47 protein-coding genes, 2 tRNA genes and 4 pseudogenes (2 of these 53 cut by a window edge) are annotated in these 57,215 nt (G+C 63.9%); 24 read left to right on the plus strand and 29 right to left on the minus strand.

Annotated elements, in window-relative coordinates; all coding sequences use genetic code 11:
- The 7 genes from ACT2B0_RS04060 to ACT2B0_RS04090 form a co-directional block, all read left to right on the plus strand.
- On the plus strand, window positions 1-87 hold the end of the coding sequence (locus ACT2B0_RS04060; protein ID WP_473461748.1) for a heparinase II/III family protein. It extends 1,575 nt beyond the left edge of the window; 87 of the gene's 1,662 nt are visible here — the last part of the coding sequence; its start codon lies beyond the left edge, outside the window; its stop codon occupies window positions 85-87.
- Window positions 87-1,328, plus strand: coding sequence for a glycosyltransferase family 4 protein (locus tag ACT2B0_RS04065; RefSeq protein ID WP_473461751.1), 1,242 nt, complete (start codon window positions 87-89; stop codon window positions 1,326-1,328). The genes ACT2B0_RS04060 and ACT2B0_RS04065 overlap by 1 nt, the downstream gene beginning before the upstream one ends.
- A 228-nt stretch (window positions 1,329-1,556) precedes the next feature.
- Window positions 1,557-2,480: a sulfate adenylyltransferase subunit CysD gene (gene cysD / locus ACT2B0_RS04070; protein WP_473461755.1), complete on the plus strand. Its 924-nt coding sequence runs from the start codon at window positions 1,557-1,559 to the stop codon at window positions 2,478-2,480.
- A gap of 2 nt (window positions 2,481-2,482) precedes the next feature.
- On the plus strand, window positions 2,483-4,420 hold the full coding sequence (gene cysN / locus ACT2B0_RS04075) for a sulfate adenylyltransferase subunit CysN (protein WP_473461757.1): 1,938 nt from the start codon (window positions 2,483-2,485) through the stop codon (window positions 4,418-4,420).
- Window positions 4,421-4,525: 105 nt separating this feature from the next.
- Window positions 4,526-5,416: an IS1595 family transposase gene (locus ACT2B0_RS04080; protein ID WP_473461759.1), complete on the plus strand. Its 891-nt coding sequence runs from the start codon at window positions 4,526-4,528 to the stop codon at window positions 5,414-5,416.
- 216 nt (window positions 5,417-5,632) lie between these two features.
- Entirely contained in the window at window positions 5,633-6,433 is an 801-nt protein-coding gene (locus tag ACT2B0_RS04085; RefSeq protein WP_481658452.1) for a hypothetical protein, read from the plus strand.
- 117 nt (window positions 6,434-6,550) lie between these two features.
- Complete coding sequence (locus tag ACT2B0_RS04090; protein WP_473461764.1) at window positions 6,551-7,060, plus strand: hypothetical protein; 510 nt, start codon at window positions 6,551-6,553, stop codon at window positions 7,058-7,060.
- Window positions 7,061-7,157: 97 nt separating this feature from the next.
- On the opposite strand, the gene ACT2B0_RS04095 is transcribed toward ACT2B0_RS04090, so the two are convergent.
- Window positions 7,158-7,271: transfer RNA gene (locus ACT2B0_RS04095), tRNA-OTHER, on the minus strand.
- A 110-nt stretch (window positions 7,272-7,381) separates the two neighbouring features.
- Between ACT2B0_RS04095 and ACT2B0_RS04100 the strand changes: the two genes are divergently transcribed.
- A complete protein-coding gene (locus ACT2B0_RS04100; protein ID WP_473461767.1) occupies window positions 7,382-7,984 on the plus strand; it encodes a hypothetical protein in 603 nt (200 codons plus the stop codon).
- On the opposite strand, the gene ACT2B0_RS04105 is transcribed toward ACT2B0_RS04100, so the two are convergent.
- Together ACT2B0_RS04105 and ACT2B0_RS04110 are read right to left on the minus strand one after the other, a co-directional pair.
- Window positions 7,971-8,252, minus strand: a complete 282-nt coding sequence (locus ACT2B0_RS04105) for a hypothetical protein (protein WP_473461769.1) — start codon at window positions 8,250-8,252, stop codon at window positions 7,971-7,973. The genes ACT2B0_RS04100 and ACT2B0_RS04105 overlap by 14 nt on opposite strands.
- Before the next feature lie 127 nt (window positions 8,253-8,379).
- A complete protein-coding gene (locus tag ACT2B0_RS04110; RefSeq protein WP_473461772.1) occupies window positions 8,380-8,646 on the minus strand; it encodes a winged helix-turn-helix transcriptional regulator in 267 nt (88 codons plus the stop codon).
- A 145-nt stretch (window positions 8,647-8,791) separates the two neighbouring features.
- Here ACT2B0_RS04110 and ACT2B0_RS04115 point away from each other — a divergent pair, with 145 nt between their 5' ends.
- Entirely contained in the window at window positions 8,792-9,685 is an 894-nt protein-coding gene (locus ACT2B0_RS04115) for a DMT family transporter (protein ID WP_473461775.1), read from the plus strand.
- An 18-nt stretch (window positions 9,686-9,703) separates the two neighbouring features.
- Here the strand turns inward: ACT2B0_RS04115 and ACT2B0_RS04120 are convergent, their stop codons facing one another.
- The 9 genes and pseudogenes from ACT2B0_RS04120 to ACT2B0_RS04160 all read right to left on the minus strand — a co-directional run bounded on the left by ACT2B0_RS04120 (window position 9,704) and on the right by ACT2B0_RS04160 (window position 18,297).
- A complete protein-coding gene (locus tag ACT2B0_RS04120) occupies window positions 9,704-10,726 on the minus strand; it encodes an NAD-dependent epimerase (protein ID WP_473461778.1) in 1,023 nt (340 codons plus the stop codon).
- A 312-nt stretch (window positions 10,727-11,038) separates the two neighbouring features.
- Window positions 11,039-12,367, minus strand: a complete 1,329-nt coding sequence (locus ACT2B0_RS04125) for a nucleotide sugar dehydrogenase (protein WP_473461781.1) — start codon at window positions 12,365-12,367, stop codon at window positions 11,039-11,041.
- Window positions 12,368-12,504: 137 nt separating this feature from the next.
- Window positions 12,505-13,323, minus strand: a complete 819-nt coding sequence (ehuA, locus tag ACT2B0_RS04130) for an ectoine/hydroxyectoine ABC transporter ATP-binding protein EhuA (RefSeq protein WP_473461784.1) — start codon at window positions 13,321-13,323, stop codon at window positions 12,505-12,507.
- Entirely contained in the window at window positions 13,320-13,991 is a 672-nt protein-coding gene (ehuD, locus tag ACT2B0_RS04135) for an ectoine/hydroxyectoine ABC transporter permease subunit EhuD (RefSeq protein ID WP_473461787.1), read from the minus strand. Before ehuD ends, ehuA begins: the two co-directional genes overlap by 4 nt.
- A gap of 2 nt (window positions 13,992-13,993) precedes the next feature.
- The gene (ehuC, locus tag ACT2B0_RS04140) at window positions 13,994-14,659 is read right to left on the minus strand and encodes an ectoine/hydroxyectoine ABC transporter permease subunit EhuC (protein WP_473461789.1); all 666 of its coding nucleotides are present in this window, start codon (window positions 14,657-14,659) and stop codon (window positions 13,994-13,996) included.
- An 87-nt stretch (window positions 14,660-14,746) separates the two neighbouring features.
- Window positions 14,747-15,853 (minus strand): transporter substrate-binding domain-containing protein, encoded by a 1,107-nt coding sequence (locus tag ACT2B0_RS04145; RefSeq protein WP_473461792.1) that lies wholly within the window; start codon window positions 15,851-15,853, stop codon window positions 14,747-14,749.
- 184 nt (window positions 15,854-16,037) lie between these two features.
- The gene (locus ACT2B0_RS04150; protein ID WP_473461795.1) at window positions 16,038-16,310 is read right to left on the minus strand and encodes a hypothetical protein; all 273 of its coding nucleotides are present in this window, start codon (window positions 16,308-16,310) and stop codon (window positions 16,038-16,040) included.
- Between the two features lie 509 nt (window positions 16,311-16,819).
- Window positions 16,820-17,063, minus strand: a pseudogene (locus tag ACT2B0_RS04155) (IS3-like element ISMxa1 family transposase); the annotation flags it as partial.
- Between the two features lie 130 nt (window positions 17,064-17,193).
- On the minus strand, window positions 17,194-18,297 hold the full coding sequence (locus tag ACT2B0_RS04160) for an IS630 family transposase (RefSeq protein ID WP_473461798.1): 1,104 nt from the start codon (window positions 18,295-18,297) through the stop codon (window positions 17,194-17,196).
- Between the two features lie 136 nt (window positions 18,298-18,433).
- Here ACT2B0_RS04160 and ACT2B0_RS04165 point away from each other — a divergent pair.
- A pseudogene (locus ACT2B0_RS04165) lies at window positions 18,434-19,188 on the plus strand (IS5 family transposase).
- 431 nt (window positions 19,189-19,619) lie between these two features.
- Here ACT2B0_RS04165 and ACT2B0_RS04170 read toward each other — a convergent pair.
- The 5 genes from ACT2B0_RS04170 to ACT2B0_RS04190 are packed head-to-tail and all read right to left on the minus strand — an operon-like array spanning window position 19,620 to window position 26,161.
- Window positions 19,620-21,659, minus strand: a complete 2,040-nt coding sequence (locus tag ACT2B0_RS04170; RefSeq protein WP_348289963.1) for a phospholipid carrier-dependent glycosyltransferase — start codon at window positions 21,657-21,659, stop codon at window positions 19,620-19,622.
- On the minus strand, window positions 21,656-23,296 hold the full coding sequence (locus ACT2B0_RS04175) for an ulvan lysase-like protein (protein ID WP_348289960.1): 1,641 nt from the start codon (window positions 23,294-23,296) through the stop codon (window positions 21,656-21,658). Before ACT2B0_RS04175 ends, ACT2B0_RS04170 begins: the two co-directional genes overlap by 4 nt.
- 3 nt (window positions 23,297-23,299) lie before the next feature.
- Complete coding sequence (locus ACT2B0_RS04180; protein ID WP_348289957.1) at window positions 23,300-23,650, minus strand: hypothetical protein; 351 nt, start codon at window positions 23,648-23,650, stop codon at window positions 23,300-23,302.
- A gap of 2 nt (window positions 23,651-23,652) precedes the next feature.
- Window positions 23,653-24,387 carry a class I SAM-dependent methyltransferase gene (locus tag ACT2B0_RS04185; protein WP_348452405.1) on the minus strand — a complete coding sequence of 245 codons (735 nt, stop codon included), beginning with the start codon at window positions 24,385-24,387 and terminating at the stop codon, window positions 23,653-23,655.
- A 52-nt stretch (window positions 24,388-24,439) separates the two neighbouring features.
- Window positions 24,440-26,161, minus strand: a complete 1,722-nt coding sequence (locus ACT2B0_RS04190) for a bi-domain-containing oxidoreductase (protein WP_481658453.1) — start codon at window positions 26,159-26,161, stop codon at window positions 24,440-24,442.
- A gap of 90 nt (window positions 26,162-26,251) precedes the next feature.
- On the opposite strand from ACT2B0_RS04190, the gene ACT2B0_RS04195 reads away from it, so the two are divergent.
- The gene (locus ACT2B0_RS04195; protein WP_473461803.1) at window positions 26,252-26,551 is read left to right on the plus strand and encodes a hypothetical protein; all 300 of its coding nucleotides are present in this window, start codon (window positions 26,252-26,254) and stop codon (window positions 26,549-26,551) included.
- An 84-nt stretch (window positions 26,552-26,635) separates the two neighbouring features.
- Here ACT2B0_RS04195 and asnB read toward each other — a convergent pair whose 3' ends face one another.
- From asnB to ACT2B0_RS04210, 3 genes and pseudogenes are all read right to left on the minus strand, one after another.
- Complete coding sequence (asnB, locus tag ACT2B0_RS04200) at window positions 26,636-28,543, minus strand: asparagine synthase (glutamine-hydrolyzing) (RefSeq protein WP_348289948.1); 1,908 nt, start codon at window positions 28,541-28,543, stop codon at window positions 26,636-26,638.
- Between the two features lie 12 nt (window positions 28,544-28,555).
- Window positions 28,556-29,611 carry a glycosyltransferase family 2 protein gene (locus ACT2B0_RS04205; RefSeq protein ID WP_473461806.1) on the minus strand — a complete coding sequence of 352 codons (1,056 nt, stop codon included), beginning with the start codon at window positions 29,609-29,611 and terminating at the stop codon, window positions 28,556-28,558.
- A 207-nt stretch (window positions 29,612-29,818) separates the two neighbouring features.
- Window positions 29,819-30,631: pseudogene (locus ACT2B0_RS04210) on the minus strand (GDP-mannose 4,6-dehydratase).
- Between the two features lie 140 nt (window positions 30,632-30,771).
- On the opposite strand from ACT2B0_RS04210, the gene cysQ reads away from it, so the two are divergent.
- Complete coding sequence (gene cysQ / locus ACT2B0_RS04215) at window positions 30,772-31,587, plus strand: 3'(2'),5'-bisphosphate nucleotidase CysQ (protein WP_348289943.1); 816 nt, start codon at window positions 30,772-30,774, stop codon at window positions 31,585-31,587.
- A gap of 28 nt (window positions 31,588-31,615) precedes the next feature.
- Here the strand turns inward: cysQ and ACT2B0_RS04220 are convergent, their stop codons facing one another.
- The 4 genes from ACT2B0_RS04220 to ACT2B0_RS04235 all read right to left on the minus strand — a co-directional run bounded on the left by ACT2B0_RS04220 (window position 31,616) and on the right by ACT2B0_RS04235 (window position 35,522).
- Window positions 31,616-32,536: a carbohydrate kinase family protein gene (locus tag ACT2B0_RS04220; RefSeq protein WP_473461809.1), complete on the minus strand. Its 921-nt coding sequence runs from the start codon at window positions 32,534-32,536 to the stop codon at window positions 31,616-31,618.
- Between the two features lie 183 nt (window positions 32,537-32,719).
- On the minus strand, window positions 32,720-34,441 hold the full coding sequence (locus tag ACT2B0_RS04225; RefSeq protein WP_473461811.1) for a TadG family pilus assembly protein: 1,722 nt from the start codon (window positions 34,439-34,441) through the stop codon (window positions 32,720-32,722).
- Between the two features lies 1 nt (window position 34,442).
- Window positions 34,443-34,820: a TadE/TadG family type IV pilus assembly protein gene (locus ACT2B0_RS04230; protein WP_348289929.1), complete on the minus strand. Its 378-nt coding sequence runs from the start codon at window positions 34,818-34,820 to the stop codon at window positions 34,443-34,445.
- A 258-nt stretch (window positions 34,821-35,078) separates the two neighbouring features.
- Window positions 35,079-35,522: a MarR family winged helix-turn-helix transcriptional regulator gene (locus ACT2B0_RS04235; RefSeq protein ID WP_473461814.1), complete on the minus strand. Its 444-nt coding sequence runs from the start codon at window positions 35,520-35,522 to the stop codon at window positions 35,079-35,081.
- A 158-nt stretch (window positions 35,523-35,680) separates the two neighbouring features.
- Between ACT2B0_RS04235 and ACT2B0_RS04240 the strand changes: the two genes are divergently transcribed.
- The 8 genes from ACT2B0_RS04240 (at window position 35,681) to ACT2B0_RS04275 (ending at window position 46,733) form a co-directional block, all read left to right on the plus strand.
- Window positions 35,681-36,787, plus strand: a complete 1,107-nt coding sequence (locus tag ACT2B0_RS04240) for a substrate-binding domain-containing protein (RefSeq protein WP_473461817.1) — start codon at window positions 35,681-35,683, stop codon at window positions 36,785-36,787.
- Between the two features lie 161 nt (window positions 36,788-36,948).
- Complete coding sequence (locus ACT2B0_RS04245; RefSeq protein ID WP_473461819.1) at window positions 36,949-38,547, plus strand: flotillin family protein; 1,599 nt, start codon at window positions 36,949-36,951, stop codon at window positions 38,545-38,547.
- A 32-nt stretch (window positions 38,548-38,579) separates the two neighbouring features.
- On the plus strand, window positions 38,580-39,803 hold the full coding sequence (locus ACT2B0_RS04250) for an urea ABC transporter substrate-binding protein (protein ID WP_473461822.1): 1,224 nt from the start codon (window positions 38,580-38,582) through the stop codon (window positions 39,801-39,803).
- 86 nt (window positions 39,804-39,889) lie between these two features.
- Window positions 39,890-40,756, plus strand: coding sequence for a branched-chain amino acid ABC transporter permease (locus ACT2B0_RS04255; RefSeq protein WP_106571161.1), 867 nt, complete (start codon window positions 39,890-39,892; stop codon window positions 40,754-40,756).
- Window positions 40,753-41,790 carry a branched-chain amino acid ABC transporter permease gene (locus ACT2B0_RS04260; protein WP_473461825.1) on the plus strand — a complete coding sequence of 346 codons (1,038 nt, stop codon included), beginning with the start codon at window positions 40,753-40,755 and terminating at the stop codon, window positions 41,788-41,790. The genes ACT2B0_RS04255 and ACT2B0_RS04260 overlap by 4 nt, the downstream gene beginning before the upstream one ends.
- A complete protein-coding gene (locus ACT2B0_RS04265) occupies window positions 41,783-42,499 on the plus strand; it encodes an ABC transporter ATP-binding protein (RefSeq protein ID WP_473461828.1) in 717 nt (238 codons plus the stop codon). The genes ACT2B0_RS04260 and ACT2B0_RS04265 overlap by 8 nt, the downstream gene beginning before the upstream one ends.
- A 3-nt stretch (window positions 42,500-42,502) precedes the next feature.
- Window positions 42,503-44,950, plus strand: coding sequence for an amidase (locus ACT2B0_RS04270; RefSeq protein WP_473461829.1), 2,448 nt, complete (start codon window positions 42,503-42,505; stop codon window positions 44,948-44,950).
- 145 nt (window positions 44,951-45,095) lie between these two features.
- Entirely contained in the window at window positions 45,096-46,733 is a 1,638-nt protein-coding gene (locus tag ACT2B0_RS04275; RefSeq protein ID WP_473465778.1) for an AMP-binding protein, read from the plus strand.
- Between the two features lie 521 nt (window positions 46,734-47,254).
- Here the strand turns inward: ACT2B0_RS04275 and ACT2B0_RS04280 are convergent.
- Window positions 47,255-47,647: pseudogene (locus ACT2B0_RS04280) on the minus strand (transposase); the annotation flags it as partial.
- A gap of 50 nt (window positions 47,648-47,697) precedes the next feature.
- On the opposite strand from ACT2B0_RS04280, the gene ACT2B0_RS04285 reads away from it, so the two are divergent.
- Together ACT2B0_RS04285 and ACT2B0_RS04290 are read left to right on the plus strand one after the other, a co-directional pair.
- Window positions 47,698-48,216 carry a hypothetical protein gene (locus tag ACT2B0_RS04285; protein WP_473461832.1) on the plus strand — a complete coding sequence of 173 codons (519 nt, stop codon included), beginning with the start codon at window positions 47,698-47,700 and terminating at the stop codon, window positions 48,214-48,216.
- A 17-nt stretch (window positions 48,217-48,233) separates the two neighbouring features.
- The gene (locus ACT2B0_RS04290; RefSeq protein WP_473461835.1) at window positions 48,234-48,887 is read left to right on the plus strand and encodes a hypothetical protein; all 654 of its coding nucleotides are present in this window, start codon (window positions 48,234-48,236) and stop codon (window positions 48,885-48,887) included.
- Between the two features lie 93 nt (window positions 48,888-48,980).
- On the opposite strand, the gene ACT2B0_RS04295 is transcribed toward ACT2B0_RS04290, so the two are convergent.
- A tRNA-Pro gene (locus tag ACT2B0_RS04295) sits at window positions 48,981-49,057 on the minus strand.
- 206 nt (window positions 49,058-49,263) lie between these two features.
- On the opposite strand from ACT2B0_RS04295, the gene ACT2B0_RS04300 reads away from it, so the two are divergent.
- Complete coding sequence (locus ACT2B0_RS04300; RefSeq protein ID WP_473461837.1) at window positions 49,264-50,781, plus strand: phosphomannomutase/phosphoglucomutase; 1,518 nt, start codon at window positions 49,264-49,266, stop codon at window positions 50,779-50,781.
- 24 nt (window positions 50,782-50,805) lie between these two features.
- The gene (locus ACT2B0_RS04305) at window positions 50,806-53,058 is read left to right on the plus strand and encodes an AGE family epimerase/isomerase (RefSeq protein WP_473461840.1); all 2,253 of its coding nucleotides are present in this window, start codon (window positions 50,806-50,808) and stop codon (window positions 53,056-53,058) included.
- Window positions 53,059-53,104: 46 nt separating this feature from the next.
- On the opposite strand, the gene betB is transcribed toward ACT2B0_RS04305, so the two are convergent.
- From betB to ACT2B0_RS04320, 3 genes are all read right to left on the minus strand, one after another.
- Window positions 53,105-54,568, minus strand: coding sequence for a betaine-aldehyde dehydrogenase (betB, locus tag ACT2B0_RS04310; RefSeq protein WP_473461842.1), 1,464 nt, complete (start codon window positions 54,566-54,568; stop codon window positions 53,105-53,107).
- A 144-nt stretch (window positions 54,569-54,712) separates the two neighbouring features.
- Window positions 54,713-56,365, minus strand: a complete 1,653-nt coding sequence (betA, locus tag ACT2B0_RS04315; RefSeq protein ID WP_473461844.1) for a choline dehydrogenase — start codon at window positions 56,363-56,365, stop codon at window positions 54,713-54,715.
- Between the two features lie 50 nt (window positions 56,366-56,415).
- Window positions 56,416-57,215: the 3' portion of a pyridoxal-phosphate dependent enzyme gene (locus ACT2B0_RS04320; RefSeq protein ID WP_473461846.1), read on the minus strand. It continues 202 nt past the right edge of the window; 800 of the gene's 1,002 nt are visible here — the last part of the coding sequence; the start codon falls outside the window, past its right edge; its stop codon occupies window positions 56,416-56,418.

A 57,215-nucleotide genomic window follows, 5' to 3' on the forward strand; every position in this document is an offset into this window, starting at 1 on the left:
TTCGGCATTTGCCGGCCGCGCCCGGTGCTGGTCTGGCGTGCGGCGCGCGACCTTCCCATCGAAGTTACCGTCGAGTTCCTGGCCTGATGCGCATTCTTCTGCTTTCCGACAATTATCCGCCCGAAACCAACGCCGCCGCGCTCAGGAGCAGCGCGCATGCCCGCCGCTGGGTGGAACGCGGTCACCAGGTCACGGTGGTGACGAGTTTCCCGAACTTTCCCGAAGGCAAGCTGTTTGCCGGATACAAACAGTCGCCGTGGAAACGCGAAACCGTCAACGGGGTCGATGTGATTCGCGTTCCGACGCTGATTTTCCCCAATGCCGGGACAGCCAAGCGGATTGCCGATTTCGTCAGCTATATGGTGACCGCGACCATCGCTGCGCTGTTCGTAAAGCGTCCCGACATCGTCGTCGCCACCTCGCCGCAGTTCTTTGCCGCCGTGGCCGGCTGGATGACGTCGGTGCTGCGCTGGCGGCCCTTCGTCTTCGAACTCAGGGATCTGTGGCCCGATTCCATCATCGCCGTTGGCGCGCTCAAGGACGGCGTTTTGCTGCGCATGGTGCGCAAGCTGGAGTATTTTCTCTATCGCCGCGCCGAGCTGATCGTTTCCGTCACCAACGCCTTTCGCCGCCACCTGGCCGAGACCGGCATCGATCCCGAAAAAATCCGCGTCGTGCGCAACGGCGCCGATTTGAGCCGGTTTTCGCCGGGGCCGGCCGACGATCTGCGCGCCAAGCTCGGGCTGAGCGGGCGTATCGTCGTTTCCTATATCGGTACGATCGGCATGGCGCACGGCCTCGACATGCTGATCGAGGCCGCCGCCAGGCTGGCCGTACAGGCCCCGCAGGTCACGCTGCTGATGGTCGGCAGCGGTGCGGAGCGCGAGCGGCTCAAGGCAATGGCCGCCGAGCGCCAGCTCGAAAACATGATGTTCGTCGACCGTATCGCGCACGACGCCGTGCCCGACTATTGGCGTGTCAGCGACATGACCCTGGTTGTGCTGAAGGACCACCCGTTGTTCCGCACCGTGATCCCGTCGAAAATCTTCGAGGCGATGGCCACCGGTACGCCGATCGTCACCAATGTGAAGGGCGAGCTGGAGGAGCTTTTGACGCCGCTCGGCTCGGCCGTCCATGTCGAGGCCGGCAGTGCCGGCGCGCTTGCCGATGCCGTCACCGCGCTTGCCAACGATCCCGCCCGGCGCAAGGCCCTGTCGGCGGCGGGCGTGGCGGCCTCGGCGCAGTTCCACCGCACCAAGCAGGCCGATCTGATGCTGGCGGCGCTGGAGGAACTGGCCGCGCGCGACAGGGCCGCGTCGCGCCGCTGATGGCGAAGGGCCCCGTCCGCGCAGCCAGGTCGCGCGCCTGAGGATGCCGGGCGCGCCGGCGCGGCGCGTCGGCGACGAAGTTTCCACGATGACGCCCAAACGCAAAAAAATGCTTCGCCAGCGCGGCGCCGGAGAGCACCGCGCGCCTTGAGAAGTGCGGCCCGGAGCGGCACGTTCAGGCCGGATGCCGGGATGCGAGGTCCCGGCTGCTTCAAAGGCCCGAACCCGATGCTCCAGAAACTCGGCGGCTACGACACGCTCACCCATCTCGATCGGCTCGAAGCCGAGGCGATCCACATTTTCCGCGAGGTCGCCGCGACCTTTTCGAAGCCGGTGATGCTTTACTCGGTCGGCAAGGATTCCGCCGTCATGCTGCATCTGGCGATGAAGGCCTTTTATCCGGCCAGGCCGCCTTTTCCGTTCCTGCATGTCGACACCACCTGGAAGTTCCGCGAGATGATCGCCTTTCGCGACCGGATGGCGGCCGAACTCGGCTTCGATCTTCTGGTCCACGTCAACCAGGACGGCGTGCGCGAGGGCATCAACCCGATCGATCACGGCTCCAGCGTCCACACCAACATCATGAAGACGGTGGCGCTGCGCCAGGCGCTCGACGCTCATAAGTTCGACGCCGCCTTCGGCGGCGCGCGGCGCGACGAGGAAAAGTCGCGCGCCAAGGAGCGTGTCTTCTCCTTCCGCAACGCCCAGCACGGTTGGGATCCGAAGACCCAGCGCCCGGAAATGTGGAAGATCTACAACACCCGCGTCAGCCCGGGGGAATCGATCCGCGTCTTTCCGTTGTCGAACTGGACCGAACTCGACATCTGGCAATACATCCTGCGCGAGGACATCCCGATCGTGCCGCTTTATTTCGCCGCGCCGCGCCCCGTCGTCGAGCGCGACGGCATGTTGATCATGGTCGATGACGCGCGGCTGACGCTGCGGCCGGGCGAGGTCCCGCGCCGGCTTATGGTCCGTTTCCGCACGCTCGGCTGCTACCCGCTGACCGGCGCGATCGAGTCGCAGGCGACCAGTCTGGAAGAGATCGTCGGCGAGATGCTGGTCGCGCGCACCTCCGAGCGTCAGGGCCGGCTGATCGACCGCGACGAGGCCGGCTCGATGGAGAAGAAAAAGCGCGAAGGCTATTTTTGACGATGGAACATGTGTCCCCCCGCGCCATCGAACAGGGCGACGGCGTGCGCGCCTATCTCGCCGGCCAGGAGCGCAAGTCGCTGCTGCGGTTTTTGACCTGCGGATCGGTCGACGACGGCAAGTCGACGCTGATCGGCCGGCTGCTGTTCGACGCCAGGCTGATTTTCGAGGACCAGCTCGCCGCGCTCGAAAACGATTCGCGCCGGCACGGCACCGCCGGGGAGGAGATCGATTTCGCCCTTCTGGTCGACGGGCTGGAGGCCGAGCGCGAGCAGGGCATCACCATCGACGTCGCCTATCGCTTCTTCGCCACCGAGCGGCGCAAATTCATCGTCGCCGACACGCCCGGCCACGAGCAATATACCCGCAACATGGCCACCGGCGCCTCGACCGCCGATCTGGCGATCGTGCTGGTCGACGCGCGCGCCGGCATCATGCGCCAGACCCGGCGCCATACCTACATCGCCGCGCTGCTCGGCATTCGCCACATCGTGCTCGCCGTCAACAAGATCGACCTGGTCGATTTTTCCAAGACCGCCTTCGACGCCATCGCCGAAGACTACGCCGCGCTGACCGAAGAACTCGGCTTCGAGACCGTCACCGCGCTGCCGATCTCGGCGCGCTACGGCGACAATGTCAGCGCGTCCTCCGAGCGCCTGGGCTGGTTCGGAGGGCCGACGCTGCTCGACCATCTCGAAACCGTCGCCATCGACGCACCGTCCGACGCGCGGCCGTTCCGCTTTCCCGTCCAGTATGTGGTGCGGCCCAATCTCGACTTTCGCGGGTTCGCCGGTACCGTCGCCTCGGGTTCGGTCGCCGTCGGCGACGCGGTCGTCGTGGCCAAGTCCGGCCGCGCCTCGACGCTGGCGCGCATCGTCACCCGCGACGGCGATCTCGATAGTGCCCGCCAGGGTCAGGCCGTCACATTGGTGCTGGCCGATGAGGTCGAGGTCTCGCGCGGCAACATGCTGGTTGCGCCGACGGCCAGGCCGCATGTCGCAGACCAGTTCGCCGCCAATATCGTCTGGTTCGGCGAAAGCGCGCTGGTGCCCGGCCGCTCCTATCTGCTGCGTACCGAGACCGACGAGGTGCCGGCGCATGTCAGCGCGCTCAAGGCGCGGGTCGACATCAACAGCTTTGCCCGCCAGCCGGCGAAAACCCTGGCGCTGAACGAGGTCGGCGTGGTCGAGATCGCCACCCAGGCGCCGGTCGCCTTCGACCTCTACGGCGAAAATCGCGCCACCGGCGCCTTCGTCCTGATCGACCGCATGACCAATGCCACGGTCGGTGCCGGCATGATTGCGCATCCGCTGCGCCGCGCCGACAATATCCATTGGCAGGGGCTCGACGTCGACGCCGGCGCGCGCGCGGCGATCAAGGGGCAAAAGCCGGCGGTGCTGTGGTTCACCGGCCTGTCGGGGTCGGGCAAATCGACCATCGCCAATCGGCTCGAGCGCAAGCTGCATGCCGAAGGGCGGCACACCTATATTCTCGACGGCGACAATATCCGCCACGGGCTGAACCGCGACCTCGGTTTTTCGGAGGCCGACCGGGTCGAGAACATCCGCCGGGTCGCCGAGACGGCGAAGCTGATGGCCGATGCCGGGCTGATCGTGCTGGTGTCGTTCATCTCGCCCTTCAGGGCCGAGCGCGCCATGGCGCGCGCGCTGATGGGCGAGGTGGCGTTTGCGGAAATATTCGTCGATACGCCACTCGAGGACTGCGCGGCGCGCGATCCCAAGGGGCTTTACGCCAAGGCGCGCAAGGGCGAGATCTTGAATTTTACCGGCATCGGGTCGCCCTACGAGGCGCCGGACGCCCCCGATATCCATATCCGCACCCAGGAAAGCCGGCCGGACGACGCCATAACCGAGATCGAACGATGGCTGGCAGCGCGCGACATTTCCGGCCAGCATTTCGGCGACGGCGGCGGCATCTAGCGCGTTTCCAGGCGAAGTGGAAGCCGGTTCGCCGTTCAAAAAGCGTCAAAACAATAGGGAATTATCCCCTTTACACAAGTACGCCCATGAGCCTATATTGGCTTCATGAGCAAGAGCAAAGCACCTCAATTCAGCGTCCGCGACTTCTTCAAGCGCTTCCCCGATGACGAGGCGTGCCTTACGCACATCATGGAAGTCCGGTTCGGTATGAAGCATGTTTGCCGCAAGTGCGGTGTGGAAAGCACCTTCCACCGCATGAGCGACAGGCGGGCTTTTGCTTGCGCCGCGTGTGGCGATCACGTGTATCCGACTGCCGGAACCGTGTTTGAGGACACGCGCACGCCGCTCCAACTTTGGTTTTACGCGATCTATCTGTTCGTCACGACGCGCCACGGCGTGTCTGGCAAGGAACTCCAGCGTCAGCTTGGCGTCACCTATAAGACCGCTTGGCGCATGGGCATGAAAATCCGCGAGCTGATCGGCGGAATGCAGAATTTTGACATGCTGCAAGGCCACGTCGAGGTGGACGAAGCTTATGTCGGCGGTCGCCGGTCTGGCGGCAAGCGCGGTCGCGGTGCCGAAGGCAAGACCATCGTCATGGGCATGAAGGAACACGGCGGCGACATGCGCACGGTCGTGATCCCCAACGTCAAGAAGCCTACCCTTCGCAACGTGGTGCTGCGCAACGTCAAGCCGGGTTCGGTCGTCTCGACAGACGAACTCATGTCCTACGGCTTACTGACCGACGACGGCTATGTGCATGGCCGGGTGACGCACTCGGAGAAGGTCTGGCGCACCTACGATGTGCACACGAAGGAGTTCCACTCGACCAATCACGTCGAGTCGTTCTGGAAACTGTTCAAGGCTTCGGTGCGGTCGACCCACATTCATGTGTCTAGCAAATACATGGACCGCTACCTTGCGGAATTCACCTTCCGGTCGAACCACCGGATGATGGAGAACGCGATGTTTGATCTGATCGTTTCGAGGGTTTGATCACTTTCCGAGCGGCGGCAAAGAATGCGCGCTCATCGGCCGGCCCCACGCCGGCCTCTTCCGCTTGCTGAATAAATTCCTCGACTTTTCCGTGGCTTATCGCGTCTTTCAACGATAATCCGGCCATGTTTTTTCCTTCTGAATCAAGAACTTGCTTGTATAAACCTCGACGAAAGGTTATCATGAAACAAGGATATTCGCAACGGATGGTGAAGCGTGGCCGAAGTTCACAGCGGACAAGTTAGGCTTCGAGTTCTTGGTACCGTGGACCTTAATCGCAAGGTCCGCGCGAACGTGTTCGCGAGTAAGCTTGCCGCGCTTGTCAGGGCTATGGAAGCGGCCGACAAGGCGGCGAACGGAACCAAGACGTACGAGTTTCTGATTGCCGACCTGAAGCCATCCAGCGCGATGGCGCTTGTGCAGGAGCAGCGTGCCAACAGGGTCGTTCCACATCACTCCGGTGCCGATATCTTTGGTCGCTGCCTCACGTCTGTAGAAACCGGTAGGTACGAATTTGCGCGCCAGTATCTGGAGTGTACGAAGCAGATTGTCTCGATTGCTCGCGACGTGGAGGAAACGTTTGACGGGGCCGAACTAACCGTCAACGGCTATGACACCGTTCTGGTCAACAAGCTATTCCAAGCTAAGGCAAGCGAAGCGGCTGCACTGCCCGATGTTTCCGAGGCCAAATGGTTCGCGGGTGTTACGTTTGGTTCGCTAGACGGGACTATTATCGTTGAGTTGATTCGCGGCGGCGAAACGACAATGGTGCTTAGTCTTTCGGTCGGCGGTGTGGAGATTGAGTGCCTTTGTCCTCATTTTACCTCTAGCGACATTGAACCGTTTTTCGGGAAACGTGTGCAGGTGAGTGGGCGGATTACTTACAAGGGGGATACGGGGCTTCCGAGCAAAATTGAGGTTCTGGAGGTTCCCAAGCTGCGCAAACAGAACCCGGATTTCATGAGGTGGAGGGGAGCGTTCAAGGCACCCGATCAGCTACGGGATTGGGATAATTGAAGGAAGAGAAGAAGAATCACTTCTTTTGGGATTCGTGCGTCTTTATGCGCTACCTGGAGGGGAAGGCCGACTGCCGGGCGCGGCGATTGGCTACACCATTGGCCCGCGCAAGTTGCTTTGGCTGAGTGCTACCGAGACGTTAAGCAGCACCTAGAAGACGTCACCAACGGCAAGACAGTCATCTACTACTCGGCGTTCTCTTTGCTGGAAATTCGGCCCACATTCCTCCATGGCGCTGGTTACGGCACGTTCGACGATTTCGCGGCTGATCACGAAGGCACGTTTCTTCCCGTCGAGGTGACGCCTGATATCTTGCAGTGGTGCGGGGTCGTGCGAGAAATCAAGTATCCCAATCCAAACGGCGGCAATGATCGAGTGTTGACCGCTGGTGACGCAGTGCAGCTCATGTCTGCCGTATGGGTTCGGGAAGTCGCTGTTCCCGATCTTGTCTTTCACACCTTCGATGACGGCAAGGGTAGGAATGTCGAATCCGACAAAAAGCCGACAGTCAGCCTACTTCAGTTTGAGAAGTTCGTTGAGGGCATTCCGTCCAATCGACACACTCCCCGGATATGCGCACTGCCCCGGTCAAAGCCATTTCATCCTTCGCTGAAACTCGACATGTAAAGACAAAACGACCGCTCCAGCCGAAGGGAGCAGCGTTTCTATGAAGGCCAGCTTCCTAACCCTTAGACAAAGCCACGGTTGGTCGAGGATACTTGGGTGCGGCCAGCGGGACTCGAACCCGCACGAAGGTTTCCCTTCACCCGCTTCCACAGCACTCACAATGACAAGAGCTCTGGCAAGCGGGCGCGTCTACCAATTCCGCCACGACCGCACTTCGGGAGAATGATCCCGAGCGGGACGTGAGTCAATCCGCCGCACCCCTTAACGCTATATTAACCATATGATTCGCTTATACTTTTTTGCGTTACGGAGGGTGATTCCATGGACGCTACCTACCAGATCAACGGCAGCTACAAGCCGACACTGAAGCGAAGCGCCGACTTGGGCGGGCCGGATTTCTTCCCGACGCCTGCATGGGCAACGCACGCGCTCATCGACAATGAACGCTTTGATGGGGGCATCTGGGAAAGCGCGTGCGGCAATGGCGCGATGACCCGCGTCCTCGAAACGACCGGGAGCCAGGTTCGCAGCTCTGATCTCTTCGACCGCGGGTTTGGCGAGGTCGGGATTGATTTCACGACCGCTCGGGACCGCGCCGACAACATCGTTACGAACCCGCCCTATAACAGCGCAGAAGGGTTTGTCCGCAGCGGCGTGGAACTGGCGGGAAAGAAGTTCGCCCTACTTCTCCGGCTTGCCTTCCTAGAGGGCGCCAACCGAGCGAATACGATTTTCAGCGAATGCCCGCCCAGTCGCGTTTGGGTCTTCAGCGAGCGCATCACCTTCTACATGCACGGCGCGACCGCCAAAGGCAGCGGCACGACCGCCTATGCGTGGTTCGTCTGGGATAAGGATGCCCCCGCGACGACCGAATTGAAGTGGTTGCAGCCGGGATACAAAGCTAAGTTCGCTAGGGCCGCTTAAAGCCGCCCTTGACGGCGATCAGGTGCCCATCATTGATCAGATTGCCCGCCTGATCCTTATGCGATTTGATATTGCGGACGATCTGGGAAAACCGATCGTCATTGCGTCCCTCTAGGCCCTCTTCATCCTCGGGACTTAGCGGGACGCGCTTGCGCAACTGCGCGATTAGCTTTGTCGTGCTGATTTCCTTGTTAGGCTCAGCGTCGATGATCTTGAGCACTTCATTGCGGATATCCGCTTCGCCAATTCGCCCCGGTTTCCTGGCCATTCAACCCTCCTAATTACAGGCGGAGAATGACTCCAACCTGACGTTTAGGCAAGCACTTGCTTCAAGGGGATAATTCCCAAACAATAAGGTGGAGCGGGTCTGCGATTCGGTGAAAAGCAGAACGGCTTTAGAGCGTCGGCACCCAGTCCATGGCCCAGTCCCCCAGCGGTTCGAGCCGGTCGAACAGCTCCCTGCCGGTGGGCGTAAGGGTGTATCCGCCTTCTGTCTTTTCGACGAGCTCGACTTGCCGAAGTTCTTTCAGCCGTGTGTTCAGGACACTGGGAGAGGCGGACCCGCAGCGTTCCTGAAGATCTCGGAAGGTTCGGGGCTCGTCGGCAAGATTCCACAAAATGCCCATCGCCCATCGACGGCTCAAGAGATCAAACAGAACCATGATGGGCTGCCCCGTCCTTGATCCGCGGACTCTTTCGCCTGCTTTTGCGACGGGTCTTGAACGAGAGGCGGTCATTTTCCTCTTGCTACGAATTTCGTAGCGGTTTATTGCTTCTTATATCGTAGCGATAAATCATCCAGGTCTCATGCGCAACGACAATACAATAGATATCCTGCTTTGGCTGATCCTCGCAGCGATGTGGAGTTCGTCTTACGCCGTCATCAAGATCGCCGTTGCGGGCATGGACCCATCGGTGCTCGTGCTCGGTCGAATGCTCGTGGGGGGCGTGATCATCTGTACGGCGCTCAAGGTGCGGGGCATGTCGCTCTCACGGAAGCTGCAGGACTGGTTTTCCTATGCCGTCACCGGCTTTTTCGGGTCCGCTTTTCCTTTCCTGCTCATCACTTACGGTGAACTGACAGTCGACAGCGCACTTGCATCGATCCTCATGGGGGTAGTGCCGGTGGCGACCCTCTTGCTCGCTGCAGCTTTTGTGCCCGACGAGAAGTTGACGCTGCGCGGCATGGTGGGGGTTCTGGGCGGATTCCTGGGCGTTTCGGTCCTTGTCGGTCCGACTGCGCTGACTGGGTTGGGCACGCAGCTTGCCGGCCAACTGGCGATCATCGGAGCGACACTGTGCTACGCCTTGTCCACCGTCTATATCCGCCGTTTCGTCCAACGCCCCGCGCTGGAGATGGCGGCAGGGTCCATGATCGTTGGGACATTGTTTATGGTTGGTGTTGTTTTGGCGACGGGTGCTGACCTGACGACCGTTGAGCCGACGGTTACCTCTCTGGGAGCGATACTTTATCTTGGCCTGTTTTCGACCGCTTGCGCCAACCTGATCTATTTTTTTCTTGTTCCGCGACTTGGCGCCACCCGCATGTCGCAGGTGAACTTTGCCGTTCCCGCGGGCGGTGCCCTGCTGGGCGTGTTGTTGTTGGGTGAGGCCATGACACTCCAGCGGATCGCCGCGCTCGCGATCATCGTCGGGTCCGTTTATATCGGCACGACCAGGGGGCGCGGCATAAAAGCCTAGAAGATCAGGCTCTTAAAGCTACGCACCGTAATAGTCGCGATACCAGGCCACGAAACGGGCAACGCCCTCGCGCACCGGGGTCGCGGGGCGGTAGCCGACCGCGGTCTGCAGCGCGCTCACATCGGCCCAGGTCGACGGCACGTCGCCGGCCTGCAGCGGCAGAAAGCGGCGCTCGGCCTTTTTGCCCAGCGCCGCCTCGATCGCCTCGACATAGTCGAGCAGCTTCACCGGCTGGCTGTTGCCGATATTGAATATCCGGTAGGGTGCGTTGCTCCTGTCGGGCGCCGGCGCGTCGCTGTCCCAGCCTGGATCCGGCGCCGCGATCCGGTCGCTGGTGCGCACCACGCCCTCGACGATGTCGTCGATATAGGTGAAGTCGCGCATGTGGTCGCCATTGTTGAAAATCTCGATCGGTTCGCCGGCCAGGATGTTTTTGGTGAACTTGAACAGCGCCATGTCGGGCCGCCCCCACGGACCGTAGACGGTGAAAAAGCGCAGGCCCGTGGTCGGTAGCCCGAACAGATGGCTGTAGGAATGGGCCATCAATTCGTTGGCGCGCTTGGTGGCGGCGTAAAACTGCAGCGGGTGCACGGCGGCCTGGTTTTCGGAAAATGGCATCGCCGTGTTGGCGCCGTAGACGCTGCTCGTGCTGGCATAGGTCAGATGCTCGACCTTGGCGTACCGGCAGGCTTCCAGGAGATTGGTGAAGGCGACGATGTTGCTGTGCACATAGGCGCGCGGATTGTCGAGCGAATAGCGCACGCCGGCCTGTGCGGCGAGATGGATGACCCGGTCGAAGCGGTGTTCGGCAAAGCAGGCCTCGACGGCCGCCGCGTCGGCGAGATCGGCGCGCACGAACCGGAACGATCCTTGCCGGGCGCCGGCCAGCCCCTCCAGGACGCCGAGCCGAGCCTCTTTCAGGGACGGGTCGTAATAATCGTTTACGACGTCGAAGCCGACCACGGTATCGCCGCGCTCCAGCAGGTGTTTTGCGACGTGAAAACCGATAAAGCCGGCGGTGCCGGTGACGAGCACGTTCATGGTCTAGAGCCGTTTCTCTTTAACTGGAATCGTTTGACCGCCGGGATTTCGCGGTCTGGCCAGGAGCGCGTGGCGACGCGGTGCAGGCACCGTGAGCCGGGCGCGACGTCGTCCAGGACGGGAAAGACCAAGGTCGGGCGATTGCGGTTTGACGTGCGATATCAACACTATGGACGCTCCCGGCTTGGACGGCTTTTCCGCCCCGGCCCGCGTCGAAGCCCTTGCCCGATAGTGATATCGCGCTGCGGGCTTCTCCTGGCCGAAGCGAAAAATCCATTCCATCAAACCGCTTCCAGTTAAAGAGAAACGGCTCTAGAGCCGCCCGTCGCTGTCGTGTTTGGCAAAAACGCTCTTGACGTCGAAGACCACCGCGCCCGGCCTGCCGCGCGCCCGCAGCCATGCTGCTCCCAGGTCGGCGAAATCACGATGGGCAACGGCGAGGATGATCGCGTCATACCGCCCCTCTTGCGGTGCGGTCGTCAGGATTTCAAGCCCGAATTCCCGCTGCGCGGTCGCGGGATCGACCCACGGGTCCCACACGTCGACGTCGGCGTTGAGCTCGGCGAGCCCGCGAACGATGTCGATCACGCGCGTGTTGCGGACGTCGGGGCAGTTTTCCTTGAAGGCGAGCCCCATCACCAGGACCCTGCTGCCCACCACGGGCAGGCGGTTTTGCATCATCAGACGCGCCACCCGCTCAACGACGTGGCCGCCCATGCGGTCGTTGATGCGCCGGCCGGCCAGGATGATCTCCGGATGGTAGCCGACTTCCTGGGCCCGGTGGGTGAGATAATAGGGGTCGACCCCGATGCAGTGGCCACCGACCAGTCCGGGCGTGAACGGCAGAAAATTCCATTTGGTCGAAGCCGCCTGCAAAACCTCTTTCGTGTCGAGTCCGAGCCGGTGAAAGACGATGGCGAGCTCGTTCATCAGCGCGATGTTGAGGTCGCGCTGGGTGTTTTCGATCACCTTGGCCGCCTCGGCGACCTCGATCGAGGAGGCCTTGTGGGTGCCGGCCGGCACGATCGCGGCGTAAAGCGCGTCGACGGCGTCGGCGGCCTCGGGCGTCGAGCCGCTGGTGACCTTGACGATATCGCCCAGGCGCCGCGAGGGATCGCCCGGATTGATCCGCTCGGGGCTGTAGCCGACGAAGAAGTCGCGGTCGGGGACAAGCCCGGAACACCGTGCCAGGATCGGCGCGCAGACGCTGCGCGTGCAGCCGGGATAAACGGTCGATTCGTAGATCACCAGCGCGCCCTTCCTGAGCACGGCGCCGACCGTTTCGCTGGCCTGTTCGAGACGGCCGAGATCGGGCCGGTTGGCAGCGTCGACCGGCGTGGGCACCGCCACGATGAAGACCGAACAGGCGGCAAGGTCGGCCGGCGCGCTGGTATAGGTGACATGCCTGGCCGCCGCGAGCGCGTCCGCGTCGACCTCGCGGGTCGAATCGCGGCCGGCGCTGAGTTCGGCCACGCGTTGCGGGTTGACGTCGAAGCCGATCACCCGGCCGCGCTTGCCGAACGCGACGGCGAGCGGCAGGCCGACATAGCCGAGCCCGATTATGCCGATCGTGGCCTTGCCGGGATCAGGCGGCGTGCCCGGAAGTCCGGGCGCCTCTTTAGCTATGTGCGTTTCCGTCATGTATTTGGCCGCTCGGTTCCATGCCGGACCTGCTGTAGCAGGACAGGCCATCCCGGCAAACCCAATCGTCGCCGGCGACCCGGCGCGCGATCCGGTCGAGGCACCTCCACTTCGCGACCGGCCGTGGAACAGCCGGTCTAGCCGGCCTCCAGAACGGCGCTGAGAAACTGCTGGGTCCGTTCCTTTTCCGGATTGTCGAACAGCTTCTCGGGCGTGCCCTGTTCCTCGATGCGGCCGTCGTAGAACAGCATGACGCGATCGGAAATCTCCTTGGCGAAACCCATCTGGTGGGTGACCATGAGCATGGTCAGCTGGTGCTGGTCCGCAAGCGCGCGGATCACGTTGGTCACCTCGCTGATGACCTCCGGGTCGAGCGCCGACGTCACTTCGTCGAAGAGCATGACCTGCGGGCGCATCGCCAGCGCGCGGGCGATCGCCACACGCTGCTGCTGCCCGCCTGACAGGCGCGAGGGATGCTCGTCGCGTTTTTCCGCCATGCCGACCATGTCCAGCAGTTCCAGGGCGCGTTCCTCGGCCTCATTTTTCGACAGGCCGAGAACCTGCACCGGGCCTTCCATGCAATTGCCGAGCGCGGTCATGTGCGGAAACAGGTTGAAATGCTGGAAACACATGCCGATCTTGCCGCGCATGCGGCGCAGGTGCTGGGCGTCGCCGCGCACCAGCCGGCCACTCTTTTCCATGTGGGTCAGCGGTTCGCCGTCGACATAGATCACGCCCGCGTCGATCTGCTCGAGCGTCATCAGCATGCGCAGAACGGTGGTTTTTCCCGAGCCGGAAGGGCCGATGATTGTCACCATCTCGCCTGCCGCCACGTCGAGATCGAGGCGATCGAGCACGGTCAGCTCGCCGTATTTCTTGGTGACGTTCTGAAACCGGATCATCGGCGCGTCGTCGCCCTCCAGTCTCAACGGATATTGGGTCATGTCTTCCGTCATTTAATCAATCCAAGCTTGCGCCGCACCGCGGTTTCGAAACGGCGAAACAGCCAGGCCAGGGGCAGCGAGAGCGCCAGAAAGACCAGGCCGACAATGGTGTAGGGCTCCAGATAGCGATAGTTCTCGGCGCCGATGGCGTTGGCGGTGTGCATCAGCTCCACCACGCCGATCACCGACAGCATCGGCGTATCCTTTAAGATGCCGACCAGATAATTGCCGACGCCGGCCAGCGCCGGCGGCAGCGCCTGCGGCAGGATGATGCGGCGATAGGTCTTGGTCACCGACAGGTTGATGGCCTTGGCGGCCTCCCACTGGCCCTTTGGCACGCTTTCGATGCCGCCGCGATAGACTTCGGAGAGGTAGGCGGCATAGTGCAGGCCGATGGCGAGCAGGCCCGCCGTCCACGGTGAAAGGCGCAGACCGAATTGCGGTCCGACATAATAGACGAAGAACACCTGCAGGAGCAGCGGCGTGGAGCGGACCAGTTCGACGAGTTCGCGCGTAATCACGGTCAAAGGGCGAAAACGCGTGCGCTGCGCCAGGGTCAGCACCAGTCCCAGCACGAGCGCGACCGCAAAGCCTCCGCCGGCGGCCAGCACGGTCTTGCCCGTCGCCTCGAGCAGCCGCGGCAGAATCGTCCAGGTGAATTCCCATTTCCAGTCGAGCATGTTCAAGCCTTCCCGATCCGGCGCGCCATGCTGCGCTCGAGCCAGCGCATCAGCGGCGTGACCGTAAACCGCGCGAAGACGTAGTAGAGGATCAGCGCCGTGCCGAAGGCCTGGGCCGACAGATAGGTGGCGCTGTTGATCTGGCGCGCCTCGAACATCAGGTCGGCAACCGAGATCAGCGCGACCAGGGCCGTACCCTTCAGGATTTCCACCATCAGGTTGCCCCATGGCGGCAGCATGATGATGAAGGCCTGCGGCAGGATGATGCGCCACATCCGTCGCGTCGGCGACAGGTTGAGCGCCAACGCCGCCTCCCACTGCCCCTTCGGCACCGACGCGACCGCCCCGCGCACCAGTTCGGCGCCATAGGCGCCGAAACACAGCCCGACGGTGAGAAAGCCCGCGGTGAATTTGTGCAGGCTCACGCCGAACAGCGGCAGCGCAAAAAACACCCAGTAGAGCTGCACCAGCAGCGAGGTGCCGCGAAATATCTCGACATAGACCGTCGCGATACCACGCACGAACTTGACCGGCGCAAGCTTCATCAGTCCGGCGACGAGCGCCACCGCCACGGCAACGAGCGCGGCCAGCACGAACTGCGTTATGGTGGTAAGCGCGCCACCGATCAGCGCCTCGCCGTACCTATTCAGAAACTCCAGATAAGACATCGATTCCCAGCTGCTATCGCCGAAGCTGACATGTTGATGAAGCCGGACGGTATCGCCGTCCGGCTTCCAAGCTTGGACTGCGTTGCGTCAGTCGGCCTGGCAGGCCTGCTGGGTGCTGGCGTCGCCGGGCAGGTAGGCCTCGACATAGCCGTCGGCGGCCACGGTCTCCATCATCTCGTCGGAGCCGATATAGCCGGCGAGCGCCTTGTTGAACGCCTGGCGGAAATCGTCGTCCGCAGGACGGAAGCCTATCGCCACCACCTGCCTCTTGCGGCCGGCGAACGCATCGGGATCCGTTGCCTCGATCCCCTCGACCTTGGCAACCATGTCATTGGCCTCGAGGATGGTTGTGGCCAGGGCGTCGGCCCGGCCGGCGCGCAGGGCGGCCAGGGCCGCCGTCGAATCGGGGACGACCATCACCTGGCCGTCGGGAACGCCGGCCGCCTTGGCGTCCGCGACGGTGTTGTAGCCCGAGGGCGTCACCATCGTCAGGCCCTGGTCGATCAGGTCCTGATATGTCTCGATACTTTTCGGATTGCCCGCGGGCACCAGAAACACGTCGCCGAACGCGCCGATCGGATCGGAAAAGTCCATGTTCGCGCAGCGCGCGGGAAGGACGTACATGCCGCCGGTCACGATATCGACCCGGTTGGCGTTCACGCTGGGGATCAGCGCCGACCAGTCGGTCAGGACGGGTTCGATATTGGTGTAGCCCATCTTCTCGAGGACATCGATCGTGATGCCGTTGACGAAGCCCTGGGCGGATCCGTCCTCGCCCGGATAGGCCCATGGCGGCGCAGCGGCGAATCCCAGCCGGATCGGCTCGTTCGCCTCGATGCGCTCTGCAAGGGGTCCGGCCTGAACGGCGGCGGCCACGAGGCTGCCCGCGATGCCGGCCAGGACTACCTTGGTGATTGTCTTAAGCAACGAACTCTCCTTTTCGGTCGTTTTAAAGCTGACGGTCAGGTGAACGGCTCCGCCAATCGTCCACCGGGACCGGGAACGGCTGGGGTAAAATCGCTGAGAACTCGAAATCAGAAGTGAGGCTTCACCATGATTTTTCTGTCTCGCACCGCCATCGCGGATGGGGTGCGGCGCGCCATGTGTCTCGCCGCCCCGAACCACGAAGGGTTCGCGAGCGAGGCGCTGTTCGAGTGCATCGGGGACAGCCAGCGGCGGACGCCACCTGAGCATTTGTTTATACACTGAACAGCATAAGGGCAACCAAGCGCGCTGTCTTGATCCAAAAACTGTGGATTGGGAACCGTTGAACGCCCGCAACGCAGCCGATTGCGGCGCGTGGAAAGACACAAGGCCAACGCGTGTCGATTGAACCCGGATGGACCCAGGGCGCGTGTTTACCGGGATTGGGGGCGGTTCATTCGCGCTTGCGGATCGACCGCCGGTGATCGACGGACGAGGTCGTCGCATGACAGCGCGTTTTGTCGCGGGTCTGAAACAGCCCGGATTCGCATTTGACGGGCAGGTCGGTGACGAATGGAGCATGGAGCTTGGCGACGAGAAGCAGCGCAAAAACGCTAATGCCGCACACCAAGGCTGTTCTTGCAGGCGCGTGCCGAAACCGCCAGCTCAAGGCCAGCCCTATCGCTGGGCCTATCAGAAAGGCTAACGTATAAATCGAATTTGCCATACGATTCCACCACCGGGAAAGTGATGAATGGCGTGTCGATTGTCAAATGAAGGCGTCTAGCAGATCAGGTATTCTCATGTATATTATATATTGTTGCAATAAAATATATTCCAAAGAGTGAAAGATTGTCGACTATTTCTCCGTTGACGCGAGGTAGGCGCGAGCGACAACCGAATCGGCGCTTCCTTGTGCGAAAGGATGATCGGAAAACCCGATCCAGTCTCGGGATCCGGTTGATTCTATTGTGATAAGGACAGCTACGGTATTCGTCTGACAGTGGATGCCGTTGAGCGGTAGTTGCTGCTGTTCGTTTGACAGACATTTTCTGCTCCCTTTTTCTCGGTTCAACGGCACCGTATCGAGGCCAGCATTGACGATCTTCTCCGCCGGCTTGTTCCGTGTCCTGGGTTTCCGTCTCATCGTCGCTCCTTGAAGGGCTACAATGAGCCGGCAATCCTCCTCTGTCCGTTAGGCCGAGATTATCTCATTGGCGCGAAATTTGGACAGTCATGGCCAATCGCCCACCCGGCGACGCGCCGCGAGAAGGCATCCAGCCCGACGGCCAGATACAGGAAGTCAGCCCAGGTCGGGACATATGTGATGTCCGCCACCCACAACGCGTACGGGGCATCGGCGTAGAAGTTTCGATCGGCCAGATCACAGGCCGTGAGGAAGCGGTTATCGCGGAAGGTGGTGGGCACCCCTGCGGCGGCCAACATCGGCAATGCCTGCCGCTTTCATCAGCCGCTCGACTAGCACCGCGTCGGCATTAGCCCGGGCGCTCGGCCGGCGTTCTCCGCCCAGGCGTAAGTGCCGTGGCGGGAGACGCCGACGCGTTGCGCATCGCATGGATGGAGAACATGGCCTGTTTCGCCATCATGAACTAGTCACCTGAATCTGAAGTTCGCGTCATTGTTTTTTGGCAGAATCGTTTGACGGATGCGAGGATTTCGTCGGCGGATTTGGTCCACTTATAGGGTTTGGGGTTCTCATTGTGTGCCTTGATGAAGGCGACGATGTCGGCCTCCAGCTCGGCGGTGGATCGGTGGGCGCCACGTTGCAGCTGCTTGCGCGTCAACTCAGCAAACCAGCGTTCGACCTGATTGATCCAGGAGGCCGATGTCGGTGTGAAGTGGACACGCCAATGCGGTCGGCGCGCCAGCCAAGCCTTGATCCTCGGTGTCTTGTGGGTGGCATAGTTGTCCATCACGAGATGCACGTCCGGTCCCTCGGGTATCTCGGCGTCGATCCGCTTGAGGAAGTCGAGAAACTCGCTCGCCCGGTGGCGTTTGTAGCATTTGCCGATCACGGCTCCTGTTGCGATGTCAAGCGCCGCGAACAGAGACGTCGTGCCGTTGCGAATATAGGTATGGGTGCATCGCTCAGGCATGCCCGGCGCCATGGGCAGGACCGGTTGTTCGCGATCCAGCGCCTGGATTTGGGATTTTTCGTCCACGCACAACACAATCGCGCGGTTTGGTGGCGACATGTAAAGGCCGACGATGTCCTGTACCTTGTCGACAAATAGCGGATCCGCGGACAGCTTGAACTTCTCGGACCGATGCGGCTGCAGGCCGAACGCAGTCCAAATCCGGCGGATGGTGGTGTGTGAAAGCCCCGTCTGTGCCGCCATCGAACGGATCGACCAATGGGTTGCGTCCTTCGGCGTGGTGTTCAACGTGCGCTCGATCACCTGAGCCACCTGCGCATCCGAGACTGTGCGTGGCCGGCCCGCGCGGTATTCATCGGTCAGCCCTTCGACGCGATCTTTCACGAACCGCCGCCGCCACTTGCCGACCGTGTGCTCGTGTACCCCGAAGCGTTCGGCAACCTCCTTGCTTTGCAAGCCCTCTGCACACAGTAGGATCATTCGGCATCGATCCGACAGCGAACGAGGTGCCTTGTGCCGTCGGACCTGAGCTTCGAGAAAGGACCGCTCCTCGCCGCTCAATACCACCATATCCGCCCGTCGACCTACCATTCCCATACGCTCCTGTCTGTTTGACAAGAGCCTATACAATGATACTTATTTTAGTTCCAGGTGACGAGGCCGCGGACTCATAAACGGGATTCCCAAGAGGATGCGGTTGTGATTCCCTTCCTGCCATTGGCCGGAGGTGAACATGGCGCGTTTTGATCTGACGGATTTCGAGTGGTCGGTGATCCAGCCGCTGCTGCCGACGAAGGTGCGCGGGGTGCCGCGCGCGGATGACCGCAAGGTTCTGAGCGGCATCTTCTGGCGGCTGCGCACGGGAGCGCCCTGGGCCGACATTCCGGCGCGCTACGGTCCGCACACGACCTGCGTCAATCGCTTCAACCGATGGCGCAAGGCGGGGCATTGGGCACGTATTCTTGAAGCTGTGTCAGAGGCTTACGACGGCGACGTGCAGATGATGGCCTCGTCCTCGATCCGGGTGCACCAGCACGCCGCCAACGGCCAAAAAAAGACGAACGATCCCGTTGCATGGGTCGCTCGCGCGGCGGCCTGACGACCAAGATACACGCGCTCGTTGACGCCGAGGGACGGCCGATCCGCCTCAAGCTGACCGAGGGCCAGGCGCACGACGGACGCGCGGCCGCCGACATGTTCGAAACGCTGGAGGCCGGGCACACCCTGCTCGCAGACCGCGCCTATGACAGCGACGCCCTGCGCGCCGCAATGGCCGAGCGCGGCACATGGGCCAACATCCGCGCCATGCCGAACCGCGTCAAAACCTTCCCGTTCAGCGCCTGGGTCTATCGACAGCGCAACGCAGTCGAGCGCTTCTTCAACAAACTCAAACACTTCAGGGCCATTGCCACACGATACGACAAGCGAGACGACAACTTCCTCGCCTCGGTCCAACGCGCTTCAATCCGAATCTGGTTGCGAACTTAGGAGTCGGTCACCTAGAGCCGCAGCCTTTGCCAGGCTATCTCTCTCCTGTCGAAATTGGCGAGCCTCCCTGCGTAAGCAGCGAAGCTCTAAGCGCTCCTGACCGGCCACACCGTCATCGCGACGGTCGCCATCCCGGTCGGCTTGCTTGATCCAGCCATGATCGTAGCAGCGCACGGCTCGAACTCGCGCGCCAGATCGTCCAAGCAGTGACCCGAATGTGCAATGGTAACAAGCTGTTCCCTGAACTTAGGCGGGTAAGGGTTCCTCGTTAACGGCATAGTTACACTCTCGCCTCACAACTCGGATTGTGTCCGTCAAGCATGGGGCTTCGAGTTCTTCGATATTTACACATGGGTGTCGAAGTCTTTGCAGAGCAACCTGATCTGGAAGCCAGCTGCCCGTGATGTAAATTTGCCGCCGCTGAAACGCCCCTACAGCTTTGCACAGATAGCGGGATCCGGCGAAAGTCGATGTGCCTCGATCCGCTCGATACCCGGCGCGAACAGAGGGCGCAGAGGTACGGTTTCGGTGACGGCAAGCTTGAAGATCATATCGGCACCCGTCCTCGCACCGACGCCGAGCGAAGCAAGTTGCCCGGGCTCATCCGCCGGCGCCGCGCCGACGATCATTGGCGGACGTGGATCGATGCCGACCGGACGGGCGGCAACAAGATAGCATCCAGGCGCGACGATGCGGGGAAAAGCCCATTCGTCACCGTTTCGCGCAAGGGCGAATGACAGATCGGCCTCAAGCGCAATGTCCTCGTTCCGGGTTATGTGACGCAGCCGCAGTGGCACGTTAGTATCGCTGGGTCGCCGATAAAGCAGCGTGTCTTCTCCATAAGGGCGCGCGTGGATGATCGTCCCCAGTTGAAGCGGCTTAATGGCTGACAAGAAGCGATCAGTCTTGAGTTCCTGCGCTGTCGCGGTCCCTTCGGCGACAGGGAGGTTTTTCAGGAACCAGTCGAGTGAAACCACGTCGACAGCGACGCCATCGACGGAGCCCGTGTTGGTGCCGGACAGGATTTCCAGGTAGGAATGTTCCTGCGGAAATGCGGCCATCCAGGCGACGGTGTCGGTGTAGATTCGCGGTGATGGCTGCGAGGCGTGCCGGATCGGGCCGAAGGCCTTTTCACCCTCCTCGCGCAAAAAAGCGAATTTGCGGTCGAGTGTAAACGCATTCCACAACCTGGCCGTCGCCACGTCCGCCGCATGCGGTATCGAGGTCAGGAAACTGCTCGCTGCCGTCAGCGCGAGGGCGCCAAACAGCGTCTTGCGCCAGATGTCCGGGCCGTTGACAATTATCGCCGGTGGCATGGCGGAGGCGAGCAGGCACCCCACTGCGATATAGACGCCGTAGTTCGTGCTCGGTGAATAAAGCACCTTGACCGCGACAAGCCCGAAAAGCGTTGACAACCCGACAAGCCCAGGCAGGCCGTCGGCACGCAGCAAACGTCGCCGGGACTTGAAAGCGGCGGCGAGCAAGATAGCGACGATGATGAACGGGCTGATCTTGGCGCCGAGCGCCAACACCTTGATCTCGTTTCGCCAGGCAAAGGTGGTCTCGGCGATCGCGGTGATCTCAACTGCCGCGGAACGGCCCAGTAAAAACAAGAAGCTCGGCGTGATGGCCGCGTAAAGGTCGGTAAAGGTGTTGTTCCGCTGTTCGACGAAGCCCGCCATCGCCGCTAGATAGTTGGCGTAGCCGCCGTTCACGTAGGCGAGCGGAGCAACCGAAGCGACAACGAATGGAAGTCCGCCCGCGAGAACACAGGCAAGTCGGCCGATCCTATTCAGGCCGTCACGCGGTGCCCAGTAGGCGTGGCCCAGGAAGATGTTAACGGCGAGCGGCAGCCCGAAGCCGAGCGGGAGCGGGTGCGCGCCGGCGGCCAGCGCACACGAGGCGGAGGCCAAACCCCAAACAAATGTCCCGCGCCATGGCCGTGGCGTCGCGCCCGCATTGTGGGCGCGATTCAACAGGAGGAATGGCAGGGCCACACTGGCGACGCCGAAAAAGACGGTTTCTTGCTCGAACCGCACGCTGCGCGAGAGATGGAATATGGTGGGGCTCGCAGCGAATACGGCCGCGATGGCGAGCGCAATCTGCCGCGAGCCGGAATGACGCAACGCCAACACGACCGTCATCATCGCCGTTCCCAGCATCAACAGCGCCGAAAACCAGCGCGACAGTCCGGCTGAGAACCCGACCAGTTCGTGAAACAGTGCGCGCGGCGCGAAGGAGAGCAGGAACGGATACGCCCTCACGTCTCCGGCATTGTAGGTGTCTGAATAGATGAGCGGATAGCGCCAGTCGCCGAGTTCGACGAACCGGAACGGGATATTGAGAAGACTCGTTTCGTCTGCTCCAGCTAGCGGTACAACATTGAGCGCGTGCAGATGAAAGACGTACCAGATAACGACAACTGCAATGGTCGCCGGTCGCTCGTGTTTTGGCGAAAGCGGAATGATCATTGTCGCGAGAGCCCTGATGTCGAAACTACAAAGCGGCGATGAAAGTGCCCTTTGCCAACCCCTTCGAGCGACGGGCATGCCAGCTTCGCGCCCCACGCATCTGTAGCGTCCGCATATCGTGACGAGCCCATGTGAAAGGGCACCAGTCGGCCCACCGGTTGCGGCATGGAGGCGACGCCTTCGACGTTGTCTTCGACGACCAGAGTCCCATCTTCTTCGAAGAAAATGTATCGGTGGAGAATGCCGTTGGCCTTGGCTCGCGTCGAGACGAGTTTTCTTACCATCAGCGACTTCAGCCAGCGCGCGAGCGCCGGAAGCCTGCCGATCGTCGTGGTGAACAGGCGAAAGGCGATGAAGCGCGGTGGCGAAAGCCGCTCTGCCGTTAGGCGCGCGAAGTCACTTTTCACCTCTACCGTCAGGGTGGCGGAGGCATCTCGGAATAGGCAGGTGGACGCACCCTGGCTCGCGGCCCAGCCGCCGGCATTTTCGACCACGTAGCCGCAATCTTCGTAAAGCAGGTCCCCGTCGCTTTGCCACAATTTCACCACGCCGCCCGCCTTAGCGCCGACGACCAGCACTCGATCGCCCCGACGGGCGACTGCAAGCCCGGCTTCGGGAAAGGTTTTTCGCGCGCCAGGGGTTTGCCAGGGAAGAGGCGGGGCGTCTGCGAGCGGTGTGGCTGCGTCGGCGGCAAACAACAGGTTGTTGACGAGCGGAAACTGATTCCAGGCGTCCATTTCGGCCGCGCCGACACCGCGTCCCTTGGACAGCGATGCGCGGGCATGCGCGGCTATAGCGGCTGCGGACGGAATTCGCTCGGCCAGCATCTCCAGACCGGCCGGATAGAAAAACTTGGTTCCGCGGCTCGTATGCTCGCCGCCCAGCGTGCCGTCGGGATGGGCGAACCAGGCCAGGAAGTCGGACGCTCTGGAAAGGCTGTCGAGCAGGATGTCGTCGCCGGTCCGGCGTTGGATTTCCGCAAGGTAAAACATGGCGTGGCTTTGATAGCCAGGATCGGCGCCGCCATATTCGCGCAACCAGCCTTCCCGCGGTTGCTGTTCGCGCAGAATCGTTTCCAGATAGCGATCCCTAGCGGCTTGAAAGCGGTCGGTGCCGGTCAGGTCGCCAACCAATTGTAGCGCCGCCGCCGCCGCCGCAAGATGATTGGATAGGATGCCATGATATTCCCCATTTGCGGCAAGCCACCGGGCACCGCGCTCGAGCGCGGCAAGGGCGTGCTCGCGTTCGTCCACATTCAACAGGTCGCCAAGCCGCTCGACCGCGCATCCGACATAGAATCCGGTGAATGCTGTGGCGGCAAGACTGCGCTCGAACGGATAGGCCTCGTCGAAGCTGCCATCAGCGTGCTGCAGGCTTCTCCAGAAACGGATCGCCGCGGCGGCGCCGTCGCGAAGACGTTCGCGTCCGTGGACGGGTATCGGCGTATGCGGCGAGGTCAAGAGCCAGGCCAGAAGGTAAGCCCCTTCCTGGAAGCGTGACGCAGAGAAGTCGGTGAATTTCCAGCACCACCAGGTTCGGTCGAAACTGCCGTGAGAGGGCGAGGTCGGCTCCCAGTCAAGCATGGACAGGGTTCGTCCCAACAGGGGCTTAATCGTGTCGAGGTAGACCGTGCTCAACACTTACCCTCTCAACAATACGATGCTAGGGATCGCGAGGCCGACGCCGATCCACTGCGCCATGCTCGGCTTTTCTCCAAGCAGCAAGCTAAAGACGCAACTCAACGCGGCGACGATCACGATGATCGAGATGTTTGCGGAAATCAGCGTCGCTTGGCGCAGCAGCAACCCGTAGAAGACGACACCGCTGCCATAGAGCGCGACGGTGCCGTAGAGCCACGGCGAACGCAACGTCGCGACGGCCAGCGGAACCAGTTCCGGCGTGGGTGGCAATCCCCTAACGAACAGGGCGAAGCAATATTGGCCGAAGCCGATGCATACACCGACGAGGGTTACCAGAGCCAGGTTCGACACGGTCAGGCCACTCCCATGCGTGTTGGAGGGACGGCGTGGAATGGGTCCGCCGGTTCGCCATTAACCTTGGTGCGGCAGTTGCAGGCAAAAACCAAATTGAGGTGCGGGGTCGGAATCCGCACCGGATACCAGCGTTCATCGCGGTCTTCGAAGTAGTGTCGTAGGAGCGAGACGAGCCTGTAACACGCATTAATGTGTTCGCGCGCTATGATGTAGTCTAGATCCAGCCCTTCACGGGCAAAGGAGCGTCGTGTGGTCAGGTGACGGCCAAGGTTCCAGGGTATTCCGCCTTCCGCTGGTATGGCGACCGACAGCACGCCGCCCGGCTTCAAAACACGTCGCCACTCTTCCAGGACGCGGTGTGGCTCGGGCAAGTGCTCAAGATTGTAGACGGATATGACCCGGTCAAAAGAAGCATCGGGATAAGGGAGTGCTAGCGCGTCCGCGATTTCGTAGTTAATCGGACGCGGGTCGCCGGCGTGGCGCTCTCTGGCCTTGTCGAGGAGGTCCGCATTGATGTCGGTAACAAGGTAGTCGTCGAAGGAGTGACGGACGAAGTCGAGATGGATGCCGGTACCGGCTCCAACCTCAAGGACGCGCGCGAAATGTGTTCCGTCGGGATAGGTCCGCTCGATCAGCCTATGGCCCGAAAGGTTGACGGCGGTCACCACCGGGTTGGATTGGTAATAGATTCGTTCGTAGATCTCGGGCGCCTTGGCCTGCCAGAGCGACCACATCGGATCTTCGCGTGGGGGTGGTTTCGAAGGAGTGGGGGGCTGCATCGCCGGTCTATCCGTTTTCCGTATCCATGCTGGACGACAGGCCGCAGAGCACCTCCTTGACAGCGAATGTCGCCCGTGTCGTCGCCAACAGGCTTTCGAGCGCGATGGACGGTTCTCCCGTTCGACATGCCTGCGCGAAGGCACGCGCCTCGGCGTTATATCCCTTGTCGGAACTCAAGCTCTTCGTCCGTTTCGACTTTCCGCCAGCGACAAGGTCGAGTTGCCGGAAATTGTTTAGGATCGCGGCCCGTTCGCCGCCGAAGACTTCCATATATTCCTTCGGATAGCTCGGGTCACCATTGGCCCAATAGTGCACAGTACCGATCGAGCCGTCGTCAAATCCTATCGTGAAACTCACCGTGTCATCGCCCGATAGCGTCGCCCGCCGCGGATTGGCCGCAACGGCGGAAATCTCGACCGGGGTGGCACCGCTGATAGCCTGGAAGGTGTCGATGAAGTGGCAACCTTCGCCGATTATGCGCCCGCCGCCTGTGGTCGGATCGTGCACCCACCCCATCTCGGATTTGAGCGGAACGCGCCCGGCATTGACGCGATAGAGCATGCTGAGCGGTTCGCGGCGGTCGGCAAAATGCGCGGCCGCCTGAGTGACCATCGGAGAAAAGCGCCGGTTGAAGCCGATCGTGAGAGTGCCGGCGGAGTTTCTGCAAGCCGCCTCGACAGCGGCCAGATCCCCCGCTGTCAGAGCCAGCGGCTTCTCGACAAAAACGTGCTTTCCTCTTTCGAGCGCTGCGATCGCGTAGCGGGCATGACTGTCGTGGCGGGTCGTGATCAAAACCGCCGTGACATTGTCGTCGTCGAGCACCTTGTCGCTGTCGGAGACGCCGTAATCGGAGCCGTATCGCTCGGCGACGGAGATCGCGGAAAGTCCGCGCGCCGATGATACGCCGCGCAGGGCGAACGCCCCGGACTCCATCATCGCCGGAAGCAGGATTCCCTTGGCGAACTGGCCGGCGCCGATGAGGCCAAGCCCGATCCTGTCGGCCTTAACCGCGCGTTTGACCGCAGGCACCGGAGGCGTATCCTCGATCATGCTCGTCCGGTCGAAATCGAGAAGGATGCCGACGTTCAGCCCCTCGTCCTTGGCTTCGCCAGTTACAAGGGAATAGGCCTCGACGGCCTTTTCGATCGGAAAACGGTGGGTCGTCAGCCTGGCCGGGTCGAACCGGCCATCGGCGACAAGTTGCAGATAGCTTTCCAGATTGCGGCGTTCCGTCCAACGGACATAGCCGATCGGATAATCCTTGCCCTCCAATTCGTATTCCGGGTCGTAACGGCCCGGCCCGTAGGAACGGGATTGAAGGATATCGATTTCTTTCTCGAAATAGCTGCGCCGCGACAGGTCCATCTTGACGTCGCCGACCACCACCACTCGGGCCCGGTCGCGGCAGAGCTCCGCGACTTCTTCGAACACCGCGCCGGACTTGCGCGATCCTGCTGTCAAAAGAATTGCGTCCGCGCCCCGGCCACTCGTCATTTCGCCCAGCGTCGCCTTGAGCGCGGGATCCGACATCAAGAACGCGTCCGTCGCGCCATTGGCACGCGCAAGCTCCAGCTTTTGCCGATCGATGTCGACGCCGATGGCGCGCAGACCAGCGGCGGCGGCGATCTGAAGTGTGACCAGACCGACCAGCCCCAGGCCGACGACAACGACGGTTGCGCCGATCTGTTGGTCGGCCTGGCGGATGCCGTGCATGGCGATCGCGCCCAATGTCACGTAGGCTGCCTGGTCGTCGCTCACCGCCTTCGGGACGCGGGCGGCGAGATTGCGCGGCACCGACACCACTTCGGCATGGTTGGCATGGCCGAGGCCGGCCCCGGCGACCCTGTCGCCGATCGCGATGTCGTTGACGTTGCGACCAACGGCGATCACTGTTCCGACCAGGGAATAGCCGAGCGGAATGGGTTCGGCGATCAGGTTCTTGACGACCTTGTAGGTCGGCCAGAGCCCTTCTGTGCGCGCGCGGTCGATAACTTTTCGCGCGAGGTCAGGCCGGTCGAGCGCCTTGCCGAGATAGGATTTACGGCCCAATCCGATGATGGCGCGATCGGTTCCGGCGCTGATCAGGGACGTATGAACACGAACCAGAACGCCGTTTGAGGACAAGGAGGGAGGCGGCGCGTCGGAAACGGACAAAACACCCGTCTTGAAATTCTGGACAACGATCTTCACGTAATTCTTCCTTTATGCCCAGCTTGCATCGGGCGCGAATTTTTCAAACCACAATTCGAGCATGAAAATCGCGAAAAGCCGTTTCTCCGACAAAAAGCCGTCGTCTTCCCCAGCGCCTTGCAGCCGAGCGACATAACGATGGTCGACAAGCCCGCGCCGTTTCAGTCGCTCTGGATCAAGCATACCGCGCAGCATATCGCGAAAGCGACGGTCGCGCATGAACTGGTCGAGCGGTGCGTAGAAGGCCCGCTTCGGCTCCGCTGCGGCCTCGGGGCCTAGCAAGGTCTCTCCGAAACGGCGCAGCGCCCATTTGTTTTTGCCGCCGCGTAGCTTGACGTCGTCCGCACATCGGGCGGCCGCCTGGATCACGAGGTCATCCATGAACGGCACGCGGCATTCCAGCGAATGTGCCATGGTGATCTTGTCAGACTTCATCAAAATGTCGTCGGGCAGCCAGTGTGCGTATTGCAGCCCGAGTAGCCGCTGCAGGACGGTGCCGTTGTCTGGCGGAGCCGCAAGAGGCGCTGGCATGGGCAGCGCCGAACCGGCTACCTGAAGGATGTCCTTGGCGTCGAACAGCGAGATCGACGCGCGATAGAGTTCGGCCAGATTGCCACTGCCGGTTTGCCGAACTAGATCGGCGATCTTGCTCCGGCCGGCGCTGCCCAGCTTGCCGGGATAGTCGAAAGCGCGGTCGAGAAAGGTGACCGGCAGCCGCTCGATCAGGGCCGAAGCCAGCGGCCAGGCCGGTCGGGGCAGACGGTCGCGCCAGCGCCACAGGTCGACGATCTTGCGGTGGAACAGGTAACCGCCGAGCAGTTCGTCGGCGCCTTCTCCAGATAGGACGACGGTGACTTCCTTACGCGCCTCGCGCGCCAGTACCGACATCGGCACGACGATCGCGTCGCCCAGGGGCTCGTCGAGGGACCAGCAGATATCCGGCAGAGATAGAAAGTCCTCGATCCCGCATTCGATTTCGGTATGACGCGCGCCGATCATTTGAGCGGTGGCCGCCGCGCGGCGCAGATCAGCGTCTGGATGCCCGGCGAAGCCGATCGAGAAGGTTCGGACCGGCTCTCCGCTCTGTTCCGCCATGAGCGCGACAATCGTGTTGGAATCGACCCCCCCGGACAGGAAGGCGCCAACAGGGACATCGCTGATCATGTGGCGGCGCACCGACGCGCGCATCGCCTCACCGAAATCGGCAACCGCGTCGGCAGGGTCGCGATCGGCTATCTGGACGCCGGGTCCCGGAGGAGACCAGTAACGGCGCAGATGGGCCTGCCCGCCGGAGAAGACGAGTTCATGGCCTGGCGGAAGTTTTTGTACGCCGCGAAACATCGAGCGGGGGCCGGGGACATATCGCAGCGTGAAATAGTCCGTAACGGCTGCGAGGTCGACCGTCCGGTCAAAGCCATCCCATGCCATCAAGGCCTTGATCTCGGAGGCGAACAGGAAGCGGTCGGCATCAACAGCGTAATAGAGCGGCTTTATTCCGACGCGATCACGGACGACCTTGAGGACAGGCATTCCGTCGCGGAGATCCGCGACCGCGATCGCGAACATGCCGTGCAAGCGCGACCATGCCTTCTCTCCCCAGGCGAGATAGGCCTTCAGCACGACCTCGGTGTCGCTGGTGGTAACGAAGTCGTGCCCGAGCGCGAGCAGCTCGTGGCGGACCTCTCTGTAATTGTAGATTTCGCCGTTGTGAACCAGTCCGACCCGACCTTCCGCGGCAAACATCGGCTGATCGCCGGTTTCCAGATCGATAACGGCAAGGCGCCGCATGCCGATATGGAAACCGGCTTCCGGAAATGCGGCCGAGCCGCCGCTGTCAGGACCGCGGTGAACCAGAGCGGCGCACATGCGACCGATCAGTCCGGGGTCGTCAATACCCGCGTATCCGGCAATTCCACACATAGTTTTCCCGCGTCAATCGGCCGTGTAAGCGTGCTCGGTTTCGAGCGGGCGCGCGGATGGGGGATGGGGTTTCGGGTAATATTTCATCCAGTTTTCGATCATCACCTCGCGAACCTGATAGAGCGTCACTGCCGTCCCAATCAGCATCAGCGTGAACAGGATAAGGTTCAGGCCGACGAGCGCGAACAATCCGGACGGTTCGCCGATGAAGAGGTTGCGCGTTGCCAGGGCGAGGAAGATCAGTCTCAGCAGCGACGTGGCAGCGCCGAGAACGGCAAAGTGGCGCACAGGCTGTGCCATCACCAAAAACCGCAGATGGGTGAAGATCGTGCGCCGGATGCGCGTCGATGACTTGCGTTTGGCGGTAGGGTCTCGGGCGAGCCTGTGCGTCTGCCAAGTCAACACGGCCGGAATCTCGCCCGCAACGAAATTGAGAGCAAGGAGCTTCAGGAGAACCTCCAGGTGGAATTCCTTGCCGCTTTCGAACACCACCAAAGGCTGGATCACACTTCGCCGATAGGCGCGTGTCATGCCGGTGTTCATCGTCACATTACTCTCGAACAGGTTACGGATCAGCCAGTTGCCGGCGCGACTGAGAAAGGCGCGGCGCGGATCAACCTGTACCAGCCCGCCGCCGCTCCTGTGCGGCGAGGCGACCACGAAATCGTAGGCGGGATAGGTGTCGAGGAAGGCGACTAGACGCGCCACAATATCCTCACCCCAGGACCCATCGGCCTCGGTCGTTACGATGATGTCGCCGCGCGCCGCATCAATGCCCGTTTTGAGTGCGCGCCCGCGGCCCTGATTGAATGGATAGCTGAGCACCCGGACGGGGCCGAGTTTCACCACTTGCAACGCGTCGATCAAGTGATCATGCGACCCGTCCGTCGACCCGTCATTTACCATGATGAGCTCGAAATCGCCGGGAAAGCTCGCCTGCAGGCGCTCGCACATGTCGAGTGTGGCTCGCTCGATGATTTGTTCCTCGTTGTAGAATGGACAAACTACCGAAACGCGCGGACGGTGGTCGGGCATGCTATTCGGCCTTTCCTGGGCGTCCATCGTCATCATCTGGTCCGGCAATGTTTAGATGCGCAGTGTGTGGCGCCTGATATTGTTGCGGACAGAAGGCAGTGTCCGATCGCGGGGGGTATCGTGCGGGTGGCGACCCGGCGGTTGTCAATTGGCACGGCACATGACTTCCGTCAACGAGTAGAACCGGGACGGGCGTTGAAAGTACGTACTGTTTGACGGCAGCCCGACCGGGCTCCGCCGTCACGCCGACATCTGCCGTTTGAAATAGGCGATCATTTCCCTAAGCCCGTCCTCCAGCCCGACCAGGGCTGCCAGCCGAGGCGGTCGCGGGTCTGGGCGATGTCGGGCTGGCGCTGTATCGGATCGTCATGTGGCAACGGCTTGAACACCAGCTTGGAGCGCCCGCCGCATAGGCCGAGGATTTTCTCGGCCAGGTCGCGGATCGACATCTCGCTCGGATTGCCCATGTTGAGCGGCCCGATCAGCGTTGCCGGCGCGGCCATCATCCGTGTGAGGCCGTCCACCAGATCGTCGACATAACGGAAACTGCGCGTCTGCGAGCCGTCGCCATAAAGGGTGATGTCCTCGCCGTTCGCCGCTTGCATGATGAAATTGCTGACCACCCGGCCGTCATTGGGGTGCAAGCGCGGACCCTAGGTGTTGAAGATCCGGACCACCTTGATGTCGGAGCCGTGCTGGCGGTGATAGTCGAAAAACAGCGTTTCGGCGCAGCGCTTGCCCTCATCGTAGCACGAGCGCACGCCGATCGGATTGACGTGGCCGCAATAGGTGTCCGGCTGCGGATGAATCTCCTGGTCGCCATAGACCACGCTTATGGAGGCCTTCAGGATGCGCGCCTTGGTGCGCTTGGCAAGCCCCAGCATGTTGATCGCGCCGTGAACGCTGAACCTGGTCGTCTGGACGGGTCGAACTGGTAATGGACAGGCGATGCAGGACAGGCGAGATCGTAGATCTCATCGATCTCGACATAGGCGGAAATGTCACGTCGTGGCGCATCAGCTCGAACCGCGAACCCTGCGTAACGTCGGCCAGAGCGGCCGGTCAGCGCGCCTTTTATCATGACAGGTTTACGAAGCCCGGCCCGATGTGGCAATGGCGAAGACGCGCCACCGGCGACGACGGCGCGCATCGCCCTTGTGTGCCCGCATGGGGCAGGGTAGAGCGAATGCATCATGGCGGATGACGAACAGCTTCTGCGCGAGATGGAACGGCTGGCAATTCTCGCCAGCCAGGACATTCTGGATGTGGCGCGGCGGGGGATTGTGGCCGAGCGCAAGGAAGACGCCTCGCCGGTGACCGAGGCCGACCGGCGCGCCGAAAAGACCATTTTGAGCGGTTTGCGCCGGGCTTTTCCCGACATTGCCTGTATCGGGGAGGAGGAGGCGAGCGCGGGTGTCGCCGACGCTGCGACCGGCGACGCCTTCTTTTTGGTGGATCCGCTCGACGGCACCAAGGAATTCGTCTGCGGACGCCCGGACTATACGGTCAACATCGCCCTGATCAGAAACGCCGCACCGGTGATCGGCGTCGTGGTGGCGCCCGCTACCGGCGAGCTCTATGCGGCCAGACCCGGCCACGCAGAACGCGCGCGGGTCGCGGCTGACGGCGCCGTCGGCGCGCGCGTGGGGCTTGCCGTGCGGCCGGCGGCCGAGCCGCCTTTGGTGGTGGCAAGCCGCTCGCATCTCAGCCGGGAAACCTCCGACTATATCGCGGCCTGCGGTGCGACGGAGACCGTCTCGGTCGGTTCCTCGCTCAAATTCTGCCTGCTCGCCCGGGGCGCGGCCGATCTTTATCCGCGCTTTTCGCGCACCATGCAGTGGGACACGGCCGCCGGCGACGCGGTGCTGCGCGCGGCCGGGGGCCGCACCGTGGAGGTTGGCGGTGGCGATCTCGCCTATGGGCGGCGGCCGGTGCGGGGCGAGGAATGGGCCAATCCCTGGTTCATCGCCATGGGCGGGGCGGTGCCGCCGGCCGATCCCGGCCGCTGACGGCGCACGCGAAGGACCTCCGCCCGGCTCAGCCGATTTCTGCGCGCCAGGGCGGATTGGCGCCCGCGCGCGATACGGTGACGGCGGCCGCGCGTGTGGCAAGGCCAAGCGCGCCCATAAGCGCTTCATGGCCGAGCCCGCAAAGCGCGGCTTTCGACAGCAGCCTGTGTTCCGACAGAAACGCCAGCAGTCCGGCGTTGAACGTGTCGCCGGCGCCGAGCGTGTCGGCAACGGCGACCGGACGCGCCGGGACCGTGACCGTGCGGTCGCGGACATGGCCGCTCGCGCCGGCCGCCCCGCGCGTCACCACGACCAGGCTGGGTCCGAGATCGAGCAGGCCGCGCGCGGCGCCGTCACTGTCGCCGCCGGTCAGCCAGGCGAGATCCTCGTCGGACAGCTTGACGATGTCGCTCATCGACATCATGCGCCGGATACGTGTCCGGTGGCGCTGCGGATCGGCGATGAAGTCGGGACGGATATTGGGATCGAGCATGATTGCCCGGCGATCCCGTTCGCGCGCCATCAGCGCCTCGTAGGCGGAACCGCACGGTTCCGAAATCAGACTGATGCCGCCGAATAACAGGGCATCGACCGCGTCGTCGAGCACTGGCAGATCCCGCGGCTCCAGCATCCGGCCCGCGGTATTCTCGTCGTAGAACAGATACTGGGCCTGACCGTTGCTGAGCGTGACGAAGGCGAGCGTGGTCGGCCTGCCCGAGCGGCGTACATGGCGCGTGTCGACCCGGCTTGCCCGCAGGGCATCGTCGAGCAGGGTCCCGAACGGATCGGTCGACAGGCCGGAGCAGAAGCCGACCGAAACGCCGAGCCGGCCAAGCGCTACGGCGGTGTTGAACACCGCCCCGCCGGCCTGCGGCACATAGGCCCTGGCACCGTCGTTTGCGGGACCGGGCAGCATGTCGATCAGCGCTTCGCCGCAACACAGGATCATCACAGGCTCGCTCGTTGGTGGCGCTCTTACGGACCCCTTTATGCCGGGCGATCAGGCTTGCGACAATCTCTGCCGAGCCGGCCGCGCGCGAGCGGCGATGCCGTCCGGAGTGCGCAATCCCGGCGATCAGACGATTCCGGATAGAGAGGAACGGCTTTGAAGCGCGGCCGGCCGGTGCCGGACCTACTGGACCAGGACGGAACGGGCGCAGCGCACGCCGCTGACTTTGACGTCGGCCTCGCCGAGACGCACGCCGAGCACACCCAGAAGGTCGGCCAGTAGATTGTCGATCGCCGGTGTCACCGTACCCAGAATGCTGCCCAGCGTGGAGGTGACGGCACCTACGCCGAGCCCCAGGCCGAGCACACGTACCTCCAGGTCGAGCTCTCCGAGCAGCGATGCCGTCAGCGAGGCGGTGATGTCGCGTGTCGAGGCCGTCTTGACCGTCGCGTTGCGGATGTCGGTCGCGTTGAAGCGCAGGTTGCTCGGCCGGCCGTTGCCGATATTGATCCTGGACTGGCCGCGCACCTTGATCAGCGGGACGGAGACGATATCGGCGTCCTGGAAGGAAAGCGGTTGCGTGAAGTCGGCGAAACCGGCCGCCGACGTCTCGGCAATGCGCAGTTCGGCAATGCCCGGCCGCGTCGCGACCGTGACCTGGGCGCTTGAGGCGGTGCCGTCCGGGCAGGCGATGCGTTTCAGCCGGCCTTCGGCGTAGGCGACCTCCAAAAACAGCGGCAGTTTGATCGCGACGCCGCGCAAAATGCCGGTTCCACCGATCTGCACGTCGATGCGCGCCCGCGTCTGGGCGGTGCGCACCACGGTGCCGTGCTCGCCAAGCGCGAACCAGCCGCTTTGCTGCATCGGTTCGCCGATCGCCACGGCGGCCGTGACCCGCGCCAGGCCGGGAATGGCCGCGCCGAGGTCGAGCGCGACCTGGTTCTGGCCGTTGGCGGCGACCGCGCTGCCGGTGATCAGTTCCATCACGCCCAGCGTCGCGTCGAAGGCGCCGCGTCCGCTCCCGAGCGCCAGCGAGGCCGCCTCGCCGAGGTCGATCATGTGCGACAGCGGCACCTCGAGCGTCGCGGCGTTCGAGCCGGTGGCAATGGTTTGCAATGCTGTCCTGAGGGCCGGGCTTGCCCCGTCGGTGGCCGCGACCGCCTTGGCGATGTCGCCGATCGTTGCCTCGGTGGCCAGCAGCTGCGAATAGGTGCCGACATCGAGGTCGACCTCGGAGGCCAGCGCGTCGAGGAAACCGAACAAGGATATGTCGGCATCGAGCAGGGCGTTGTAGTCCATCGCCGACAGCGACAGATTGGTGCCGAGCAGCCCGCCGAGAAGATCGTTTGCCAGCCCGCCATTCAGGCTTGCGAGCCGCGAGCCGATCGAAAAGGCGGCTTTCGGCGTTGCGCTGGCGGTCGAGGTGACGGCGATCGTCGGGCTGCCCATCAGGGTTTCGGCGAAAAACCGCTTGCCGGTGCGGGTCAGGGTGACGCGTACCGCGTTGGGGTTGGCGTGATCGCGCTCGAAGCGGACCGACACCGGCAGATCGGGGTCGGGCGTGTACAGGCCCGTTTCGACGGTGAGCAGGTTTTCCCCCGAAGCGGGGATATCGGGGTGCTGGCCGTCGCGGATGACGGTGATCGTTCCCAGATGATTGTCGCGAAGCGCCGCGATCACCGCGTCTTCGGCCGCGTCGATGCGTTTTGCGCCGGCGATCGCGGCGATGTCGGCCAGCGTCTGCACCTCGCGCTTTTCGTTGTAGAGCGCGCCCGCGTCGATGGCGAAGGCGGCCATGGCCAGCGCCACCGGCGCCAGAAAGGCGCTCATGGTGGCGAGGTTGCCCCTGCGGTCGGTGACGAAACCGGCAAGACGGCGCCGACGGGGTGCGCGATGCGATGTCATCTCATAAGCCTCCGACGCGGATGGTCGAGACGCGCCGGATTTCGGCCGGCGGCATCGGCAGCCCCTTCATCAGGTTCCAGATCGGCAGGGTGCGGGCGTCATAAAGCACCGACACGGTGAACTGGTTCGGATTGTCGGGGTTTTCCAGGACCGAGAAGGCGAGGCTTTCGCGGTCGATGAACGGATAGGAACTGGCGTTCGCGTCGACGAAACTGGTCGCCAGGGCGCGCCGCTCGGCGAGATCGAGCCCGGCGATCGCCGTTCGGGTGGCGTCGGCGGCGATCTGCTGCAGCGAGTGGGAGGCGGCGAGATGGATGCCGAACGCCACCATGCCCAGGAACATGGCCAGAAACAGCGGCGCCAGGATGGTGAATTCCACCGCCGTGGCCCCCGACCGGCAGGCGGCGAGGCGGCGAAACGCAGGAAGGACGCACCGAACACACATGCGGCGACTAGAGCACGCATTCCAACACGTTGCCCTAACAGGCGATACAACCTGGGAGAGCCGCAGGGTGTATGCGTCCTACCGATCGTGGCGGCTGGTTCAAGAGCGGCGCGCCGGGGCCGAGGCAGGGCACATGTCGGGCTTACGCTCGCGCGGCCGGTCGAACCCGGTTTTGTGCGTCCGGAGCCTGGCTCAGCTGCGCGTCAAAGCCTCGTGACCGTCGGCCAGGTCTTCCAGAAGCGCGCGCAGGGCGGCGGCCTTCGATGCACCGAAGGTTTCCTCGATCCGCCGGCCATGCGCGTCGGCGATCGGCCGCAGGCGCGCGTGAATGGCCAGGCCCCGGTCGGTGATATGAACCAGCACGCGCCGCTGATCGTCGGGGTCGGCGACACGGTGGATAAGCCCGCTCGCCACCATCCGGTCGGCAAGCTTGGTCAGGGCGGGGTGGTTCATCAGCACCTGTTCGGCCAGCGATCCCATCGACCGGCCGGCGCGGTCGGCGAGAATTTCGAGCACGCGCCATTGCTCCACCGAGATTTTTTCGGCCTGAAGCCGCGCTTCGAGATCGGCATGCAGGCGCCGGTGCGCCCGCGCGAGCTGGTAGGTCAGATAGATCTCGATGGAGGGCGTCGGCACGTTGCTGGTCCCGTCCTGGTCCGCAAAATGAGTGCGCGCGAAGCGTGCGCTTTTCGCCGCGATTGATTTGATCGCAGTATTCCAGTATTTTACTTGGAAAATGAAGCGGGTCAATTGCTGGGAGGCAAGGAGGATTGACCGCGGCTAGAATGATTGCGTTGAGGGGAAGATCCGGCCCGCCGCCCGCGCTGGTTTGCGAGGGCGATCTGGAGCGCTTGACGCCGATCGGCGGAGCGCGGACGCATCGCGTCGCCGTTCTGGTGCCGATGAGCGGCTCGGCGGGTCTGTGGGGTCCCTCGTGCATATCCTGCGCGCAACTGGCGATCTCGGAGGTGAATGCCGGCGGTGGTATCGGCGGGATCGCGCTGGAGCCGGTTTTCCTCGATTCCGACGACAGTTCGGTGGGCGATCTCGAATCCGAATTGAACGGGTTGGTGGAGGACGGCGTCGTCGCCGGCATCGTGGGCATGAGCGTCAGTTCGGTGCGCCAGCGGCTGAACAAGGTGCTGGCCGGCCGCGTGCCGTATATCTACACGCCGCTCTACGAAGGCCATGAGCATACCCCCAACGTGTTCACCATCGGCGAAACGCCCGGCGATCAACTCGTACCGGCGATCGGGCGGCTGTCCGACATGCTGTCGGCCCGGCGCTGGGCACTGATCGGCAACGACTATGTGTGGCCGCGGGCCTCGAACGCGATCGCCAAACCGTGCATCGCCGCACAGGGCGGAACGGTGACGTTCGAGGGGTATGTGCCCTTCGGTCTGGAGGAGCCGGCGTGGCTGGTCGAGCGCATCATGCGCACCGATCCGGACATCGTCCTCATGTCGCTGGTCGGACAGGACGCGGTCGAGTTCAATCGCTGTTTCGGCGACATGGGATTCGACCGCAGCGTGTTTCGCTTCTCCACCGCGATCGAGGAGAACATCCTGATGGCGACGGGCGCGGCCAATACCAAGCGCCTGTTCGTGGCCGCGTCGTATTTTTCCGCGCTGGCGACCGAGCGGAACCTGTCTTTCAAAGAGCGATACCACGCCATCCATGACGGCGCCGCGCCGGTGCTCAATTCGCTCGGCCAGTCCATGTATGAAGGCATCAGCTTTTATGCCGGTCTGATGCGCCGGCGCGAGACCGCCTCGCGCGGCCCGATTTCCTATGCCAGCGCCCGAGGCGGGGTATTTTACACCAACGACCGCAAGGCCTGCCCGACCTATCTCGCGCGCGCCGACGGGCTGCAGTTCTCGATCCTCGACCGCCTGTCCTGACCGCTCCCGGCCTGTCGCGCCGCGCGCCGCGGTCCCCTCGCCCCGTCAGGGCGTCCACCCAGCCGGACACGATGTCGGATTTTACTTGAAATGGAAAATAAATCGTCCTAAGACGTTTTCCAATTCAAGTAATAATCGCACGCAAGGCCGGGGAGGATCGCGTGGCTTGGCTGCTTGGTATCGTTCTCATCATCGTCGCGGCGGCGGTTGCGGTCCTGTTTCTCAACCGGTTCTACGTGAAGTCGACGCGCGATGCGGCGCTGATCCGCACCGGCGCGGGCGGCCGCAAGATCATCATCGACGGCGGCGCCCTGGCGCTGCCTATCCTGCACCGCGTCGACCGCATGAACATGCGTTCGGTGCGCCTGCAGGTGGAGCGAACCGGAACACGCGCCCTGATTTCGGAAGACCGGTTGCGGGTCGATCTGACGATGGAATTTCACCTTCGGGTCGATCCGACGCCGGACGGCATCGCCACGGCGGCCCAGGCGCTCGGCTCGAAGGCTTTTCGCGAGGACGAGATGCAGGCGCTGATGGCGGGCAAGCTCGTCGATGCCGTCCAGGCCGAAATCGCGCGCCGCTCCATGGACGACCTGCACGTCGACCGCGGCGGCTTTTCCGAGGCGGTGGCCGCGCGGCTCGCCGCCAATCTGGCCAGATCCGGGCTTGTGGTCGACTCTGTGTCGCTGATCCATCTCGACCAGACGCCGTTCGCGGACCTGGACGACAACAACGCGTTCAACGCGGTCGGCATGCGCCGGCTCGCCGAAACGATTGCGGAAAACCGCAAGGCACGCATCGATATTGAGGCGGAGGCCGACACGTCCGTGAGGCGGCGTCAGCTCGAGCAGACCAAGGAAAGGCTCGCCATCGAGCGCGAGCAGCAGGAATTCGAGATCGTCAGCAAGCTCGAGATCGAACGCCAGCGCATCCGCCACAACAGCGAGCTGGACACAAGCCGGACCGAAGCCGAACGGCTCGCCGAGGAGCAGCGCATCGCCAAGGCGCGCGACCTCAAACAGGCCGAGATCGAGCGCGACCTGACCTTGCGCCGGCGCGAGATGGAGGCGCTGCTGGAGGTCGAGGCGGCCAAGATCGACAACGCGATCCGCATCGCGGCCAAGCGCGGCGAGGAGACCCAGCAACAGGCCAAGGCAGAGGCGGCGCGTGTCGAATTGATCGAGGCGCAGGAGCAGGTCCAGACCTCGCGCGACCTGGCGGCGGCCGAGCGCGGCCGCAAGCTGGCCCAGGTAAAGGCCCGGCAGGACAGCGAGACCGACGACGCCCGCGTGAAGTCGAAAGTCTCCTCGATCCTGTCGACGGCGAAGGCCGAGAGCGAGGCCGTGCAATTGCGCGCCGCGGCCGAGCGCGACCGGCTGGTGGCCGAGGCCGCGGGCCGCTCGGCCGAAATCCAGGCCGACAACCAGCAATCCGACGCCGTGCTGCGGGCCCGTGTCGAGATGCATAAGATCGACCGGCTGCCCGAGATCGCCACCCAGATGATGAAGCCGGTCGAAAAGATCGACTCGATCCGCATCAACCAGATCGGCGGCCTGGGCGGCCGCAACGGCGCCGGGGAGGGCGACGGCACGCCGTTCGGCCAGGCGCTGGACTCCATTCTGGGCATGTCGGTGCAACTGCCCTTCATGAAAAAGCTCGGCGACGAGATCGGCCTCGATTTCGACGCCCAGCTCGCCGGCCGCACGGCCGACGCCGCCGGCCGGGCCGCCGCCGCGACCCGGCCCAAGAAAGACGGCTGAACGCCGCCGCGACCATCACAGGGGAGACAAAGATGACCAGCAGACGCGAATTCCTTGCAGGCAGCGCCGCCCTGACCGCGAACGGCCTGTTCGCCGCCGTGCCCGGCGCCCGCGCCGCCGACCCGATCAAGTTCGGCTCGATCCTCGACATGTCGGGCATTTTCGACGCTTACGGCAAGCCGATGGACATGGCCATGCGGCTGGCGATCGACGAAATCAATGCTAGCGGCGGCCTGCTCGGCCGTCAGGTCGAGGTCACCGCCTACGACACCCAGTCCGACATGGCGCTCTACACCCAGTTCGGCCAGCAGCTCGCCCGCCGCGACAAGGTCGACGTCGTGCATGGCGGCATTCTGTCGGCCTCGCGCGAGGCGATCCGCCAGACGCTGCGCAAGAGCAAGGTCCTTTATTTCTACAACGTGCTCTACGAAGGCGGCGTGTGTGACCGCAACCTGTTCGTTACCGGTGTCACCCCGGCCCAGCAGGTCGAGATCGTGGTGCCGGCCGCGATCAAGAAATGGGGGCCGAAAATCTATATCCTGGCGGCCGACTACAATTACGGCCAGATCACCGCGCGCTGGATGCAGAAATATGCCGCCGATGCCGGCGGCGAGGTGGTGCAGACCGATTTCTTTCCGCTCGACGTCGCCGATTTCGGCTCCACGATCGCCAAGATCCAGAGCGCCGCGCCCGACATCGTGGTCTCCGCGCTGGTTGGCGGGGCGCATCTGTCGTTTTACCGGCAATGGGCGGCCGCCGGCATGAAGTCGAAGATTCCGATGGCCTCGACCACGCTCGGCGTCGGCAACGAACACAAGGTGCTGACCGCCGAGGAGGGCGACGGCATCCTGGTCGCCTATAATTATTCGCCCGAGATCGCCTCGCCGGCCAATGAGCGTTTCCTGAAGGGCTGGACCGACAAGTACGGCGACACCAGCCTGATCCACGAGATCGCGGTCTCCAACTATCAGGGCGTGCATGTGTGGGCCGAGGGCGTGCGCAAGGCCGGCACGCTCGACCGCGACGCGGTGATCGCCGCGCTCGAGGGCGGGCTGTCGATCGACGGTCCCGGCGGCAAGGTCACCATCGATCCGAAGACCCATCATGCCGTGCTCGACGTGCACTTGATGGAGTTCGCCGGCCAGAAGCTGAAGGTGCTGGAAAGCTTCGCCCAGCGCCAGCCCGTTGACACCCAGGGCGTGTGCGATCTCGTCGCCAATCCCGACGACAACACGCAATACGAAATCAAGATCTGACGCGAACGCGGCCGGCCGGCGAGGCCGGTCGCGACCACCGCCGCCGTCGGCGGGGGCAGGACAACGCGAACAGGGAGCGGGCCCGCATGGACCTCGCAACGGTCCTCATCGTCGAAATTTTCTATTCGATCGCCGTGCTGGTCGTCATTAGCGCCGGCCTGGCGGTGGTGTTCGGCATGATGCGCGTCATCAACCTGGCGCATGGGGAGTTCATGATGGCGGGCGGCTACGCCACCATCGTCGCGGTCAATGCCGGCATCAACATCTATGTCGCCATGCTGATCGTCGCCCCGCTGGTCGTCGGCCTGATCGGCCTGGTGGTCGAGCGCCTCGTCATCCGCCATCTCTACGGCCGGCTGGTCGACACGATGCTGGCGAGCTGGGGCCTGAGCCTGGTTATGATCGGGCTCGCCACCATGATCTTCGGCAACACCACCACCGGTATCTCGCCGCCGATCGCCGGCTTCGCCATCGGCGGCTACCAGGTCAACGGCTATAATTTCTTCATCATCGTCGTCGCGGCGCTGCTGCTCGTTGCCATGTACGCGCTGCTTGCCGGCACAAGGGCCGGGCTGGTCGCACGCGGCACAATGCAGCGCGCCGACATGGCCGCCGCGCTCGGCTACAGTCCAGACCGGGTCTATATGGTCACCTTTTTCTGCGGCTCGGCGCTCTCGGGCCTCGCCGGCGGCCTGCTCGCCCCGCTCGTCGGCCTCGTGCCGACCACCGGCGGCACCTATATCGCCAAGGCCTTCATCACCGTGATCTCCGGCGGCGCGTCGATCATCGTCGGGCTTTTGTCGAGCGCGACGCTGTTCGGGCTGGTGTCCCAGCTCTTCACCTTCGCCGCGAGCCCGGTGGTCGGCGAGGTGGCGCTGCTGGTCGCCGCCGTCGTGCTGCTGCGGCTTCTGCCGCAGGGCATCACCGGCCGTTTCTTCAGGGGGCGCCTGTGAGCGGGCGTCCGGATATCGGCGCGACGCTGGCCGTGCTCGTCGTCTTTACCCTGTTGGCGCTGGCCGCGCCGGCCGTGCTGGAGACCTACACGCTGACCATCCTTCTGATCTACGGCCTTTTGGCGATGAGCCTCGGCCTGGTCTGGGGATTCGGCGGCATATTGTGCTTCGGCCAGGCGGCGTTTTACGGGCTGGGCGCCTATAGCTACGCGATCGCCGCCATCAATCTCGGCGAAAGCACGCTGCCCTTCGCGCTCGGCATTGTGGTTCCGTTCCTGTTCGCCGGCCTGCTCGGCGCGATGATGTTTTACGGGCGGCTGTCCGACGTCTATCTCGGCGTCATCACGCTGGTCGTCACGCTGATCTTCTTCAAATTCATGAACTCCACCGCCGGCCCGGAATATGCGATCGGCCAGGCGCGGCTCGGCGGCTTCAACGGCATACCGGGCTATCAGACGCTCAACGTGCCCGGCGATCCCGACGCCTACATTTTCGGCGACGATTTCTATTATCTTGTCGTGGCGATCGTCCTCGTCGTCTACGCCCTGCTGCGCTGGCTGCTGGCCAGCCCGTTCGGCCGGGTGGCGGTCGCCATCCGGGAGAACGAGGCGCGGGTCGAACTGATGGGCTACGACGCCCGGCTGCGCAAGACGGCGCTGTTTGCCGTCGGCGGCGCGGTGGCGGGCCTGGCCGGGACGCTGTTTGCGAGCTGGGCCGAAATCGTCACGCCGGGACTGTTTTCGCTCGGTCAGTCGGCCGAGATCATCATCTGGTGCATTGTCGGCGGGCTCGGCACGCTGGTCGGCCCGTTCGTCGGCGCGATGCTGCTCGGCTATCTGAAATTCGCGCTCGGCCAGCAGACGCTGATCGACAACACGCTGGTGCTCGGTCTGGTTCTGGTTCTGTCCGTGCTGCTTTTGCCGCGCGGCGTGGTGCCGACGCTTGGCCAGTGGGCCGGCCTGGCGCGCCGGCGCCGGCCCAGGCGCGCCCCGCGGCGCCGCTTGCGCCCCGCCCGGGGAGGCGCCGATGGCTGACATCGTGCTTGAGACCCGCGCTGTGACCATGCGCTTCGGCGGCGTCAACGCCGTCGACGGGGTCGACTTTTTTCTGCGCCGCGACGAGCTGCGCTGCCTGATCGGACCGAACGGCGCCGGCAAGAGCACGTTCTTCAAATGCCTGGCCGGCATGCTGACGCCGAGCGCCGGCGAGATCCTGATCGACGGCCAGGAGACGACCGGCTGGCATCCGCACGAGATCGCCCGGCTCGGCATCGGCATCAAGACACAGGTGCCGAGCGTCATGGACGGGCTTTCCGTGCGCGAGAACATCTGGCTGGCGGCGTTGCGCGTGCTTGGGCGGCAGGGAGCGGACGGCGCGGTCGCCGACGCGCTCGAGCGGCTCGATCTCGGCGACCTGGCCGCGCGCCCGGTCGGACAGCTGGCGCATGGCGAGCGCCAGCGCGTCGAACTGGGCATCGTGATCGCCGCCCGTCCGTGGCTGGTGCTGCTCGACGAGCCGGCGGCGGGCATGACGGCCGAGGAGATCGAGCGGCTGGCCGCCGTGATCGCCGAGATCGGCAGGCAGGCCGCCATCATCATCGTCGAGCACGACATGCAGTTCATCCGCGCGATCGCCAGAACCGTGACGGTGTTCGCGCAGGGCCGCATCCTGATGGAGGACCATGTCGACGCCGTCATGGCCGATCCCAGGGTGCGCGACATCTATCTGGGCAAGAAGGGATAGCGCATGGCGAACGCCTTGGAAGCCCTTTCGGTCAAGGCGCTGGCCGCCGGTTACGGCCGCATTCCGGTCCTGCGCGGCATCGACCTTGCGGTCGGTGAAGGCGAGATCGTCGGCATTCTCGGCCATAACGGCATGGGCAAATCGACGCTTTTGAAGGCGGTGATGGGGTTCCTGCCGGCGACCGGCGGTTCGATCAGCCTGGCCGGGAACGATATCACGCGCCTGCCGCCGCATGAACGCGGCCGGCTCGGCCTGGGCTACGTGCCGCAGGGCCGGGGGATCTTTCCCCAGCTCAGCGTGCGCGACAATCTCAGGCTGGCCTGGCGCGACGATGGCGAGGCCGGCGAGGATGAAGCGCTTGCCGGGGTGCTGCGCGACTTTCCGCGCATCGAGCGCCTGCTCGACAGGCCGGGCGGCTCGCTGTCGGGAGGCGAGCAGCAATTGCTGGCGCTCGCCCGCTGCCTGATCGCCGATCCCTGGCTTGTCCTGCTCGACGAGCCGACGGAAGGCATTCAGCCCTCGATCATCGAGGAGATCGAGGAGACGCTGGCCAGGCTGCGCGCCGAACGGGGCCTGACCATCCTCCTGGTCGAGCAGAATTTCGATTTCATCGCCGCCCTGTCCGACCGCGTGCTGGTGCTGGAGCGCGGCGCCATCAAGACCGAGATCGACGCGCAAGCCCTCGCCGATCCGCGCCAGGTGGAAGCCTTTCTTGGCTTCGGCGCCGCGCGCCGCACCCGGCCCGGCAGCGCCTCGGCCGGGACGGTCGACGCGCCGCGCCAGCCGACGGCGGCGGTTGCTGCGCGCGTTTTCGACGCGCCGCTGCGCCATGCCGTGCCGGCCTCGGCCCTGCCGCGGGCGCCGGGCGGCGCCCGTGCGCCCGCATTGTCCATCCCCAAACCCGTCCCGGCGAGGGACCCGGCGAAAGCACAGGCCATGACCGTGAAACGACCCAGCCTCGACCAGATGCGCGCCATGCGCGACACGCTCGGCTTTTCGATGGCCGACGACGAGCTCGCCCGCTATCTCGCCGTCATGGAGCCCTATCTGCAGGGCTACGACCGGCTGAGCGCGGCGCCCGACTTCCTGCCGCAGGTGAACTATCCGCGCGCGCCCGGCTACCGTCCCGACCCGGCCGACAACCCCCTCAACGCCTGGTACTACAAAACCGAGATCCGCGGCGCGCCGACCGGCCCGCTGGCCGGCAAGCGCATCGTGGTCAAGGACACGGTGTGCGTGGCCGGCGTTCCGATGATGAACGGCTCGGCGGTCATGGAAGGCTACGTGCCGGAGATCGACGCCACCATCGTCACGCGCATGCTCGACGCCGGCGCGATCATCGTCGGCAAGTCGACCTGCGAAAATCTGTGCCTGTCGGGCGGCAGCCACACCAGCGCCACCGGCCCGGTGCACAACCCCTACAAGCACGGCTACATGGCCGGCGGCTCCTCCAGCGGCTCGGCGGTGCTGGTCGCCACCGGCGAGGTCGACATGGCGATCGCCGGCGATCAGGGCGGCTCGATCCGCATCCCGTCGAGCAATTGCGGCACTTACGGCATGAAGCCGACGCACGGCCTGGTGCCCTATTCGGGCGTGATGGGGGTGGAGCAGACCATCGACCATGTCGGCCCGGTGACCGCCAATGTTGCCGACAACGCGCTGCTGCTGGAGGTGCTGGCCGGCGAGGACGGGCTCGATCCGCGCCAGTACAAACCCACGGTCGAGCGCTACACGGACGCCGTCGGGCGCGGTTGCCGGGGCTTGCGCATCGGCGTCCTGGCGGAAGGGTTCGCGCGGCCCGAAAGCGAGCCCGACGTCGACCTGAAGGTCAGGGCGGCGGCCGACGCCTTCAAGGGGCTGGGCGCCGAGGTCGAGGAGATTTCCGTACCCGAACATCTGGCCGCGCCCGACTACTGGACGGCGATCACCGTCGAGGGGCTGCAGGATTTCATGATGCACGGCAATGGCGCCGGCACCAATTATCGCGGCCTGTTCCTGCCCTCCATGGTCGATCATTTCGCCACCTGGCGCGGCCGCGCCGACGAGCTGTCGGCGAGCCTCAAGGTCTGCATGTTTCTGGGCGAATATTTCCAGACGCGCTATCGCGGCCGCTTCTACGGCAAGGCGCAGAACCTGATGCGCCGGCTGGCGATGCGCTACGACGCCGTGTTCGCCAAATACGACCTGGTGCTGATGCCGACCCTGCCGATGAAGGCGCAGCCGATCCCGCCCGCCGACGCACCCCTGGACCTCTACGTGCAGCGCGCCTTCGAGATGGTCGGCAACACCGCGCCCTTCAACGCGTCCGGCTATCCGGCCATGAACGTGCCGTGCGCGATGAGCGAGGGCCTGCCGGTCGGCATGATGCTGGTCGCGCGCAACTATGGCGAAAGCACCATCTACCGCGCGGCCTCCGCCTTCGAAAGCCTCGGCGACTGGCGTGCCATGTGAAGGGGAGCGTGCGATGACGATCTTGTCTGAAACCCTGGCCGCCCGGCTTTCGCAAAGCCTGTGGGACGCCAACGACGCCACCGAGCCGGCGTCGGCGCAGATCGCGCCGCGCGACGGCAAGTCCTACGTTTCGGGCGAACGCACAATGCCGCTGCGCCATGTCACCATTCCGGCGATGTTCGCCGAGACGGTGTCGCGGTTCGGACCGCGCGAGGCGGCTGTGTTTCGCCAGTTCGACAAGCGCTACACCTATTACGACCTCGACCGGGCGGTGGACGCGTTCGCCGCCGGCCTGCTCAGCCTCGGGCTGGAGCGCGGCGATCGCATCGGCATCTGGTCGCCCAACCGGCCGGAATGGCTGATCACCCAGTTCGCCACCGCCAGGATCGGGCTGGTGATGGTCAACATCAATCCCGCCTACCGGCTCTCCGAGCTCGAATACGCGCTCAACAAGGTCGGCTGCAAGGCGCTGGTCACCGCCGCCGCGTTCAAATCGTCGGACTATCTCGGCATGATCCGCACGCTGGCCCCGGAAATAGACACATGCGCGCCGGGCCGGCTCGCCGCGGCAAAACTGCCCACGCTGAAGATCGTCATTCGCATGGGCGCGGAGAAATCGCCCGGCATGTTCAATTTCGACCAGGTGTCGAGCCTCGCCGGGCCGGCGCAGATGATGCGTCTCGATGCGATCAGCCGCGCGCTCGATCCCGACGATCCGATCAACATCCAGTTCACCAGCGGCACCACCGGCGCGCCCAAGGGCGCGACGCTGACGCATTACAACATCGTCAACAACGCCGCCTTCACCGTGCGCGCGATGGGGTTCGGCGAGGCCGACCGGCTATGCATCCCCGTGCCGCTCTATCATTGTTTCGGCATGGTGCTGGGCACGCTCGGCTGCGTGACGGCGGGCGCGGCGATGGTGTTTGCCGGCGAGGCCTTCGAGGCCGGCGCCACGCTGGAGGCGATCGTGGCCGAGCGCTGCACGGCCGTCTACGGCGTGCCGACCATGTTCGTTGCCATGCTCGACCATCCCGAATTTTCCAGTCGCGACTATTCGAGCCTGCGCACGGGCATGATGGCCGGCGCGCCCTGTCCGATCGAAGTCATGCGCCGCGTGGTCAAGGACATGCATATGCCCGAGGTGACGATCGGCTACGGCATGACGGAAACCAGCCCGATCTCCTTCCAGAGCGGCCCCGACGACGCGCTTGACGACCGTGTGTCGACGGTCGGCCACATCCACCCGCATGTCGAGGTCAAGATCGTCGACGAGGACGGCCGTACGGTGGCCGTCGGCGCGCAGGGCGAATTGTGCACGCGCGGTTATTCCGTGATGCGCGGGTACTGGAACGACGAGGCGCGCACCCGCGAGGCGGTCGATCCGGGCGGCTGGATGCATACCGGCGATCTCGCCGCGCTCGACGAGCGCGGCTATTGCCGCATCGTCGGCCGGGTCAAGGACATGGTGATCCGCGGCGGCGAGAACCTCTATCCGCGCGAGATCGAGGAATTCTTGTACTGCCATCCCAAGGTGGCCGAGGTGCAGGTGTTCGGCGTGCCGGACCCGACCTATGGCGAGGAACTGGCCGCGTGGGTCGTGCTGCAGCCGGGCGAACAGGCCAGCGAGGACGAAATCCGCGACCATTGCCGCGGCCGGATCGCCCACTACAAGATCCCCAAATATGTGCGCTTCAAGCCCGAACTGCCGATGACGGTGACCGGCAAGCCGCAAAAGTTCCTGATGCGCAAGGCGATGGTCGAGGAATTGGGGCTGGAGTGAGCGGCTGCGCACCGGCGCCCGCGCGGCAATCTGATCCAACTGCGCTGAAGCGGGCAGGAGGAGCGTTTCAGGCAGGGCGTGGATTCATAAACGCGAAGCCAAAGGCGGATTGCAGCGCGCTTGACGCAGGCGAGGACGTTCGCTGTCAACTTGTCGTAACGGGTTGCGATCCGCCTGCTATGTTTGATCCGTTCGAAGAACAGTTCCACGCGATTGCGGTGGCGCTAAAGATACCGACTTAAGCAGATTGGATCACGCCGGTTCCGACGCGGCGGGATGTCCGCCCAGCCTCCACGTGAACTCAAAAATGGTCTGATCTCCCTTGCGTTACAATTCTTATCGGCAAGAACAATAGCGCGGCTTTGCAACCCTTCACGCAGAATACGCACCGCCGAGCGGTCATGCTGCTGACTGCCGGTAATCGCGATTGGTATCGGTAGGCCGTTGGATCGTGTCCCACCGCGTGGTGTAGCTGGCGGCGTTGTCCACCGTGCTGTCCGGCATGGCCGGGTTGATCGGCGCGCCACGGCTGGCAGGCTGATGAGGGGATCATCGCTCAACTGGCCGACGCTTTCCAGTGTCATGTAGCGGGCGCGCTGGACGGCCCATTCGTCATTCTGTTCGAGCAGCAGCGCGCCGACGAGACGGACGATGGCGTCGTCGTTCGGGAAGATGCCGACGACGTCTGTGCGCCGCTTGATCTCGCCATTGAGGCGCTCGATCGGATTGGTGCTATGGAGCTTGGCCCGATGCTCCTTCGGGAAGGTCATGTAGGCGAGCACGTCTGGCTCGGCGTCGTCGAGGATGGCGGCGAGCTTGGGCACCTTCGGCCGGATCTGGTCGGCGACGGCCCGCCACTGGACGCTGGCGGCTTCCGGCGTCTCCTGGGCGAAGGCGGTGGCGACAAAGCCGTTTTGCCAAGCTATCGTGTTCTCAGCCGGCTGGGACCATTGGGAAAAATTCAATGGATTTGCACGCGACCGTCTTGGTTAATCTGAATACGCGATCTCGGATTTCGAGGTTTGTTGTTTTGGTTGCAATTATGGTTCTAGCAACGTTTCTCCATCCAGCACGAGGACAACAGATAGCCGAAAGCGGGGCCAAGACGGTAGAGATCTCAAGATCGACCCCTCTGGACGGGCTTATGTTCAGCGCCGGGATTGTTCGCGCCGAGGAAGATGGAAAGCAACCTCTCGAAGATACATTGGTCTTCAAGGATGGGCGGTTCTCCTCAGAGGTTTGCAAACGATACAACTTTGTACCCGCGCCCTATTGGATACGGCAGAAAGACGATCAGGTTCATTTCCTTACGGAACTGACAAGCCCAACCGACGGTAAGATGGTTTGGCAGGGAACCGTCCGCGACGGCATGCTGGAGGGCACAATGCGTTGGACCAGAAAGCGCTGGTATTGGACCATTGATGTTGAGCACAATATTCGCGGAGAAGTGAAAGAAGTGCCTGTGCAAGGTTTCACCGACTAGTGCCGCTCCCAATCCGAATGGCGAAGTCCATTAATCCGCGTTTGCTGATCAGCATTGCGTGGAAAGCCGCTTTGCTGATTTGTATGATTGTCGGTGGAAAATATCTGAGTAATTTGGTTTTGGCACAACTAACCCCGTACTTGACTCCAAGCACAGAGCCAACGCTTCATCGTCTGATAATGGTGTCGATTTCGGTCTACGTCTTGATGATGACGTTGCCGTTTGTGCCAGGCGTCGAGATCGGACTTGGAATGATGGTTACATTCGGACCAAATATTGCCCCGTTGGTTTACGGTGCAACTGTATTATCACTGTCACTTTCGTTTCTGATCGGTAGTCTGGTTCCCCAGAAGGGTATCATTGATGCCCTTGAGACATTGCGGTTGAAGCGTACGGCCAACTTCTTGAAGAAACTGCTCCCGTTGAGCACCGAAGAACGGCTGGAGTTTATCCTGCAAAGTTCTTCGTTTCGAATTACGCCGTTCCTCATCAAGTACCGGTTCATTGCGCTGATGATCGCCCTAAATCTCCCAGGTAACGCGGTCGTCGGGGGTGGCGGAGGGATTTGTCTGATCGCAGGATTTTGCAGACTGTTCCCGTTTCCCGGGTTCCTGCTTGCAGTGATTTTGGCGGTCGCACCGGTCCCGTTGGCGATATTCCTGACGGGGTGATGCGTTCGTAAACAAGACGGAGGTTTATAGGTACACGCCTTGGGGTTTCGGACGAAAACCAAGAACGTTCGGGCCGGGAACCCTTGGAAGTTCTGGTCGGAGTGGCAGGATTTGAACCTGCGACCCCCTCGTCCCGAACGAGGTGCGCTACCAGGCTGCGCTACACTCCGTAAAACCAGACCGGCGGTCTATAACGTTCGCGCCGCGATCCTGCAAGCATGAAAGGGACGCGAATTCACGCTTCTTCGACGGCGGCCGGCAATGACGGCCGGGCGCGCCGCGCCGCTGCCGATTCGCGCTCCTGAGACTTAAGTCGACGGTAAGCGATCGCTGCTAGGTTCCCGTCATCACCAGTGACCGGAGCCACGCCATCGCCATGCAAAAACCGCTCGCCGACGCGACACCGAACAGCTTTGCCTTCGAAACCAGAGCCCTGGTCAAGCCGACCGGGTTTCGCGAATACGACGCCCGCTGGTGGTACGGTCATCCAGGGTCCGACAAGGCGCCCGAGATCAATCTGATCGGGGTTCAGGCGCTCGGCATGGGATTGGGCACGCTCATCAGGCGGCTCGGCGCCGGACCCGACATCGTCGTCGGCCACGATTTCCGCTCTTATTCGATGGCGATCAAGCTGGCGCTGGTCTCGGGGCTGCAGGCGGCCGGCGCGCGGGTCAAGGATATCGGTCTGGCGCTGTCGCCGATGGCCTATTTCGCCCAGTTCGCGCTCGACGCGCCCTCGGTCGCCATGGTGACGGCCTCGCACAACGAAAACGGCTGGACAGGCGTCAAGATGGGCGCGGCCCGGCCTTTGACCTTCGGTCCCGACGAGATGGACGCACTGAAGAAGATCGTGCTCGACGCCGATTTCGATCTGTCGGGCGGCGGCGCTTACGAATTCGTGCCGGATTTTCGCCAGCGTTATGTCGACGATCTGGTTTCGGGCGTGAAAATCGCTCGTAAACTGAAAGTGGTGGCGGCCTGCGGCAACGGCACCGCCGGCGCCTTTGCGCCGGAAGTCCTGCGGCGCATCGGCTGCGAGGTGGTCGAACTCGACTGCGACCTCGACCACAGCTTTCCGCGCTACAACCCCAATCCCGAAGACATGAAAATGCTGCATGCGATTCGCGACGAGGTGCTGCGCACCGGCGCGGATGTCGGTTTCGGCTTCGACGGCGACGGCGACCGCTGCGGCGTGGTCGACGACGAGGGCGGCGAGATCTTCGCCGACAAGGTCGGCGTGATGCTGGCCCGCGACATTTCCGGCGAACATGCCGGGTCGCGTTTCGTCGTCGACGTGAAGTCGACGGGCCTGTTCCTGACGGATCCGGTGTTAAAGGCCAACGGCGCGCAGACCGATTACTGGAAGACCGGCCATTCCCACATCAAGCGCCGGGTGAAGGAGCTGGACGCGATCGCGGGCTTCGAAAAATCCGGCCATTTCTTCTTCAACCCGCCGATCGGGCGCGGTTACGACGACGGGCTGGTGACGGCGATCGCGGTCTGCCACATGCTCGACCGCAACCCGGAAAAGTCGATGGCCGAGCTTTATCGCGACCTGCCGCACACGTTCGGTTCGCCGACCATGTCGCCGCATTGCGCCGACGAGGAAAAATACGCCGTGGTCGACAAGGTGGTGGCCGGGCTCGAGGCGCTGCGCGACAGCGGCGCCACATTCGCCGGCCAGCCGATCGCCGACATGGTGACGGTCAATGGCGTGCGGATCACCAATCAGGACGGCACCTGGGGCCTGATCCGCGCCTCGTCGAACAAGCCAGAACTCGTGGTGGTGGTCGAAAGCCCCGTGTCGGAAGAACGCAAGCGGGAAATGTTCGCCGCCCTCGACGCCGTGCTGCGCGCCTACCCCCAGGTCGGCGCCTACAACCAGACCCTGTGACGACGCGACCGGGCCGGAGACGCCATGACTGAGAAAATCGTCAGCTTCGTCATGAGTGGCGGCGTCGGCTCCCGGCTGTGGCCGCTGTCGCGCGAGGACAATCCCAAGCAGTTCCACGACCTGTCGGGCGCCGGTTCGATGCTGGCCCAGACCCTGCGCCGGCTGAAGGCGGGAGGCGACGGCGGCTGGCCGGTCTACCTGATCGGCTCCGAACGCCATGCCGAGCGGCTGCGCGCCGATCTTGCCGGCATGGATCTTTCGGGAGGAAGGCCGATCTTCGAGCCGGTCGGACGCAACACCGCTGCCGCCGTCGCCGTGGCCGCGCTGCAGACCCTGGCCGAGCACGGCGACGCGCTGGTTCTGGTGGTGCCGTCGGACCATGCCATCACCACGGACAGCCAGTTCTGGGCCACGGTCGCCGCCGGGGCCAAGCCGGCGCGCGAGGGGCGTCTGGTGGTGTTCGGCATCAGGCCCGGCCAGCCTGAGACCGGCTACGGCTATATCGAGGCGGCAGGCGACGAAGGCGACCAGGTCCGCGACGTGCTGCGCTTTGTGGAAAAACCCGACCTTGCAACGGCCGAGACCTATCTGGCGGCTGGCAATTTCTACTGGAACACCGGCATCTTCCTGTTTCGGGCGAGCGCGATGCGCGACGCCTTCCTGGAGTTCGCGCCCGATATCTGGGCGGGCGCGGAGCGCGCACTCGCCGCGGCATCCAGTGATCTGTCGGGGCTTTATCTGCCGCTCGACCTCTACGAGCATGTTCCCGCGATCTCGGTCGACTACGCGATCATGGAACGGGCCGAGCGTATCGCCATGGTGCCGGCCGGCTTCCGCTGGAACGATCTCGGCTCGTGGCAATCGCTGCTCGACGTCGGCGCCTCCGACGAGGACGGCAACGTGGTGATCGGCGACGTCGTCGCCTTCGACACCAGCCATTCCTATCTGCGCAGCGAGGGCCGGCTGTTGTCGGTGATCGGCATGCGCGACGTCGCCATCGTGGCGACCCAGGACGCGACCTTCGTCGCGCCGGTGGCCCAGAGCCAGAACGTCAAGAAGATCGTCGAGCGGCTGGAACAGAGCGGTCGGCTCGAAACCCGCTTCACCCCCAGCAGCGACCGGGTGCTTGTCGTCGGGGCGCATCGCCGGCGGGTGTGTCACTGGCTTTTCGAGGAAACCCTGCCCCTATGGGCGACCGCCGGCGTCGACGAGGTCGGCGGCGGTTTTCACGAGGCGCTCGACTTCGCCGGCCGTCCGCTCGGCAAGCCCAAGCGCATGCGCACCATGGCGCGCCAGATCTACGCCTTCGCGGTCGCCAAGGCGCGCGGCTGGGATGGACCGGCCGACAGAATCATCGCGCATGGCATCGATTTCATCGCCGCCAGGGGGCGCAGCGAAAATGGCGGCTGGGTACGCGCGATCGGCGTCGACGGCGCGGTGGTCGATCCGGTCGAGGACGCCTACGACCATGCCTGCGTGCTGCTTGCGCTGGCGCACGCCCATCTGTCGGGCAACAAGGCCGCGCGCGCGCTCGGCGCGGAGACCTTCGCCTTCATCGACGCCCATCTCGAGGACGAGCGCCTGACGGGGTTTCTGGAGTTTCCCGGCGGCAACGGCATGCGCCGGTCGAACCCGCATATGCATCTTCTGGAGGCGTTCCTGGCCTGGTACGACGTGACCGGCGAGCGCGTCCACCTGCGCCGCGCCTCGCGCATCATCGATCTGTTCCGCAGCCGGTTCTTCGATCCCGACAGCTGGACGGTCGGCGAGTTCTTCGACGACGATTTTACCCCGGCCGCGGGCGAAAAAGGGCAGTGGACCGAACCGGGCCACCATTTCGAATGGGCCTCGCTGCTGGTCGATTTCGCCGACAAGACCGGGCAGGGCGATCTGGTCGGCATCGCCCGCAAGCTCTACGCCTCGGCGGTCGCCAACGGGTTGAACCGGGCGACCGGGCTTGCCTATGGCGCGGTGTCGCGCTCGGGCATGCCGCTCGACCAGCTGTCGCGCTCATGGCCGCAGGCCGAGGCGATCAAGGCGGCCATGGCGCTCGACGGCGCCGGCGGCCCGGACCTGAAGCCGGAGATCGAGGCGCGTGTCGGGCGGCTGTTCCGCTGGCATATCGATCCCGCGCCGACCGGCCTGTGGATCGACCGGGTTGACGAAAAGGGGCGCTCGGTGGCGCGCGAGGTGCCCGCCAGCATCTTCTACCATCTGGTGTTCGCGCTGACGCGCTATCTCGACAAGACGGACGGGGCCGACGAGGCGGCCGGCTAGGCCGCGCGCCGGTTCCGCTCTTCGGGCAAGGCGCGACGCCGCGACCTCAATACGGGCTGTCGACGTCGCCGGTCTCCACGTAGACCGTCTTGATCTGCGAGTAGTGGCCGAGCGCGGCGAGCGAGTTCTCCCGTCCCATGCCCGACTGCTTGACGCCGCCGAACGGGATCTCGGCCGGCGACAGATTGTAGTGGTTGATCCAGCACGTGCCGGCCTCGAGATCGGCGATAACGCGGTGGGCGCGGGCCAGGTCGCGGGTGAACACGCCGGCCGACAGGCCGAATTCGGTGTCGTTGGCGCGCGCGATCGCCTCGGCTTCCTCGCTGAACGACAGCACGCTCATCACCGGCCCGAAAATCTCCTCGCGGGCGATGCGCATGTCGTCCCTGACCTCGGTGAAGACGGTCGGCTCGACGAAGAAGCCGCCTTCGAAGCCCTGGAGTTTCGGCACGCCGCCGCCATAGGCCAGCGTCGCGCCCTCGGCCTTGCCGATTTCGATATAGCCGCACACCTTGTCGTGCTGGGCCTTGTTGATCAGCGGTCCCATCTGCGTTTCGGGGTCGAGCGGGTCGCCGATGCGGATCTTCTTGGTGCGCTCGATCAACCGCGCGAGGAAGCGCTCGCGAATGCCGTCCTGGACAAAGACGCGCGTGCCGTTGGAGCAGACCTGGCCGGTGGAGTAGAAATTGGCGAGCATGGCGCCGCCGACGGCGTTTTCGAGATCGGCGTCGTCGAACACGATCAGCGGCGACTTGCCGCCGAGCTCCATCGTGGCGTGTTTCATCTGCGAACCGGCGAGCGAAAGCACCTTGCGGCCGGTCGGCACCGAGCCGGTGAGCGACACCTTGGCCACCACCGGATGGCTGGCGAGCGCGGCGCCGACATCGCCAAAACCCTGGACGACGTTGAACAACCCGTCCGGAAGCCCGGCCTGGGTGAAGATTTCGGCCAGGACCAGCGCCGAAAGCGGGGTGTTTTCGGACGGCTTGAACACCATCGCGTTGCCCATGGCGAGCGCCGGGCCGGCCTTCCAGCCCGCGCCCTGGATCGGATAATTCCAGGCGCCGATGCCCACGCACACGCCGAGCGGCTCGCGGCGCGTATAGGCGAAGGGACCGCCGAGATCGACATAGTCGCCATTATAGGCGGCGACCGCGCCGCCGAAGAATTCCAGCGCGTCGGCGGCCGAGGCGGGATCGGCGACCAGCGTTTCCTGGATCGCCTTGCCGGTGTCGAACGTCTCCAGCCGGGCGATCTCGTCATTGCGTTCGCGCAACAGGTCGGCCGCGCGGCGCAAAACCCGCCCGCGTTCGGTCGGGCTCATGCGCGCCCACGCCCCCTGTGCGGCGCGCGCGGCCTCGATGCCAAGCTCGACGATATTGTCGGTGGCCGCGTGCAGCCGGGCGATCACCTCGCCGGTGGCGGGGTAGAAGACGTCCAGCGTCTGTCCGCCTTCGTCCTCGACATAGCTGCCGTTGATATAGTGCGACGCCTTGGGTTGGGTTTTCATGGTTTGCTCCTTTTGGCGGGGCATGCGTTGCCCCTCCCTTATCGTCTTCGGGCGTCCTGCGCGAGGGGGCGCAAACAGACGCCCGGGGCGCTCCGACCTAACGGGAGGGGATGGCGCGGCGGGCCATGTCGGATCGCCGGCCGATCACCTGTCGGAATCGCGCCAGCGCGGATTGATCCACGGTTCCTGGTTCGAGGGGGACAGGGGCGCGCGCGCCAGAATGTGGTCGGCCGCCTTTTCGCCGGTCATGATCGACGGACCGTTGAGATTGCCGTTGGTGATGCGCGGGAAGATCGAGGAATCTGCGACGCGCAGCCCCGCTACGCCGATCACCCGGCAGTCGGGATCGACCACGCTCATCGGGTCGTCGGCGCGACCCATGCGGCAGGTGCCGCAGGGGTGATAGGCGCTTTCGACATGCTCGCGGATGAAGTCGTCGAGTTCGGCGTCGCTTTTGACGTGGCTGCCCGGCGCGATCTCGTCGCCGCGAAATGCGTCGAAGGCGGGCTGCGAAAAAATCTCGCGGGTCAGCCGGATGCAGTGGCGGAAATCGGCCCAGTCCTGATCGTGCGCCATATAGTTGAAACGGATGACGGGCTTTGCCTTCGGGTCGGCCGAGCGCAGGGTGACGGTGCCGCGCGAGGCCGAGCGCATCGGTCCGACATGAGCCTGAAAACCGTGCGCGGGCACCGCCGCCTTGCCGTCGTAGCGGATCGCCGCCGGCAGGAAGTGATACTGAATATCGGGGTAATCGACGCCGGCGCGCGAGCGCACGAAGGCGGCCGCCTCGAAATGGTTGGTCGCGCCGAGGCCTGATTTGAACATCAGCCAGCGCGCGCCGATCAGCGCCTTGGAAAGGGGATTAAGCACCGAATAGAGCGTGACCGGCTTGAGCGATTTCTGCTGGATGTAGAGTTCAAGATGGTCCTGCAGATTGGCGCCGACGCCGGGCCGGTCGGCGATGATATCGATACCGTGCTCGGCAAGATGGTCCGCAGGCCCGATGCCCGACAGCATCAGGAGCTTGGGCGAGTTGATCGACGAGGCGCAGAGCACGACCTCGCGCTTTGCCTTAATTTGTTGAATCGCTCCGCGAAGTTCGACCTCGACGCCGGTGGCGCGTTGATTCTTGATGATCACTTTGCGCGCGAAGCCGTTGACGAGACTCACGTTCTTGCGCTTCAGCGCCGGCCGCAAATAGGCATTGGCCGTCGACCAGCGCCGGCCGCGATGAATGGTCTGCTCCATCGCGCCGAAGCCTTCCTGCTTGGCGCCGTTATAGTCCTGGGTGAGTTCGAAACCGGCCTGGTTGCCAGCCTCGATGAAGGCCGCGTAGAGCGGGTTCTTGCGTTCGCCGCGGCGCACATGCAAGGGGCCGTCGGTGCCGCGCCAGCCCGTTTCGCCGCCATGCGAATTTTCCATGCGCTTGAAGTAGGGCAGCACGTCGGCGAAGCTCCAGCCGGTCGCGCCGGTCTCGGCCCAATGGTCGAAGTCGCGGGCGTGGCCGCGCACATAGACCATGCCGTTGATCGACGACGAGCCGCCGAGCACCTTGCCGCGCGGCGTGGCCAGAACGCGCCCGCCCAGATGCGGCTCCGGTTCGCTGGCATAACCCCAGTCGTAAAGGCTCATGTTCATCGGGAAGGACAGGGCCGACGGCATCTGAATGAGCGGGCCGATATCGGTGCCGCCATATTCGATGACGATCACCGAGTGACGCCCGTCCTCCGACAACCTGTAGGCGAGTGCCGCGCCGGCCGAACCGGACCCGACGATCACGTAATCGGCTTCAAGCATTGGCGCTGATACTCCCGCTGCAAGGTTGGGGCGAGAGGCGATGCCGGCTCTCACGCATCGCCGACATGCCGGGTGAAATCGGCGAGCGCGACATTGCCGCCGGTGGCGATGACGAGCACCGTCTTGCCGGACACGGCAAGCCCGGCGTCCAGGAGCGCGGCGATGGCCGCCGCCCCCGAGGGTTCCAGCACCAGCTTCAGCCGTTCGAAGGCGATGCGCATGGCGCGCCGCACGGACGCGTCGGCAACGGCCACGCCGGTGACGCCGGCCGCCGCCACGGCGGCGAAGGGGGCGGCGCCCGGCGCGCGCGCCATCAGCCCGTCGCAGATCGTCGCCGCACCGGCCGGACGCGGCTCGATCGCGCCCTCGGCGAGCGAGCGGCCCATGCCGTCGAAACCCTGCGGCTCGACGGCGAAGAGTTTCGTGTCCGGCGAGAGATGACGAAAGGCGAGCGCCACCCCGCCGATCAGCCCGCCGCCGCCGACCGGGCACAGCACCATGTCGGCGCTGGCGTTCCTGGCGGCAAGCTGTTCGAGCGCCTCCAGCCCGGCGCCCGCCTGTCCGGCGACGATTTCGGGGTCGTCGAAGGGGTGAAGCAGCACCAGATTTTCCTCCGCGGCGATGGCGGCGGCCATTTCGGCGGCAACCTCCTCGCGCGGCTGCGCGCCGTGCTCGCTCAGGATCACGCGCGCGCCATAACCCGCCGTCGCCTCGCGTTTGGCGGCCGGCGCGTCGACCGGCATGACGATGGTCACGGGAATGCCGAGCGCCTGGCCGGCCGCCGAAAGGCCCTGCGCGAAATTGCCGGAGGAATAGGCAACCACGCCGCGCCGCGCCTCGTCGGGGGCGA

Source organism: Nitratireductor sp. J20-h4, from assembly GCF_056780505.1.

Coding starts and splice junctions, on each gene's coding strand:
- ACT2B0_RS04065 (WP_473461751.1), top strand. CDS start 87: ATGCGCATTCTTCTGCTTTCCGACAATTATCCGCCCGAAACCAACGCC.
- cysD (WP_473461755.1), top strand. CDS start 1,557: ATGCTCCAGAAACTCGGCGGCTACGACACGCTCACCCATCTCGATCGG.
- cysN (WP_473461757.1), top strand. CDS start 2,483: ATGGAACATGTGTCCCCCCGCGCCATCGAACAGGGCGACGGCGTGCGC.
- ACT2B0_RS04080 (WP_473461759.1), top strand. CDS start 4,526: ATGAGCAAGAGCAAAGCACCTCAATTCAGCGTCCGCGACTTCTTCAAG.
- ACT2B0_RS04100 (WP_473461767.1), top strand. CDS start 7,382: ATGGACGCTACCTACCAGATCAACGGCAGCTACAAGCCGACACTGAAG.
- ACT2B0_RS04105 (WP_473461769.1), bottom strand. CDS start 8,252: ATGGCCAGGAAACCGGGGCGAATTGGCGAAGCGGATATCCGCAATGAA.
- ACT2B0_RS04110 (WP_473461772.1), bottom strand. CDS start 8,646: ATGGTTCTGTTTGATCTCTTGAGCCGTCGATGGGCGATGGGCATTTTG.
- ACT2B0_RS04115 (WP_473461775.1), top strand. CDS start 8,792: ATGCGCAACGACAATACAATAGATATCCTGCTTTGGCTGATCCTCGCA.
- ACT2B0_RS04120 (WP_473461778.1), bottom strand. CDS start 10,726: ATGAACGTGCTCGTCACCGGCACCGCCGGCTTTATCGGTTTTCACGTC.
- ACT2B0_RS04125 (WP_473461781.1), bottom strand. CDS start 12,367: ATGACGGAAACGCACATAGCTAAAGAGGCGCCCGGACTTCCGGGCACG.
- ehuA (WP_473461784.1), bottom strand. CDS start 13,323: ATGACGGAAGACATGACCCAATATCCGTTGAGACTGGAGGGCGACGAC.
- ehuD (WP_473461787.1), bottom strand. CDS start 13,991: ATGCTCGACTGGAAATGGGAATTCACCTGGACGATTCTGCCGCGGCTG.
- ehuC (WP_473461789.1), bottom strand. CDS start 14,659: ATGTCTTATCTGGAGTTTCTGAATAGGTACGGCGAGGCGCTGATCGGT.
- ACT2B0_RS04145 (WP_473461792.1), bottom strand. CDS start 15,853: ATGCTCAGGTGGCGTCCGCCGCTGGCTGTCCCCGATGCACTCGAACAG.
- ACT2B0_RS04150 (WP_473461795.1), bottom strand. CDS start 16,310: ATGGCAAATTCGATTTATACGTTAGCCTTTCTGATAGGCCCAGCGATA.
- ACT2B0_RS04160 (WP_473461798.1), bottom strand. CDS start 18,297: ATGGGAATGGTAGGTCGACGGGCGGATATGGTGGTATTGAGCGGCGAG.
- ACT2B0_RS04170 (WP_348289963.1), bottom strand. CDS start 21,659: ATGATCATTCCGCTTTCGCCAAAACACGAGCGACCGGCGACCATTGCA.
- ACT2B0_RS04185 (WP_348452405.1), bottom strand. CDS start 24,387: ATGTGGTCGCTCTGGCAGGCCAAGGCGCCCGAGATCTACGAACGAATC.
- ACT2B0_RS04195 (WP_473461803.1), top strand. CDS start 26,252: ATGGCCGAGGCCGGCCCCGGCGACCCTGTCGCCGATCGCGATGTCGTT.
- asnB (WP_348289948.1), bottom strand. CDS start 28,543: ATGTGTGGAATTGCCGGATACGCGGGTATTGACGACCCCGGACTGATC.
- ACT2B0_RS04205 (WP_473461806.1), bottom strand. CDS start 29,611: ATGACGATGGACGCCCAGGAAAGGCCGAATAGCATGCCCGACCACCGT.
- cysQ (WP_348289943.1), top strand. CDS start 30,772: ATGGCGGATGACGAACAGCTTCTGCGCGAGATGGAACGGCTGGCAATT.
- ACT2B0_RS04220 (WP_473461809.1), bottom strand. CDS start 32,536: ATGATCCTGTGTTGCGGCGAAGCGCTGATCGACATGCTGCCCGGTCCC.
- ACT2B0_RS04225 (WP_473461811.1), bottom strand. CDS start 34,441: ATGACATCGCATCGCGCACCCCGTCGGCGCCGTCTTGCCGGTTTCGTC.
- ACT2B0_RS04250 (WP_473461822.1), top strand. CDS start 38,580: ATGACCAGCAGACGCGAATTCCTTGCAGGCAGCGCCGCCCTGACCGCG.
- ACT2B0_RS04255 (WP_106571161.1), top strand. CDS start 39,890: ATGGACCTCGCAACGGTCCTCATCGTCGAAATTTTCTATTCGATCGCC.
- ACT2B0_RS04265 (WP_473461828.1), top strand. CDS start 41,783: ATGGCTGACATCGTGCTTGAGACCCGCGCTGTGACCATGCGCTTCGGC.
- ACT2B0_RS04270 (WP_473461829.1), top strand. CDS start 42,503: ATGGCGAACGCCTTGGAAGCCCTTTCGGTCAAGGCGCTGGCCGCCGGT.
- ACT2B0_RS04275 (WP_473465778.1), top strand. CDS start 45,096: ATGCCGCTGCGCCATGTCACCATTCCGGCGATGTTCGCCGAGACGGTG.
- ACT2B0_RS04285 (WP_473461832.1), top strand. CDS start 47,698: ATGGATTTGCACGCGACCGTCTTGGTTAATCTGAATACGCGATCTCGG.
- ACT2B0_RS04290 (WP_473461835.1), top strand. CDS start 48,234: ATGGCGAAGTCCATTAATCCGCGTTTGCTGATCAGCATTGCGTGGAAA.
- ACT2B0_RS04300 (WP_473461837.1), top strand. CDS start 49,264: ATGCAAAAACCGCTCGCCGACGCGACACCGAACAGCTTTGCCTTCGAA.
- ACT2B0_RS04305 (WP_473461840.1), top strand. CDS start 50,806: ATGACTGAGAAAATCGTCAGCTTCGTCATGAGTGGCGGCGTCGGCTCC.
- betB (WP_473461842.1), bottom strand. CDS start 54,568: ATGAAAACCCAACCCAAGGCGTCGCACTATATCAACGGCAGCTATGTC.
- betA (WP_473461844.1), bottom strand. CDS start 56,365: ATGCTTGAAGCCGATTACGTGATCGTCGGGTCCGGTTCGGCCGGCGCG.